Source organism: Nitrospirota bacterium, assembly GCA_035873375.1.
GTDB lineage: Bacteria > Nitrospirota > Thermodesulfovibrionia > Thermodesulfovibrionales > JdFR-85 > BMS3Bbin07.
Map to the genome: position 1 here is coordinate 1 of JAYWMQ010000055.1, position 49,784 is coordinate 49,784.

The window sequence follows — 49,784 nt, forward strand, 5'->3', positions numbered from 1 at the left end:
AGAACCCTCATTGACCTGTCAAAGAACTGCTTGATCCTGTTTACAACAGCCAGCCCTGCCCTCTCCATCAAAACAGGTGACGCAACACCATAGTCCTCAATGGTCTGCCTGTCGATATCCCTCATCTGTCGAGCATCAACAACCTTCATTCCAACACCAGATTCTCCTTTTTAATCCGGGTTATATGTGAACTACCCTGTGGCAGAGACCGCAGGGCGTCTGAAAACGGTCAAGGTCACAGTGGCTTGAAATTGTATGTCTATTTTTTCGGTGTCATTCCCGCTTGTCGGGAATCCTTCGACTTGTTCGGGATCACATAAAAGATTCCGGACATCCATCCTTCGTAGTACTACGGAGAACAGGAGCCAGCATGACAGAAACATGGAACTGCGGCAGAGACCACAGTGTATTATATTTATTGCTTTACTATAATACTATAATATTTGATTATAATGCTACCTTGCTGAAAGGAGTATCCGCACAATTTTTTCTGCAGCCTTTCCGTCTCCGTACGGACTGACGGCAACAGCCATCTCTTCATAGGCAGCCTTGTCCCGCAGTAAACGCTCGGTTTCTTCCACAATCCTGTCAGCATAAGGTCCCACCAGCTTTGCAGTCCCCGCCTCAACACCTTCGGGCCGTTCGGTTTCAACCCGCATAACCAGAGCCGGCTTCCCCAGTGTGGGGGCTTCCTCCTGAATGCCGCCTGAGTCAGTCAGTATGATTGAAGAAGAGTTCATTAAATGTGCCATGGCATCATACTCGACCGGTTCTATGAGCAACACCCTCTCCACCCCCTGCAGAATCCTGGTTACCGGTTCCTGAACATTGGGGTTCAAATGCACAGGATACACAATAACAATATCCTGGTTACGCTCAACCAGTTTTTTCAGACCATTGCATATACTCTCAAAATTTTTTCCAAAATTCTCCCGTCTGTGCGCAGTAACAAGAATCATTTTCCGGTTGTTGCCATTTTCATTGATTTCAGCCTTGCTCAATATATCGCTGACAACTTGCGGCATCGACTTCCGTAATATCATATTCAGGGCATCTATCACCGTGTTACCCGTCACAAAAATACTCTCTTCAGGAACGTGTTCTCTGAGCAGGGCATCTTTGGCATTTTTTGTTGGAGCGAAATGGAAGCGTGTCAATACAGATGTGATCCTCCGGTTCATCTCTTCCGGAAAGGGAGAATATAAATTATTCGAACGCAGTCCTGCCTCAACATGCCCCACAGGGATCCTGTTGTAAAAGGCTGCCATTGCAGCAGCCATGACCGTTGTAGTATCACCCTGAATCAGCACTACGTCCGGTCTTTCTTTTTTAAAAACACTGTCAAGCCGGCTGACAACCCTGCCAGTCAATTCTGCCAGGGACTGATCCGGTTTCATCAGGTCAAGATCAATGTCAGGCACAATATCAAAGAGGTCCAAGACCTGGTCGAGCATCTGGCGATGCTGGGCCGTAACACAAACCCTGACCTGAACATCCGGGGTTTTCTGCAATTGCAGGATTACAGGAGCCAGCTTTATTGCTTCCGGCCGGGTACCAAATACGGCAAGTATCTTTTTCATGATTGTCCTTTCCTTAGCGCACTTTTAATACATTGTTCTAATTCTGCAACCGCCTTCTGGAGAGACATCTCACGGACAACAAATTCTCGTCCCTGCCTTGAATAATCTGCACAAATGTCAGGATTACCTGAAAGAAGAAGAATCTTTTCAGCCAGCAACTCGGGGTCCTCAGGACCGATGCATATACCACACTTAGCTGCACTGATCAACTTCGGGGCATCACCATCAAGGGGCATGCTTGCAAGTACCGGTCTGGCTGCTGCCATGAGGCTCAATATCTTTGACGGAACTACCGGTGTTTTAACCTTATTGTTTAAAGTCACTAACCCCACATCCGAAGAGGCGACTACATATGGATAGACTGACTTCGTCTGCATCTCAAGAAACCTTACATTTTTCAAACCATATTCTTCTACCCTGCTTTTCAGGTTCTCTTTCTCTATGCCGTCACCGACAATAAAAAACTCGATCTCATCCCTGTCCCTTAAAATCCTTGCAGCCTCAATTACACTCAGGAGCCCCTGAGACATCCCCAAAGTCCCTGCATAGCCAACAATAAATTTCCCGTTAAGGTCGTATCTTCCGGAAAACTCGTTATCCCTTGGCAGTGGTCTCATCTCACCTGTGTCTATCCAGTTGGGAAGAATCCTGACTTTTCCTTCATCAATCCCCTTTATGTCAACAATGTGGCTCCTGTTACCCCCTGAGTGGACTGTAATCAGTGACGACCTCCTATAACAAAACTTCTCAAGAGTCTCAAGAAGAAATATCAGCAGCCTGTTCTTCAGCACCCCCTGGTCTATATAACACTGCGGGTGCAGGTCCTGAACCCCCATGATAAACGGAACCCCCCTGAAGAGGTTCAGCAGCCATCCTGAGACCCCCATGAAGAGCGGTGGAGAGTAGATGAAGACGACATCCGGCTTCTCCGAAAGGAGTCCTCCCAAAAAAGAGGTCAGGGGAGCGGTCAGGTGTCCAACAGCGAGTTTTATTTTTTGTGGACCGAATACCGGAAAAGCTATTCGTGTAACATTGACTCCGCCCATGTCCTCCTTCATAAAGAGCCTCCCCCGGTATTTATCGGGAACTGACTTCAGGTTATACCAGGGAAAGCTTGTGACAACATTTACACTGTGTCCCTTATCAACCAATCCCTTTGATAATTCATAAAAAAGATTTGCCGCTGTGCCTATCTCGGGAGGGAAATATCTGGAAAGGAGCAGGATTTTCATAATACAAACATTTTTTCTCGCTAAGGCGCAAAGTTCGCAAAAAAACTTGGAAGAGGTTTCTTTACACTACCTTTTTCTCGCTAAGGCGCAAAGTTCGCAAAGTTTACAGATTATTTACTATACGGGTAATACCGCTTTTTATTAATTCAACATTGAAATTGACCAATAACCCGAGTTTTAATCCCGTTAGTTTCAAGTATGTTAAAAGTTGTTTTTTATGAACAGGCATAATATTTTCAACAGATTTTAATTCGATTATAACCTTGTCCTCTACAATCAGGTCTGCTCTAAACCCAATATCCATTCTGACACTTTCATATATCACAGGTATTGCAACCTGCCGTTCGCACTTTAGATTATTTTTCAGCAACTCATAAAACAATACTTCTTCATAAACAGATTCTAATAGCCCTGGTCCTAAGCTTTTATGGATTTTAAAACTGTTGTTGACAATAATCTTAGCTATTTCATTTTCATTCATTTTTCTTAGCGTTCTTTGCGCCTCTGCGAGAGCCATTCTCCATCAATTACACTACCTTTTTCTCGCCAAGGCGCCAAGTTCGCAAAGTTTACAGATTATTTACTATACGGGTAATACCGCTTTCTTGGCGGCCTTTGCGCCTTTGCGAGAATTACATCCCGTCAATCACCTCAAAACAACCCCTTTTCCACCTCCACTGCTTCACCTGTTGTTATGGACTCCTCAATGGCAAACGTGGCTAATGTGGTTGCAACAAGGGATTTAAACCCTATCGGGGAAGGAGCACCGTTTTTAAGGGCATCATAAACAGCCCTGATCTCATCCACATATCCCCTGTCGACCTCAAGGGATTTTTTCACCTTCTGCTTCCCTGAAGAGATAAAACTAACCGACTTGAAATTATTTATTACACATATAGCCCCACCGGCAAACACCTGAACCTCTTCCCTCTGGAATGATTTGTCACCATTGGATGCATAAGTTATGGCAACCGCCGCACCGTTGTCCATCTTCATGGATATCGTCAGATTGTCCCTTAATCCCTGCGGCGACTCTGTACAGGAGGCAAAAACCCTTTCAGGCAAACCTCCGGTAATAGCCTGAGCCAGGTCCACGAAATGGCAGACCTCACCGATAATCCGGCCACCGCCCTCGTCTTTCTTATGTACCCATGATTCGGCAGGAATATAACCGGCATTACACCTTATCTGAACCACACTCGACTTTTTGGCCTGTCCTATAAATTCAATGCACTGCCTTGTCGTTGGCGCAAACCTCCTGTTAAACCCGACCATGAGAAAAGGGGTGGAATCGCGAGTGGTGAGTGACAGATACGTATCGGTAATCTCCTTTAATTCGTTCCTGTTAATACATAACGGCTTTTCAACAAATACAGCCTTCCCTGCCCTGAGCGCTTCACAAATAAACTTGCTGTGAGAATTGTGCCTCGTAAGTATAAAGACAATATCAATATCAGCGTCCTTCAGGATGTCCCTGTAATCAGTTGTGGCATAATGGAACTTATAGGAATCCAACAGGTTCTTGCCACTCAACCCCCTGGAGGAAGCCACACCCGTCAGGGTTATCCCGGAAACTTTCTTCATAGCAGGCAAGAGCGTCCCCCGGGCAAACAATCCGGCACCGATCAGGCCTGCAGAAACCCTGGAAATCTTTGGTTTCAGTTTACTACCCTCAGCCTGCAGGATTTTTGTCACCTGCTCATCTGCAGCCCCAGATCCGTTGTCACGTTCAGGATAATGAAGAACCACACCAATTGCAGGCTCTTTCCCGGACAATATAAGCCTGTACGCATCGAGCGCCTTCTCAAATGAAAACCTGTGGGTTGTGATATCAGACAGGCTTATACGGCCAAGAGAAAGCATCCTCAGAAATTCGTCCATATTCCTTTGTGCCGTCCACCTGGCATATGCTATCGGATACTTGAACCCCCGTTCTTCATAATCAGGGTCAAACATCCCCGGGCCCCAGGCCTTGGAAACAGCAAAGTGCAATTCCTTTTCAAAAAATGATTGTCTTGGAATATTCAGGCCGATAAGCCCCCCGGCAATAATTTTGCCACGCTCCCTGCACATCTCAGCGGCATGAATCAACGGCTCGTCAGAATCAACGGAAGCCAGAATAATAACAGCATCAAGTCCGGCATGACCTGAAAAATCATTGGCAATTGCAACAGGATCGTCTCTTCCGGTTACAGCTACAGCCTCTGCTCCGTTTTTTAAAGCAAGCTCGCATTTCTGTGCTGATATATCAATCCCGACTACATGACAACCCGCGGTTCTTAGTATCTGCACTGCCAGCTGGCCTAATAATCCAAGACCTATAACTCCTATCCTGTGTCCAAACTCCGGCGCTGAAAGCCTGACCGCCTCCATTGCTATACCACCGAGAGCAACATATGAGGCATCCTCAAACGGAACATTATCAGGAATCTTCACGCAAAGGTTCGGGGGCACCACATTCCACTCGGCATGTGATGCATAACCGCTTCCACTGCATGCCACCCTGTCACCGACACGGAAATCGTCTTCTGTATTATTCACTTCCCTTACTATCCCCGCACAGGAATATCCAAGAGGCACCGGCATATCAAGCCGCGCCCTGGACTGCCTCCACGCCTCCATCAGGCCCTCTGTCTTAACCTTGTCTATTACCTGTTTAACCCAGTCCGGCCTTGCCAGTGCCTTGCCAAGCAGGCTCTTTTTAGCCACATCAATCATCGCCTTCTCCGTGCCTACCGAGACAAGAGAAGCCGCTGTCTCTACCAACAGACCGCTTTTAGATGTAATCATCGGGACTTCAAGCATCTCAAGATTGCCGTTACTGTAATTCTGTGCAATAACTTTCATTTTACTCCTCAGGTATCCTTAATCATTAAACTTTTTTCCGGTTTGCTGTATCCATACAGTTCAGCACGTTCCCCGCAATGTCTATAAATCATATCAATATACTCATCAGGGATAGCTCTTAAATACTGCTCATTGACATCCACCCGCAGGGGATACCACCGCTCCCTGTATTTCATTCCAAAGGGCAGTTTGTGATGGGGCTGTGGTATCATGTCATCGGAGTATTCGAGTCCGGAGAAATCACATATCCGTTTAACTACAGTTTCAGGAGATTTTAACAGTTCCTCAAAACTTACCGACATAAAATTTGAAACTTTTCTTCTGTCTTCTTCCACGCACCTTGCGGAATTCAGCCAGTGTTCCATACAGATTCTCATCCTCTCATCAAGGCTCATATATTCCGCATACCTCTTCATATCACCGGCCTTCCCTGTTGCTGCACGGTAAATTGAGGCGTAAGGATTGCGGGTAACCAAAACAAAATAAGGGTTGCAGTCTTTCAGCAATCTATTGATGAAAGACATCTTTACGGTATAGACCTGACTTTTATCAACAAACCTCGGCTTTTCCATATTTTTTCCATACCGTGATATTGCCATACCAATCGCATGTCTTAACCTGCAGGCAATATCGTCACTGGCATCTTTATCCGTATTGCGATATTCACCAATCAGTTCATTGCACGCATAAGACCAGCTCCTTGGTGGTGTAAGTTTTTCATGCCTGGGGGCTTTAATCCTGATACCTGATAGCTCCTGCCCCAAAACCGGTTCATACACATTGGCCATCTCATCGGCCCCCGCCCAGTACGCCGAGTTACCGGTCACTGATACGACACTGGGATTGCGCCGCAGGATTCTTGAAAGCAATGTCAATCCATCTCCCTGATTACCCAACAGAAATATGGGACTTTTTATTACAGCACTCTTATAACCATGGCCATAGCTCTTCGGATCGAGCATCCAGCTGTTGCGTCTCCAGAGGTAGTATGCTTTGTTGAATTGAGATATAAGAACGCTCATTGTTATTCCCGTTATGCAATTTGTTTTCAGAGATAGATGTCAGTGTCAAGCTATGTCCCATATAACGCAACCGCATGTGTTCTGAGCGACAATGTTAAGGCTTCTTATGCCACAAAGCAGGACATATAGATCAGCAGACAGAACTGTGAACTTCCCTGAAAACTTCAAGCGTTTCCTGCGCAGTCTTTTCCCATGTAAACTGCCTGACTCTTTTGTAGCCTTTTTTTATAAGAGTTTTCTTCAATTTTTCGTCAATGATAATTCTGTAAATTGCCTCAGACATCTCACTGACATTATCCGGATCCACTATCAAAGCTGCATCACCGCCAATTTCCGGAACAGACATTCTATTTGAAGCTACAACAGGAGTGCCACAAGCCATTGCCTCCAGAACCGGCAAACCAAAAGTTTCTACGCTGGATGGGTAAACAAACATATCTGCGTTTTCATAAACCAAGGCAATTTCTTCATGAGGGACCGCACCCGCAAAAACCACACTATCCGTTAATTTTTCCTGTTCGACAATCTTTTTTAATTTTTCCGTCTCATCATCAGGATCTCTTCCAACAATCATAAGTGAATGCGGAATCCTCCTATCGTGTTTCAACATAGCAAATGCTTTCAAAAGTTTATCAGCATTCTTATACTTAAATAGCGTACTCAAAAAAAGGATATAAGGCTTCTGAAGGCTTGATTTATACTCAGGATTCTCTCTACTATTAACAAATGCCAAGTCAACACCTTCATGAATCACTCGAATTTTTAGCTCGGGGATATTAATCTGCTTTAAAAGACTTCTTTTCATATCATTAGACACGGCTATTATCTTATCTGCTTTTCCAACGGAAACAGGCAACATTACATCATAATAAAGCCTACGTATCCATGAAATCTCATTGGGTGCATGTTTTTTTCTAATCTCTCTGATTATCAAAGGGCCTTGTATAACCAAAACCTGCCTGCAACTTGAATAAATGGTGGCGAAATTCCCCGGTGAAAATAAAACATCGACCTTATGTCTTTTAATATAAAAAAACAACAAAAACTGCTCTATCAGAATTTTTAAAATCTTATTGTCTGAATAAAGTGGGAAACGTATCTTCTTAAAGTTTTTCTCTTTAATATTAAATAGGGATTCATTATCATACGAGACAAAGAGATAATAGACATTATCCTTATCTATTTCAGCTAAATTCTTAATAATATTAGTAAGATATGTTTTCCCACCACCTCTTTGAGGTGTAATTGAAAGGGTATTAATAGCAATATTCATTTATTACACTCCAACTTCTCGGATACCCTTAAATATTTCCGATATCCCTGCTCATTCCCCATCCTGTTAGAATGATAATAGCAACCACCTGGGAATTCTTCTTATTAATCCGGCAACTATTCAGAGAGAGAGGAGAAGTTCGTCAGAATCAAATAGACATCTCCGGTTTTACCCCCCTCCACACAGACTCCGCCACCATTCACAAAACCTGCTGATTAAAAATATTCAAAAGCGAATCAACATCATTGCCCCCCCTTTACCTTGAACGGAAGAATGTTAAATCAGATTGAATGCTTTGGTGCTCAATCCCATCGTGGGGCACATGGCGAATGTCCTCGTGTTAAAAAAGGAATATCTACCAATAACCGTTTCGCCCATAGTTTGGTATCAATCTGATACGACATTTGCAAACTTCTTTCCCCCATTTTGGCCGCACATTGACCTTCCGAAATATATCGCAATAATAGTGATAATAACTTGCCGTCATTTGCCGTGAAAGTAAACCCGTTATATCCGTTTCTAACTAATTCCACCGTGGCTCCATATTTTGAACCATTTTGACAATGGGAACCTTATTAAATTGAAAAGAACGCTCTGTTGGTGAATATATCACATCAGGGGAAAATTCTTCTAAGTGTTGTTTCAACTCTTGATCTGAACCTTGACGCATAAACCTGAATGGCTTACAATTTACAGATTCTACATTGGAAAGTGGTTTAAACCAGTCATGAACATTCAGAGATTTAGGAGAAGCACAAAGAATAGCCTCTACATTGGGGTGTACAGCCATTCGGGGGATGACATTACTTAAATATTTTATATACCCTCCACTCATTCCACCGCCGGTTAAATTGATAATGGCTATTTTCATGAAATTTCCCAACGCTTTTAACGTGTCCAAATCTTGGGCCTGTTTGTAATAAACCGATAAAAGTCAACTAAAAGCTTGGTTAACTTTTTGCCAATTAAACACCTTATTACCTTCTTTGTGTGTGCTTTCAAATATGTCCAATAGAATTGAACCGGGACCTTCCCTAAATGCTTTCTCAAGATAACAATATATTCCCGCAAGGTTTGTAACTCAAAAAATGGATCATTAGCTACCCCTCCAATTTGTTGCCCTGCAACAAGAACATCCACATAATGGGCATCAGCTTTTTTCAACTCTCTAAAAAGAAACTCGTAATCTCCTGCGATTTTTAAAGACGTATCAAATCCGCCATAGTTTTCAAATAAACTGCAATGATGGAAGACTCCCTGATGGGGAAGACATTTTCCTTGAAAAAAGCGTTTTTTCAAATCATTCCATGGCTTACCATGTATTTCTAAAATATCACCGGTTGGTGAAGTTAAAGCTATCCTCCCATAGACTATGCGACTTTTATTTTGAGCGGCAGTCAACATCGGAACGATTTTCATTAAAACATCATTGCTCCAAAAATAATCATCTGCACCTATAAAGAAAACCCATTCACCGTTAACCTTGTCAAGCGCCTTATTCCAAGCATGATAAATGCCGAGATCAGGCTTTGACTCCCAACAGGTGATGGTCCTGTTGTTAGCCTTGAGTATATCCACTGAACCATCTGTGGAACCACCATCCATGATGATCAACTCTTTATACAGATATGTTTGATCGACAACACTATCAATACAGCGTTGTAACGTTGCAGCACCGTTCAAAACCGCTGTAACAATCGATATCTTAGGATAGTAGTTCCTTCGAGTCATAAACTACCTCGCTCCTTTCACAAACGAGCATAGGATATAAGAGAATTGGAAGAAATCGTTTTCTTATATTAGGGAATGTGTTAGGGAATGGTTTCTTAGGCTATAGGAGAACCCAAAAAAAACATGTGTTTATTGAATATCTAATCACACAATCTTATTTATGAGATTCTTTGTCTGCCAAACCAGTCAGAATTCCCCCAACAGCCCAGAACAAAAAGCCTACTTTATCAAAAACAAGGGCATGACCTGTTATCCCATATACAATCGCTACACTAAGAAACCCAGCAGCATATGCCCTCAGATCGCTTTTATGACATACGTGTAATATTCTAGATACAGCAATGATGGCATATACCATTATTAAAACAGGGAGGGCTCCAATCACAAGCCCAAGTTGTCGAAAACTTTCGAGCACCGCATTATGAGCTCCTACATTCCATTCAATAACTTGCTTAAATAAGAAAGGTGCTAAAAATGGACGTCCTGCAGGAACAATGAAATAAGGTGGTTGACTAATTAAGTCAATGGCTCCTGCCCATACACAGCAGCTTTTGGGATATGGAGAAAAATTAAAGTTTTTCTCTTATGAGCCATTAAATCCTTCCTATGTCAAACTTCGATGACCATGGTAATTCTTCTTATGATTTCATCCATTGACCATCGTAATAGTGTATAATCTTTTTATTAAATAATCTTTTTATCTTGTTTGGGAAAAAGTAGTGAGGCACAATATATAAGTAAGCCCTCATTATGTCTAAAAAGGTTCTCTTCTCAGCGATGCTGTAAAACTCACTGAAATATTTATTTTTCTGACTTGAAAGTTGATGCTTACGACCTCTGAACCCCCCCAAACAACTCTTGACTATATATAAATCTACATATTTAGAAAACATATACCATGTATAAAAATCCCCTGCAAACTTATAACCCTTAAGACGATTCAAATCTAAAAAACTTAACAATTTAGGTCTCCAGAAAGTTGATTCTTGTTGAATGAATGGAAGGATTGAGCCATAAATGCCTTTTCTTATCAAAGTGCGATTATATTTAAACGGCAAAGAACAACCCCATATTTGACCTTTTTCAGTATAACATACAGGCATTCCGGTCAACCATTCAACGTCTGGATATGTTTTAAAGATTTCAACAACAGTGGAAAATGCATTGGGCAAATAAAAATCATCTGAATTTATATACGCTACGACATCTCCTATAACTATATTCAATCCTTTTACAAGAGCATCATACATACCCGAATCTTCTTCTGAAATAGAAGTAATGGTAACATCGTTGCATCTTATTGAATACTGACCTAAGTTAATTAATCTTTTATATTTTTCGACTATTGAAATTGTTTTATCATCAGAACCACCGTCAACAATTATATACTCTATCTCAAAGTTTCCTCTCTGAGATATGACGCTTTCTATAGTTTCATCGATATATTTTTCAGCATTGTAACAGGGCGTAATAATAGATATTTTCATTTTACTTCCTTAAAAGGATTTTATTCAGAATCCTTTTAAACCTCAACTTTATAAAAAATATATAATCGATAGAACTATTCGATTTACTAAAGTAAAAATCATTGAGACTGTTAATCCCTAAAGAATTTTTCTTCAGACTATGCAAAATCACTGCATTAAATTTCTTTTTTAATTCCGTATCCGACACGTAGTTTTCCACAAAAAAAGCTTTTGCAATAAAATAAAACAAACCTAAATCAATACCGTTAGATGATTTTGTAATCGATCCTTCATGAGATCTAAAATAAGCTAACGGTTCATTTACAAAAGCAAATTTGGGGAAGTTCTTAGCAGTAAGGAGGAAAATTAAAACATCATTTCCTATCGCAAGGTCTGCAAAATTGAAGTTATGCTTGTTTGGTATATCTATAATCAGATTATTCCTTAAATAGAGGTGGCCGGGATTGTTTGGACAGGCAGAAGCGATTTATAAGTGATAAGCTGCCCATTCATGCCGCCACCCGCTTTTATAGTTTTCCTACTGAGCAGGTGGTTCCCTGCAGTATCTATAATTTTATAATTTCCATAGATGAATCCAGCATCTATATTGCTTGTGAAAGCTTTTTCAATAGCAGAAACAGCATGAGGTAAAAGCAAGTCATCAGAATTAACCCAGGCAATAATCTCTCCTGTTGCCATTCTAAGTCCCTTGTTAATAGCATGGGTTTGTCCATTATCAGGCTCAGAAAGCCAAATAATATCTTTATCATATTTCTTCAAAATATCAAGGGTTCCATCAGTTGATCCGCCGTCAATAACAATATGCTCTATATTAGGATAATCCTGATTCTTGACGCTCAGAATCGTTTCTTCAATAAATTGCCCCTGATTATATGAAGGTGTAATGATGGAAACTTTCAGGACATTCATGGATTTTATGTACTCACTAAACTATATTGAACGGGTTAAAAGGATATTATCATCAAAATGAGGTCTGGATACAAAAGTTTTAATTTCTGAAGTTTCGTTTCTCTTCATCGGCATCTGATCTTTATCTATGATATATGATGCTATATTAGTTTTATAATGATACCTGCCAACAAATTCATTAGATTAACAAACGACTTTCCGGACTGTAGCATCAGTAATAGGTCTGGACTAACTTGATATCATTTGAAAGTCTCCTTACCAAGCCGAGGAAAAAACAGGTTGCAGAAAAATACATTACAGATCCCCGCATTACTGGTTCCACCATAAAACCAACAAAAACAGATACTGTAACGGAGACAATAATAAGAATCAGCAATAGTGGAAGTTTTGCACGAATCACAGCGATAAAACTTCTTAAATGCATAACATGAAATATCAGCAGGAAAATCATCGGCAGAATCCCGGCATCATAAGCTATATCAAGCCATAAATTATGCACATAGTTGAGACCACCAATATACACTAACCGTCCTCCACCCATATTTTCAGGAAGTGCTTTAAGCATATACATCCAAGCTTCGTATCTACCTGTCTCAAGCCCTTGTTCTTCAAATCTGGTCGTAATAGAATATTGTGAGTAATCTTGGCCAGCATAAAAAAACAGATAAAACAATATTCCCAGGAAAATGCTTATTAAAAAAACTGTTTTTATCTTATGCCTCAGCTTTTGCTTTTTTATAAAGAAGTAAAGAAAGACAGAAGCTATAAATGACAGCACCAGTGCTATAAAAGGTGATCTGTTTTGCAATGCGGTATTAACATATACCCCAGCTACAACCAGAAGAGATATAATAATGATAATTAAAATTGAATAACGTTTACTCAGAGACTGATCCCTTCCAAGAAACAAAACCGGGGCAAGGCTTAATCCCAATGATGCAAAAAGTCCAAATAGTGTGCCATTGATGGAATCGCCGCCTGTCCAAAAACTGGGAGCAGAACGAGATAAAATTTCAGTATTATGACCTGAGGAAACGATTGAATAAACGGACAGAAAAGAAAAGACAACAAACCCGGCTACCATTGACAATATAATCCACACCAAGCCATAAGGCCAAGCAGGTGTATTTTTTCGCGATATTGAATAACCAGCAGCATAAGAGCCCATTATCAATAGAGGGAGTTTTATTGCGGATTTTAAATCTATGAACCCATACTTATAAATTATCAAATAATACATTATAGAGAACATCCCCAACAAGGAGACTTGAACAAGGAGGTCATTTATGACTCTCCCATTCCATGTAATGGAGCTAACAAAAAAAACTGCAAAAATAATCAACATAGATATTTTAGGGATATTTAAACCAAAAACAAATACGGCTAATACCAAAAAAACAAATTCAGATATCTTCTTTTTGTTAGATGTAATCAAGACTTTAACTCTACTTATCCTGTTAATATGTCTATAAATTCCTTACACATCAAAGCAACTCTTCATATAGCTCTACATACCTTCTGGCCTGAACTTCAAGAAGATACTCTCTTTCAGCTTTATCGTGAGCGGCTTCTGCAAGTTTTTTCCGGTGGTTTTCATCACCCAGAATCCAGTTTATACCTTGAGATAGGTCTTCCAGATCTTTGTATTTTGCAAGGTACCCATTTTTCTTATGGTCTATCATGTCAGGCATACCACCAACATTAAAAGCAACAACCGGAGTTCCACACGCTAAAGACTCAATCACTGTATTTGGGAGATTATCTTCCAAGCTCGGCGCTACAAAAACATCAGCAGAACTGTAAAGAAGAGCAAGAGAAACATCGTCTGAAAATCTTCCAGCATAATTAATTCCAAAGGGAAAAGTCTCGTTATTTTTGGAATGGCTGGCTCCGAACACAAGAAGATAGTAGTCTTTCAGATTACTTATAATTTCACTTAAATGATTAATTGCTTTATGTAAAAAAGAGAACCCCTTTCTCTTATCGCTTGTGGAACTTATTGCCCCAAAAAGGATTATTTTTTTATTCTTAGGCAGGTTAAGAATACTTCTTGCTGTCGACTTATTTATAGACTTGAATATATTTGTATTTAAACCATTCGGAATTACTTCAACTTTTACGTCTGATAATAACGAGCTTCTTTTAGCACATTCGGCAAGCCACTTGCTTGGAGTTACAATTGTCAAATTTAACCTCTTATATGCCCTCTCTTTTCTTGTCCAAATTCCTCTCGTAATGTCGCCATCCTTATCAGCATTCAACTGTGGACAAGAACCACAAGAATTGACATATCTTTCACATTCTCCTGAATAATGACATCCACCGGTAAAAGCCCACATATCATGGAGGGTCCAAACTATCGGTTTGCCTAACTTAGCAAGTCTTGAGATATTCCTTATAGAAAGGAAGCCTGCTGCTACCCAGTGGAGGTTTATAACCTCAGATTGCTTGAGCAATCCATCTTTCGCTATATTCCGTCCTATACAGCCCGTATAAAACGGTGTTCCTTCCCAATTATAAAACTTGAGAGGGATTTCATTTATAAAAGGTCGAGCCCTGCCCCATATTTTGTTAATTTTCCCAACAAGGCCATGAACACTTGGATCGTTACTTACTTTATCATCCACAAGCATCTTTGAATCAACACCGATACTTTTAAGGCCCAAATGCAACCTGTAAGCTGCCCGGGCTGCTCCACCCTGGATGTCTGTTTTGTTAAGATGTAGTATTGTCATAATAATAACCGCAATTGCGCAGTAGTATTTTTGATTAATCCTTTAGCAAAAGATAAAACTCTAAAGACAGGATAAACTGCTTTAGAAACAAAAGCTAATCTATAAGCACTTTTTAACAGATGACTATTAATTTCTTTTACTTTTTCGTAAATGTGTCCATGCCCCCCTTTAGCTTTTTCTATATATGAAAAGCCCAATGAAGGAATTATCCATCTATGCATAGTATATCTAAAATGAAAATTTTCGGGGAGATGACATTTGATACAAGGGGTAAAATTCCAGGCAGCCACTATGATTCCACCAGTTGCAAGATGCCTGTTAATGTTAATTATGAGTGATACGGGGTCATCTATATGCTCGATTACATCCGTGGTAAATATATAATTGTATTCCTTGTTATTTAATTTATCCACAATTTTGATATTGTCAAAATCTCTTATATTATCGTGGGCAAAGTTTGAAGCATGTGGTTCATATATCTCTATATCCGCCTCAGGACAATGAAGAGCTATCTGTTTAGCGAGGGCACCAAAACCACCACCGTAATCAAGGACTTTAGGACTATCTCCTTCCACATACTGAGCCATCCCCTTTCTATGTTGCATTGACACAGTATCCGCTTCTATCCATAAACCGTTTAAGAGCCACACGGGATGAGTATAATATTCACTAAACCTTTCCTCATCATAATTTTTATTATTCAATCCCAGATCATCCCAAACCTGGTCCATTATAGACCATACTTCTTCCAATTGAGGAGATTTGTCAAAATAAGGTTCTAAGTATTTCTCTAAATCTTTCCACCCCGGAGAACTCCGTACAACTACTAAAACTTCATCCCATGTTCGCACTAAAATGTCTCCTTTGAAAAAATCCGAGACACTTAACCTCTCAGATTCCTTCTAATAAGTTCTCTATGTTACTACTTTTGCTTGTAGATTGGTGAACAATTTCCTTGCTTTAGATTTAGCACGGGCTATCAAGTTAGGAGGACCAAAATGGTTCTTTTGAGTAAACTCATCCGCCAGGGTATCACGAATCATGTAAGGAGGATGTTGTAAGGGGAATGTCATTACTTCAACAGGCATATTGGCAAGTCTGCTTTTGCTCATAGTATGAGTCGCCTCCTCCCCAAAACCAATATTTGAAACAAGGTTAACCTTGGGAAGAATACTAAGCCCGCCTTGAATCCAGCAGGCAAAGGTCCAACGATAAGCCCAAGAATTTATTCTACCTTTGTAAGTTATCTCAAAAATATTCTTCCAGTATTTCACAGCCTCAGGGTTGCAAAGCATGTCCTTAAGCCAATCGCCTTCCCGTATTTCCGGCCAACGACTCATGGTAATATCATAATGTCTCCAAGCCCGGCTCCAAGACGCCCATCCCCAGCAATGATTATAACGCGAAAAATAGTAGCTGTATTCAGTTCGTTTACGCCCAAACTGAAAATTGTCTCCGGAAATTGCCATGATGCGCTCATCATCCCGATATTTTTCCAGCAATTCCTCGCAAAAACGGAAAAATGTAGTGTGAGGCAAACAATCGTCTTCCAGAATAATGGCCTGCTCTACATTCTCAAATACCCAATCCAGTCCAGATGACACACGTTGGTTACAGCCCAGATTCAGATCAGAGTAATTTTTCAGAACTTCACATTCCCAGTCCACTCGGTCAATGATGGCCCTGACAGCCTCACACCGCCCTGCTTCGTCAGGTTGGTCTGGCCGTGGGCCGTCAGCCACAACCAATAACATGGAAGGTTTAGCCTTCCTGATTTCTTCAAAGACCCGTTCCGTTGTTCCCGGGCGATTGAAAACAAGAAAGGCAAGCGGAGTTTTTAACTGCCAGTCAGACATTCAGTACCTTCTTAAAATAAGTAATGGTTCATATTATCTGCAAAGAATGAGGGGCTCTCCAAAGCTTCTTATGGCTTTTGTGCTTCCATATACAATGATTCCCAGCTTCTATCCTCACTATCCTTGATAATTCTTTTATCCGCACCTTCTATAAAGTTAACTTCTTTAACATTAACAAACCCGACTTCATCTAAAAACCTTCCAAGCAACGCACTATCCCACACAGAAAAATGTCCATGGTTTTGAGTAAGAGACCATATAGCTTCAGCACCTGTCGGCCATCTCTTAAATATTTCGTGAGCTTTTTCCCCACAATAATAATCAATATATTTTCTAAGATCCGGCACGGAAAGTCTTGCCCAGCATCCTGATTTTAACGTTCTCAGTATTTCTTTTAAAAGATTCTGTCCTTGCAGAGGAGATAAATGTTCTAAAGTGTGTTCAGTGAAAACTCCATCCCAGTAATTATCATCGCAGTTTAGTGGAAATCTTAAATCTAACATCCAGTCAGGTCTTTTAGGGTATTTTTTCCAAAATTTAATACCTTGAAAAAAATCAGCATTTACCCAACCATCGAAAAATTTACTTCCACAACCAAGATGTAAAAATTTATACTTGCGGTTACAAACAGGAGGTTTTTTATTCAGAAATAAACGTCCATAAAAACTAATACATTCAAATTTAATTAGTCCACTTAATGAAACTCTATATTTTGCTGAATAAATAGAATAATCCTGAATAGTTGATTTACAATACATTTTCCCTCACTTCATCTTAATAACTCTTGACTTCTGAATTCAAAAATACTTACGAAATTAGTGTTATCCGGGGTTTATTGCTTGAATGATCCCACGTAGTTTTTACCCCAAAAAACCACATATCTTATTGGTGCAATAAAAGCCTTGCTTTGCATAAGAGCAGTTTCAAAAAGTCGTGGATAAACGAATGATGAAAAATAGCCTGAAACAGCATAGGAAACTACCGTAGCAATTGCTGCACCTACACCTTCATACTGAGGTATTAAAATAAAGTTCAGAATTAAATTAATAATTGCTCCAAGTGAGGTAGTAAAAAACGAAAACCTGATCAATCCTTCATTTATCAGATACTGAGTCCTTGCAACTCCGAGGAAAACAAACAAACAAGCCCAGATATGAATGGCAAATATAGTTTCCGCTCCTGCATAAGCATCACCGTAAAGTATACGTATAATAGCGGGAGCTAAAAAAAAAACGGAATAGAGAGCCCGTATGCAAGGGTAGCGTTTAAATCATAAAACTTCTGCATGCGCTTTTTATAGATTTGCTCATCAAGTTGTTTGCTTTTTACAATTGAAGGAAAGACCGACGATGCAATAGCCATGGGTATAAAATACCAGATTTCAGACAGGCGAACTGCTGCAGCATAGGTTCCCACTGCTTTTTTGCCAATCATCTCTCCCAGCATAATCTGATCTATTTTCAAATAAACTGCAATGGCCAATCCGGCAAAGATGAGCGGCCATGACTCCTTAACAAGGCTTAGTGCCACTGAATATGCCGGCCGCCATTGGGTTAAGCTCTTCCCCTTCTTTTTGAAGAAAAAAAGCAGTCCAATCACTGACAGAATGGTTTGAGCTAAATTAATGATAACAAAGGCAAGGAGCGATGCACGCTTAAGTATAAGGACAACCTTGGCAACAGAGGTAAGGATAAAAGAGGAATTTTGAGAAAGGACGGTATATTTGGAAGCAACACGGGATCTGAACCACAGGTCAATTGTGTTAAACGACTGCACGACCAAGCCAAGTCCAAGAATGGCAATCACCAAACGTGTAAGAGTATCCTCGGGCTTCAGCATGGCAGAGACACTAACCACAACGGCAAGTGCAAAAACCCCACCAGTCAGCTTAAGAAGGAAAGCACTCCCCAGGATTTCGTTCTGACGTTCCGGGTGTTTGACAAGCTCCCTAACCACTATATTGTCCAGCCCTAATGTAGACAGGACTGAAAATAGTCCCACAAAGGCTATTGCGTAATTCAGAATTCCATACTGCTCAGGACCAAGGTAACGGGCTACCCACACGCCAACAAACAGTCCCACACCCATACGCAAAATCCTGTCGGCAAAGAGCCAACCGGCGTTAGTAATAACTTTTTGCAGGTTGAGCCGCTTGTCTAACCTTGTGCGAATAAAGGCCGGGAGGAATTTAATCCATGTTTGATTCATGTTTGATTCATGTTTATCAAGCTAACAGGCTAACAGGCTAACAGGCTAACAGGCTAACAGGCTAACAGGCTAACAGGCTAACAGGCTATCAAGCTAACAGGCTAACAGGCTATCAAGCTATCAAGCTATCAAGCTATCAAGCTAACAGGCTATCAAGCTATCAAGCTATCAAGCTATCAAGCTATCAGGCTAACAAGCTATCAAGCTATCAGGCTATCAAGCTATCAAGCTATCAAGCTATCAAGCTATCAAGCTAACAGGCTAACAGGCTAACAGGCTAACAGGCTATCAAGCTAACAGGCTAACAGGCTAAAGTGCCAACTTTTTGTAAAACTTCCAGAGTAATTTCCCCACTTCACTACGTATGGCCTCAATCCCTTCGTATTCTTTTTCCGAAACGTATCCAAGTCTCCTTGAAAAATCAAGCAGATATTCTGTTTCTGCCATTGAACCGATTGCAATGCTCACAAATCTTGCAAGCTCTTTATCACCCTTTCTGGCATATCCCTCTACAATATTGGTTGGGATTGAAAGGGCTGCCCTTCTTAACTGAGAAGTAATGCCGTAGATTTCGTCTTTTGGAAACTTCTTTGTTACTTTATACACTTCAATAGCAAGCTTATCAGAGGTTTGCCATACGATTAATTCCTTGTAGTTCATGTGTTTTTTAACAGGCTGGCAAGCTTGCAAGCGAGCAGGCTATTAAGGCTATCACGGCTGGTAAGCTAACTGGCTAACACGGACCTATTTCTCGTTTCCTTAGAGAAGTCTTTATTGAAATCATTTATAGTTCTGCAACCAATCAAGGTTGTTCTTTATCTCATCCCTTTGTCTTACATTAAGAAAACTTGTTATCCTCCTGATTAATTCCTTTAAAAGAAGATAATCTGTTACAACCATTCCACTGTGTGATATACCTTTTGCATTGTACCCTTTACTCCTTAAAGCAACTGCTATGCGGTCCGAGAGATCTTCATCTATATAGAGCTTTATTTTCTCCAAGTCTCGCCTTCTGTCTTCTTAAACCAGTACTCTTCCCTGTTCTCTTCGATTATTCTGTCAATCTCTTCTTTATGGTCATAATAGTAAGAAAGGGCATCATAAACCTGAGCATGCGTAATGTGAGGATACATGGCTACTATCTCATCCACTGAATGTCCCGCTCTGTCCATTTCAACAATAAGACTAACACTAACCCTTGTCCCTTCAATTACAGGGTCTCCTCCACATACATTTTTTTTCTGCTAATATATAGATGTGGCTTTGACTTCTTAACTGCAAATCCCATACTTACCCCCGTATTATCTTTATAATCAAATTATAGCATATATGTTTGGCTGACAAGCTAACAGGCTGGCAGGCTTGCAAGCTGGTAAAAAGGACAGGCTACCGCCGTTCCTACGCCATGGGTAGGACTGAAAGTGGTGGATTGTGTGGCTCCTTTCAGAGCTGGAACCGTTGTTTATAGGCATGATCGAGAAGCCTGACCTGCAATACTTGATCTTGCTGGAGTTACTCAAATTGGTTGTGGTCAGGAAGGGTACGTCTTGAACCCTTTGTGTTTAGACACATAAATTATAAAACTTGTCTCCTTATGGTGTCAAGGGAACAGGCTAACAAGCTGGCAGGCTATCAGGCTGGCAGGCTGACAAGGGAACAGGCTGGCTAACTGGCTGGCTGGCCAGTTACGTGAGTACGATACCAATCATAGGTCTGCTTGATCCCCTGCTTCAGGGTTATTTGGGGGTTCCAGCCGAGTGATTTCAGTTTGGTCACATCAAGAAGCTTCCGTGGGGTGCCATCAGGTCTGGTTGTATCCCAGGTTATACCGCCCTTGAACCCCACGGTCTCCTTTATTATCTCTGCAAGCTCTTTTATCGTTATGTCTTTACCTGTGCCAATGTTGATCAGAGCAGGGTCAATGCCTGGCTTTATGTCATAGTTTTCCATAATAAAGAGGCAGGCATCTGCAAGGTCATCGACATGCAGGAATTCACGGCGGGGTGAGCCTGTGCCCCAGAGAACGACTGGTTGGAGGTTAGAGGCTGGAGGGGTGGGTTCAATGGATTTGGCTTCGTGGAATTTTCTTATCATCGCAGGAAGGACATGAGAGGTCTCAAGGTCAAAGTTGTCATTAGGGCCGTAGAGGTTTGTGGGCATCACTGATATAAAATTGGTTCCATACTGCCTGTTATATGCCTGGCACATCTTTATGCCGGCAATCTTTGCAACTGCATAGGGCTCGTTTGTGGGCTCAAGCACACCTGTCAAGAGATATTCTTCTTTCATTGGCTGGGGAGCAAATTTTGGGTATATACAGGAGCTCCCGAGAAAGACAAGTTTTTTAACACCGCTCAGGTATGCAGCATGCAGCATACAGGTCTGGATCATAAGGTTGGTATAAATAAATTCAGCCGGGTATGTATTATTTGCTATGATACCACCGACCTTTGCTGCTGCAAGAAATACATACTCGGGCCGTTCTTTTTTAAAAAACTCCTCGACTTCAGCCTGTCTGGCAAGATCAAGTTCAGAGTGAGTGCGGGTGATTATGTCCGTGTATCCTTCGGATTGAAGCCTCCGCACGATAGCAGAGCCGACAAGGCCGCGATGACCGGCAACATAAATTCTGGAGGATTTAAGCATCCTTAACCTACCGTCTGTATATTTTTTGTCCAGTTTATGCCTTTCTCTTTCAGAACCTTTTTCCCGTCAAAGGAGAGGTCCACGCCTGCCAATTCCATATCAGATTCCACCATTATCTTCACAAGTTCTTTAAATGTTACCCTGGGTTCCCAGCCAAGCGCTTCCCTTGCCTTTGATACATCGGCAAGCAGGTATTCTACCTCTGTGGGACGGAAGTATTTTGGGTCAATCTCAAGAAGAACATCTCCGATGTTGACAGAGGTCAGATTTTGGAGATCAGGGGAGAGGGAACAAACAACACCTTTTTCATCAACTCCTTCACCCTCCCACCCTATCTCTATACCCGCATATCTGAAGGCAAGCTCCACAAAATCTCTTACTGAATGACTCTCGCCCGTACCAATCACATAGTCGGCAGGTTTGTCCTGCTGGAGCATCAGCCACTGGCATACCACATATTCAGGTGCAAAGCCCCAGTCCCTTCTGGCTTCGAGGTTTCCAAGATAGAGTTTATTCTGTTTTCCGGCTATTATACCTGCAACTGCCCTCGTAATTTTTCTTGTTACAAAGGTCTCACCCCTGCGGGGCGATTCATGATTAAATAGTATGCCGTTACATGCAAACATGTTATAGCCTTCTCTATAGTTAACAGTCATCCAGTAGGCATAGACTTTTGCAGCAGCATAAGGGCTTCTTGGATAAAAAGGTGTTTTCTCGTTCTGTGGCGGTGTAGATGCGCCAAACATCTCTGAAGAGGACGCCTGATAGAATTTTGTCTTTATCCCGCTCCTCCTGATTGCCTCAAGAAGCCTTGTTGTGCCCAAACCTGTTATATCTCCTGAAAATTCGGGCATGTCAAAACTTACACGCACATGGCTTTGAGCGCCAAGGTGATAGACCTCGTCAGGCCTGATATTATAAATAAGATGTGTCAGTTGACCGGAGTCTGCAAGGTCTCCGTAGTGGAGAAAGAGCCTCGCACCCGAAATATGGGGGTCTACATAAATGTGATCGATCCTTCCTGTATTAAATGTGCTTGCCCTGCGGATAAGACCATGAACCTCATAGCCCTTTGACAGGAGAAATTCCGTCAGGTATGAACCATCCTGACCTGTAATACCTGTGATAAGGGCCTTGCGGCCTGCATGTGGCAGGTCCTTTCTTTTTAATTCCGCTGCTTCCATGAGTTCAAATCCCTCCTTCTTTAAATTCAAACAGTAAGCCATTACTGCAACAACATTCAGCTCTTTATTCCCTCTCGTCCCTTCCGTACAGATCATCAAATCTCACAATATCGTCCTCTTCAACGTACTCGCCATTCTGGACCTCTATTATCTCTATCGGCACCTTACCGGGATTTTCAAGTCTGTGGAGGGTGGATTTCGGCACATAGGCTGACTCGTTTTCATGAATAAACCTTTCCCCCTCACCGATTGTCACCTTTGCAGTGCCCCTCACCACCACCCAGTGCTCGGACCTGTGATAATGCATCTGCAGGCTCAGCCTTGCGCCGGGATTGACCTCTATCCTCTTAATCTTGTACCTCCGTCCTTCTTCAAGCACTGTATAACTGCCCCAGGGCCTGTATACACTGGTATGCTCCATAACCTCCCGCCTGCCCAGCGCCCTGAGGCTCTCAACCACTTCCTTCACTTTCTGGGTCTGATCCTTTGTTGTGATAAGCATGGCATCGTCAGTCTCTATAACCACAACACCCTCAAGGCCTATAGTTGCGATAAGCCTTCTGTTGCCTATTACAAAAGAATCCCGTGTATCAATGGAAAGAACGTCTCCTATCTTTATATTCCCGTCCTTGTCCCTCTCAAATGCCTCGTACATGGACTCAAAACAACCGACATCGTTCCAGTAAAGATCAACGGGCATTACAGCCACTTTTCCCGACTTCTCCATAACGGCATAATCAATGGATATATCCGGCATCTCCTTAAAGTGTAAAAGGGCAGCGTCAAACCCCTCACCGAGCCTCTGGTAAATATCAGGGCTCCATTGTCTTAACTCATCAAGGATAGTACCAATGGTAAAGACAAATATCCCTGCATTCCAGAAGTGTTTGCCCTCAGAGAAATAGCGCCCGGCAGTCTCCCTGTCTGGTTTTTCAGTGAATTCTCCCACTGAGAAACAGCTGTTTTCCGGCAGGGTTGAGGGTTGTCCGGTTTCCAGGCTGACCGGCTTGCCGGCTTTAATATATCCGTATCCGGTCTCAGGCCTTGTGGGTTTTATTCCAAGGGTCACCAGAAGGCCTGTCTCCGCAACCTCAGCAGCCATATTCAGACAGGCCCTAAAGTCATCTTCAGGCCTTATAATATGGTCCGAGGGGAGGACTACCATTACCTCATCCATCCCGCATCCGAGTTTTTCCATACAGTAGATGGCTGAAAGACCTATAGCCGGAGCGGTATTCCTGCCAACAGGCTCAAGAATAAGGTTATTGCCGGGACTTCCCTCTATTGAATTAAGGTCGGAAAGCACATGAAACTTGTGTTTTTCATTGGTCACCACCACGAAATCCTCTCCGGACACAAGGGGTGCAAGCCTCTTTACGGTCTGCTGAAGAAGTGAAAGAGAGCCGTTTATCTTCAGAAACTGCTTTGGATACTCCTTACGGGACAGGGGCCACAGCCTTGTGCCGGAGCCGCCTGCAAGGATTACTGCCTTCACATTACCTCCATTGAATCTTTGAGTTCCTTATCCAGCAGGGCCTTGTAGCTCTTCAGACTCTCCTCATCCTCTGCTTCCACTCTCATGACCACAACCGGCTGCGTATTGCTTGCCCTTACAAGCCCCCAACCGCGCTCAAAGACCACTCTTACACCGTCTATGTTATTGAGCTCCTTTATTGGAACCGCCCCATTGCCGGATGCCATCTGTTCCTGAAACCGTTTCACCACTCTCTGCACCACTGATTTTTTTCTCTCCTCAGGACAATCTATTCTTATCTCCGGGGTATAGTGCATCCGCGGGATATCAGAGAGCAGTTCATTCATACCCAATCCCCGTGTTTTCATTATCTCTACAATCCTCATAGTTGTATATACAGCATCATCATAGCCTAAATAACCATCTGAAATGAATATATGGCCGCTGAATTCTCCAGCCAGAACGGCGCCCTCCTTTTTCATCTTGTCTTTCACAAGGGAGTGCCCTGTTTTCCACATTATGGGCCTGCCACCGTGCCGCTCTATGTCATCAAACATCACCTGGGAACACTTCACATCACCGACAATAACGGCTCCGGGAATCCTCTTCAGTATATCCCTTGACAGCACTATCATAATCTGGTCCCCCCAGATTATATCGCCCGCTGCATCGACAACCCCGATCCTGTCTGCGTCCCCATCATATCCAACGCCTAAATCAGCCCCCCAGGTTCTGGTTGTCCTTATCAGGTCTTCAATATACTCTATGATCGTCGGGTCCGGATGATGGTTTGGAAATCTCCCGTCCGGCTCGCAGTAGAGAGGCTTAACCTCACACCCGGCCGCATCCAGCAGCTCCGGTACTACCAGACCTGCTGTACCATTGCCGGCATCTACAACTACCTTCAAACGCCTGTATTTTTTATCTGACAGATAAGAAAACCTGCTGATAATGAACTCTTTATACGCGGAAATAATATCGTATTCTTTTATACTGCCCTTGTGTTGACACTTAGACCATTCTTTCTTCAGCAAGATATCCTTCAGCCTCTGAATGGAATCCCCGAAGATAGTCTCTTTGCCGACACTCAGCTTAAAGCCGTTATACTGCGGGGGGTTATGACTGCCTGTTACCATAACGCCGCCATCAACATCAAGATGAAATATAGAGAAATACTGAAGGGGTGTGGGACAGAGACCGACATCAATAACATCAATACCGGAGCTGACCACTCCTTCAATCATGCCACCGGCAAGTTCCTCTGAGCTAATTCTTGCATCTCTGCCTATGGTTACACATTTAGCCTCCGGATTTAGCCTCCTGAGATATGAACCAAATGCCCTGCCGAGAGAAAAGGCAAACTTTACCGTAAGGTCCCTCCCGGCAACCCCCCTTATATCGTATTCCCTGAATATCTTCTCGTTCATCAACTATATTATAACCTGAGTTGAGGGATTCAAATCTCTCTAAAAATTATAACTCAGTTCAAAAGACATCAGATTAATCCTGCTGTCCTTATCAGAGAGGTCTTCATAATCCTTTAAACGTCCGGAGATATACCGTCCTTCCATACTCACCCCCCCTCCCACATCAAACTTCACACCTACCGACGATTCAACCTTGGTGGGGTTAATGCTGCCGGACAAATTATGCTTCTCCTTATCATATGAGAGCTTAACCCAGCCGTTTATCTCAGGCACACGATAACTCATTTCGAAAAAGAGATCCCTTGAGTCAGTGCCCATATGATGACCTATTATCCTGCCTTTATATGTATAGCCTGTTCTGTAAATATCATGATTATACCAGACATTCGGAAGATTCTTTAAATAAGTGTTTGCATATTCAGCCCTGAAATCAATCCTCTCAAGGCCAAGAATTCGCGGCAGATAAATACCTCCCAGATATGCCCACTTGGTCGGCAGTCCCCCTGCCTCGTCTTCTCCGGCAGCCTCCGCGTATATTTGCAATGGCTGCCATTTCAGAGGGAGTGTCAGCTTTATGTCACAGCCCATCCTCTGGTCTCCTGCCTCAACATCTTCAGGGTCTCCCGCAACATCATTTGCCGGGTTCTCCCCCCTACCCGTAAAACTATCCCACCACGTTTTAAGGTCTTCCGAACGGCCTTCTCCACCTAAAAGCGCTGTTCTCTGGAGCCCTATCTCAAAATATGGTATGGGCTTGAAATTAAAACGCATCCCCCATAAATACGGGTTGGGCACAACCCTCTCCTTCTCAAGCTCTGTTGCAAACAGGGTAAAATTAAAAGGGCCAAGATACTTGAATATCCAGGGCAGAAGGACGGGATGGGGATTTGTAATTTTTATAATATTCATGGGCTCGGAATTATTGGAGAGCAGTATGGAACCATGACGCCCCGGCCCCCACCACTGTGAATCCTTGCCTAACTCAAGCTCCAGGCCTGCAAAACTCAGAACGCCATAAGCCCTCTTCATTATTATATCTGTCTCATTGTCAGAATCAGAATACCTTCCCTCTGGATTGATGAAAAAAGAGGTCCTCCCGAGATCTGCCCTTGATATAAGGCCAAATCTTGCGTTGGACTCTTTTTTGTAGTTGTCACCATCGTTGTTATAGATTATCTCCTGTGGATCGCTGTCAGAGTAAATATACTTAGCATAAACTCTGTCAATAGGCTTTATATACTCGATATTTATATGTGTCGTTCCACCACGTTCATCCCTGAACCTTTTCTTCAGGGATTGAACCAGCTGCTGTATGAAAAGGCTTTTACCTTCTGAATTCCTCTCCGCCTCAAGTATCAGTCTTGCCACCTCCTTGCGGCTTAAAGGTCTGCTTGCAAGCAGAGCACTCTGGATAATCCCTTCTGCCTCCAGCCGGAGAAGGACATCGTAGGTATCGTCGTCTACAGGAACGTTTGTGGAAGCCACAGAGACCTGGGTAATCAGCAAAACAGATACTATAACTATTACAATATTTATCACACCTTTAGAAAGCAACAAGCACCACCCCCGCTGAAACAGCAATCTGATACAGTATCTGCGTAATATCCTTGATGTTTCGCATCCATGCAACTCTTTCAAGTTTCTCAGGAACAACTACGGTATCTCCTGACTCCACCTTTCCGCTGCCTGCCTCCCACCTGAACCTGTCACTGTTCCATGAAAGACCAAGGAACCCACTGCTTACTTTCAAGGCAACACCATTGGCCTTCAGTATATACACACTATCCTTATCCGCGTTTTTAGTGTAACCACCGGCAAGGTCTATGTAGTAGTTATACTCTTTCTTGTCCTTTTCATAAACAAAGGCATTCTGGCTATAAACAGAACCTATTACCTGAACAGTCATCGGGTCCGTGGGGATATATAAGGAATCGCCGTCTTCGAGTTCAATGTCATATGAGGTCTCTTTCAGTTTATCCGGAGGATATAACTGAACCGCTATCCTGCCTTTAGCCCTGACTGAACCGAGTTTTGCAATAAACCGTCTTTTCTGTTCTGCCTCCAGCTTCATCATCTTCGCCTCTGCCGGGGAAGTCGCAGTTGCTATCTGTGCTGTTCCTGTGCTCAGGAGTTCCCTTTCGAGCCTGCCTACCATCTCATCAATCTGCTTCTGCTGCAGCTTTCTTACCCGTTCCCTCATAAAAACTGCGCCCCGCAGATACGCCTTATCAGAATACCCGCCAGCCCTTTCAATAAGCTCGGACAACCTCTCACCTTTTTTAATAATATATTTGCCGGGGAATCTTACCTCTCCGGTAACAGTGACAAACAGCTCTTCCTGCCATTCTGAAATGCGCTTTATATACAGCCTGTCGTAGGGTTTTAGAGAAAGGTTGTGGTCAGGGTCACCGCTGAGGGCCTTTCTCAGGTTTATCGTTTTATACTCCTCCCTCACGCTCTTGCCATCCTTTATAATCTGCGAGGATATCTCGACTTCATCCAGATATGCAGATTCGAGGACATTGCCTGATGCAAAGACAAGGTCGCCCACCTTCATGCCTTCCGTGAACTCGTATACCCCGGGGTTTAGAACATCACCCTCTATTGAAACCGTCTGCCTATAATTTTCTTCCCATATCGAATGGATGATTATTCTGTCAGACGCCTGGAGCAGGATATTTTCTTCCGGGTCTTCAGCCATTGCTTTTTCGACATTAAAGTATATTCGCGAAACTGCCCCATCTTCATCACGCCTAAGAATCTCACCCTTTTCGAGATAAGCATCCTTTGTGAGATTTCCTGCTGAAAGTATTGCATCCCGGACTTTAAAGTTTTTAATCAAATCGAGCTTGATCTTATCGGATGTTTTTGTTGCTTCTAATTCCTTCCTCCTGATCTTTAATTCCATTGCTTCAATCCCTAACTTCATTTTTTCAAAATCCGTTGTTTCGTTTAATTTCATCTCCTCAGCTTTAGACTTCAAATTCTCGAGTTCAGACTTCAAATTTTCAAGTTTTAATTTCGTTCTGATATTCTTTGCTGACTTTTCAAGTACTTCCCCGGAATCCCTGCCGGTTTTCAGATTCCTTACCTCTCCTTCAACAGTCACAAATGGTTTTTCGAGGAAAAACCATTTTGAAAAAATATAAATTGAATCCTCCGGCTGCAACTCAATATTGTTTTCGGCATCATCATAAAAAATGACTTTCCCGAGGTCAAAGGAAATCAACTTTACTTCAAGGGCAGGAGGGGTCAGCCGTTTAACCAGTGCATAGCCAAAATACGTCTCTTTCAGCAGGTCATTCTCATCCTTTATTAAATCTCTGACCCTCATCCCGGGTTTGAGCTCATATTTGCCGGCCCGCTTGACGTTTCCATTCAGGAAAACAACGTTCTTCACCTCTTCAACTATTGAAAATACCTTTACCAGGTCTGCGTCCTGAAGCATGACATCCTTTGATTTGGTCAGGTCCTTATCATCAATATCAATAACTACCTGTCTCTCGTTTTTCTGAATCCTCTCAACCTGTATCTGCTGTGTATAAGCAGTCGGGATTATCCCGCCCGCAAGTTCAAAAAGGTTTTGAAGATCATATTTCCCCTTCAGCTCATAGATGGCAGGTCTTTTAACATTGCCGGCAATGCCGACCAATGGCCCTACAGTAGGAACGAACACGACATCACCGGACTGGAGCACTTTGTCGTGGGACTTGTCCCCTTTCAGCAGAAGGTCGTAAAAGTCCATTACCGTTACAGTCCTGTTGTTTCTCTTCAACCGGATATTCCGCAAGGAACCGATCTCCGTGGGACCGCCTGCAGCTAAAATAGCATTTGTTATTGTTGAAAACGAGTCAAGGGTATAGCTGCCCGGCCGTTTAACCTCGCCAAGCACAAAGACCTGGATGCTTTTTAAATCCCCCATTGTAACATTTGCTTTTGCCCCCACTATCTGTTCAGCATTTTGAACAATAAACTTCTTCATATCCGCAAAACGCATGCCTACGACAGAAAGAGGGCCGATTTCCGGAATATTTATATTGCCGTCCCTGTCAACAGTAAGGACGTACTGTGCATTTATCCTGCCCCACAGCATGAGCCTGACTTCATCACCGGGGCCTACAATATAGTCAGATGTAACAGAAATATCCTGGCGGGGCATCAGCAATGCCTCTCTGAAGAACTCATAACCAAATGGTTTTAAGTCAGTTGAAATACCTTGATAAGCTCCAACAGTTCTGTATCTGTCAAATAATGAACGTGCACGCCTTTTTTCTCCAACTCTCTTCTTTGCTTTCTTCTGTTCTTTTACAAGAGTCTTCCTTTTCTCAAGGAGCTTTTTGCCCCTTTCTATATCTTCCGGAGTCAGGTCTTTAAACTCAGGCATTTCCTTTAATGTTTTTACGGCTTCGGGGGTAAGTGCGCCTCCGGTGACGCCAAGCCCTCTCTCTATGGCCTCTTGCTGAGCAGGGGAGAGTCTCTGTAATTGTTCTGTTTGCTTCTGTGATACTGCACTACCATTGTCTGCATGTACAGCAAAAGGAAATAGCAAGCAGACAGCAAGCAGAATGCAGAATACAGCGCCTGGAATATGGAATCCGGAATATAAGCAGGATCTTTTTCTGATTTTCAACGTTCGGCTTCTGTCTTCAGACATCCTCCCCCTCCGTTTTTATATGTACCTCTTTATCTTTATCTCTATCTTTATTCTTAGCCCTCTCTATATTTTCCAGAAAAAAGGCAAGGAATATTCCTGCGAACAGTGAGAGCAAAAAACTCAACATCACCATCAAGGACCTTTTTGGCTTTATCTTTCTGTCAGGCACCATCGGAGGGTCAAGGACCTTGAATGCAAAGTTTTCCTTTACCTCCGCCATCATGGACGTCTCTACCTGATGAGCTATCAGGTTATATATCTTCTGTTTTATAAAGGGATCCGAAGTGTTTTTCAACTGATCCTCGAGATATTTTCTATTAGTATTAGCCACTCTTTTTGCTTCTTCACTCATATGGCTGTTAAGTGTTGTCAAAAAATCTTCAACTATCGCTGCTGCCTCTTCGGGGTCATAAAAGTCTACTGAGATCACAATCGTGTTGTTCTTAATGTTATCATTAACTCTGACCATATTATCAAACGCCCTGAGCCCATCCCAGATAGAAGGAATCCCTTCCTCTTCTTCTTTCCTTGACGTTACCTTGTCCTCAGGTCTGATTACCTTAACAATACTTCCGATTAATTTGAAAGGGTTAAAGTTAAAAGAATCATCCTTTTTCCACTCTTTTTTCCCCTCATCCCACTGCTCATCAAAGAGCACCGGCAAGAGATTATACTTCCTGATAATCTTTTCCCTGAGGATATTTGAGTTTAATAGTGCAATAATTTCCGATGAGCTTGCCGAGCCCGGCAGGGTAATTCTTGGCATACCGGAAAGCTGTGATGCAAGGGCAGCCAGTCTTCTTCCTTTCCCTCCTTTATCACTGACCGGTGCAATAACAGCCTTTGATTGATAAATATTCGTCTCAAACAGGGAGATTATTGCAGTGGCAAAGACGGATACAAGCACGAGTATGATTATCAGTAGCTTGCGTTTTACCAATACACGCCAGTAATCGAGGAGGGTCCTCTCCTCTTCGTCTTCAGGAAATATGCTTTTTATATTGTCTTGCATCAAATATCTTTAATTTTGTTTTAAACTATACTTAATGCTGCAAGAAAGTTAAGAAAGGATTTAATCAAGCTTACCACACTCCCGGCAACCCTCCGTCAACAGTAACAAGGTCAGATAAAGATGTATCCTGCACCTTCTGAGATTTGAATGAAATTATAAAACTTGTCCCCTTATACTGTCAACAAGAGCAGGGAGGAAATGGAGAAATGGAGAAATGGAGAAATGGAGAATCTGGAGAGATGGAGAACTTGGAGGGATGGAGATAGACCTTTGAATATAGAACTCTAAACCTTGACAATAGACTGCATATTATCGGAAAATTAAAGATGCGCAGGCAACTGCCCGGCATTCTTACAGACCTTGCAGGCTTCTTAACCTCTGTTATTTATTGTTATTTATGAATTCATGATATTTGGGGCGTCGACAAACGGCAAGTCAGGAGATTTTGGATCTCCCATGTGGTGGTTCGAATCCACCCGCCCCAGCCAAGGGAAAATATGGAGTGATGGGATAATACGTGGAGTAATGGAATAATGGAGCAGTGAAAAAGGATGATATATTTAAATTTATAGCAACACTCGGCCCCCTGGGTTATTCGCCTGTAGCGCCAGGCACAGTTGGAAGCGCCCTCTCCTGCCTGACTTATATATTCTTCCGCCCGGATGTCATGGCACTCTCCATAATCATACCCGTTGGGTTTGTTGCAGGAGTTCTGGTATCAGACAGGACTGAAAAATTACTGAACGAGAAGGATAGTTCACATATTGTGGTGGACGAGTTTGTGGGATACCTCGTCTCCGTCTTCCTTGTCCCCTTCAGCATACCCAATGCCATTCTTGCATTTTTTCTCTTCAGGGCCTTTGATATACTCAAACCCACCCCCATCAGACAACTCGAAAGACGCATACCGGGTGGACTCGGAATAATGATAGATGATATACTTGCAGGGGTTTATGCTAATCTTGTATTGAGGTTAATTTTGGTTATAATCTTGAAGATTGGAGTAATGGAGTGAGAAAAGACCTGGGGGGTTGGAGAACTGGAGGGCTGGAGTGGGGGAAACTTTAGAGGTCGTATCCGGGATACATGAAATTTTCAGGGAAAAGGGGTTAACACTCTCAATAGCCGAGTCATGCACGGGTGGGCTTATCAGCCATTATATAACTTCACTTCCGGGTGCAAGTGCCTTTTTTGAGGCAGGAGTTGTCACATACTCAATTGAGTCAAAGGAGAGAATCCTTGGAGTCTCCCCTGAAATCATCTCTACCCATGGAGTGGTGAGTGAGGAGACGGCAAGGGATATGGCTGAAAAGGTAAGGCAGCTTACAGGAACAACATGCTCACTTTCAACTACCGGCAATCTTGGGCCTGACGTGCTTGAGGATAAAGAAGCGGGGCTTGTATATATGGCGGTAAGCACCGTAACCCAAACCCTTTCAAGGGAGATGAGATTCACCGGGGACAGAGGGGAGATTAAGGAAAGCGCAGCGCTTGCGGCACTAAAACTCCTTGTGGAAGGAGTAGCATAGTGCCGAGGGTATGTTTAAAAACCAGGTTGAGGTTGAGAAAGATGGGAGATATCAAAGAATAGATTCCGGATCGAGTCCGGAATGACAAATATTGAGTCCGGAATGGCAAATATGGACAGCATTGACAGGATGAAACATTTTAGCCACAGAGGGCAGCAAATGTTAAATGTTAAATGAAGAATAATAAATGCCAAGTGATAAGTGGCAAGTGGTAAATGATAAATGTCAAATGATAAGTGGTAAATGGTAAGTGGTAAATGAGATGTTTTATTGCTATAGATATCGGGGAGGAGATGAAAAAGGAGCTGGATGCCTTTATGAAAGGTCTGAAAAAGCTTGCCCCGGACGTTAAGTGGCTCTCAGGGAATCACATTCACCTCACCCTCAAATTTCTGGGCAATACAGACGAAAACCTCGTGGAGAGGATAAAGGCATCCCTGGAATCTGTTGCTTCATGCCACAGGAAATTCAATCTGACAGTGGCAGGCGCGGGGGGTTTTCCGGATTACTCGAGACCCCGTGTCCTCTGGGTTGGAATTAACAGGTCTGAAGAGTTGAATCTTTTGTATAATAATATAGAGTCGGCAATGGAACTGCTCGGATTTGAGCGGGAAACGAGAAAGTTCAGGCCCCACCTGACCATTGCAAGGGTGAAGTCACAAAAGGGACTTCCACCTCTGCTGAAGGAAATCAGAGGATGCAAAGACAAGGAGTTTGGTAAAATAGAAGTATCCGAGGTCTTATTGATGAAAAGCACACTTAAAACCACCGGAGCTGAATATGAAAGGCTTTGTTCAGCCACCCTGGGGAAGGAGGATTGATGGATAAAGACAAGGCCAAGGCCCTTGAAATGGCCATATCACAGATCGAGAGGTCCTTTGGAAAAGGGGCCATCATGCGCCTGGGGGCAAAGGGGGTAGTCGAGGGCATTCAGAGTATCCCCACCGGTTCTCTCGGGCTTGACATTGCAACCGGGATAGGGGGATTTCCCCGCGGCAGGGTTGTTGAGATATACGGACCCGAGTCTTCGGGAAAAACAACCCTTGCACTGAACGCCATAGCACAGGCACAGAAGACCGGTGGGGTAGCTGCATTTGTTGACGCAGAACACGCCCTCGATATTAATTATGCAAAAAGAATAGGCGTAAACATTGAAGACCTCCTTGTATCACAGCCCGATACAGGCGAGCAGGCACTTGAGGTAACCGAGGCACTTGTAAGGAGTGGCGCTGTGGATATTGTAGTTGTTGACTCCGTGGCAGCCCTCGTTCCAAGGGCGGAGATAGAGGGAGATATGGGAGACAGTCTCCCGGGGCTGCAGGCAAGACTGATGAGCCAGGCCCTCAGGAAACTGACAGCAGCCATATCAAAGTCTCTGACCACGGTGGTCTTTATCAACCAGTTAAGGATAAAGATCGGGGTGATGTTCGGCAATCCGGAAACCACCACTGGCGGAACGGCCCTGAAATTCTACTCCTCCATGAGGCTTGACATCAGAAAGATCGACAGTATCAAGAACGGCCAGGAGATGATCGGCGGAAGGGTGAGGGTAAAGATGGTGAAAAACAAGGTTGCACCCCCGTTTAAACAGGCAGAGTTCGACATTTATTATAATGAGGGGATCTCCAGAGAAGGCGAGCTCATTGACCTCGGGGTACAGGGTGACATAGTCGAGAAGTCAGGGGCGTGGTATAGTTATGGTGGCACGAGAATAGGTCAGGGACGGGAAAATGCAAAGGACTACCTGAAAAAAAATCCTGAAATGGCACTTGAGATTGAAGACAAGGTTCGCGAATCCTTTAATATCAGGAGGAACAATGGAAATCAATGAACTTCTGAAAGAGGCTTATTCGAGACAGGCTTCCGATCTTCATATCAAGGTAGGGTCTCCACCTGTGCTGAGGATTCATGGTGAGCTTGTCCCACTGCAAGGCATACAGAGAATAACACAGGAAGAGGCCCTCAAGATGGCTACTATCGTCATGAGTCCGGGCCAGAGGGAGCTGTTCAAGAAGAGACACGATATAGACCTCGCCTACAGCGTACCGGGACTCGGAAGATTCCGCTGCAATATACTTATCCAGCGCGGAACTATCGGCCTTGTCTTCAGGGTAATACCCATGAAAATACCTACACTGGACGAGCTTAACCTACCGGAGGTCCTGAAAAAAATAGCCCTCGAGCCCCGAGGATTAATCCTCGTCACCGGAACAACAGGCAGCGGCAAGTCTACCACCCTTGCTGCGATTATTGACCATATCAATAATAACCGCACGAATAACATCATTACAATTGAAGACCCGATCGAGTATCTCCACCGGGACAAAAAGAGTATCATTAACCAGAGAGAGGTCGGCTCTGATACAGAATCCTTCAGCAAGGCCCTGAGGGCCGCCCTCCGTCAGGACCCGGACGTCATACTGGTAGGAGAGATGAGAGATTTCGAGACCATACAAACAGCAATCACTGCCGCTGAAACAGGACACCTTGTTCTAAGCACACTACATACCACTGACGCCACAGAAACTGTAAACAGGATAATTGCGGTCTTCCCCCCGTATCAGCACAAACAGATACGGACTCAGCTTTCATCTGTAATAAAAGGAATCGTCTCCATGAGACTTGTGCCAAGGGCTGATGGCAGCGGTCGTGTCCCTGCGGTAGAGGTACTCATGGCAACCGAGACCATTAAAGAGTGTATTTTTGACCCTGACAAGACAAAAATGATCTCTGATGTTATTGCAAAGAGCAAGGTTCATTACGGAATGCAGACCTTTGACCAGTCCATTTACGATCTCTTCAAGTCCGGGCTTATAACCTATGAAGAGGCACTGATGCGCGCGACCAACCCTGATGATTTTACACTTAAGGTAAAAGGAATCCAGTCGACAAGTGACCTCACCTATGAAGATATCGAACAACAAAAGCAAGGGTCAAAGAGCGGCATCCCGATCGAGCGATTCCACCAGTAGTGCCAGGGGCTATGCCTTACGGCTCCTGAGTATCAGGGGAAGGAGTGAAAGGGAGCTCAGGGACCGTTTAAGGAGAAAGGGGTTTAAAGAAGACACCATCGATACAACTGTCTCGGCACTAAAAGAATTCGGCCTTATTGATGACCCGGCACTGGCAGATGATCTCATATCGTATGCCGTTAATAGAAAAAGCCTTGGCACAAGAGGAGTAAGAGCCCTGCTTCAAAAAAGAGGAATACCTGAGGATATTATTAACTCTTCGGGCATTGATACAATTGACGAGACAAAGAGTGCCGAGGAGCTTGTCCGGAAAAAGGTCAAGCTCTTTAAAGGACTTCCAAAAGAAAAGGTGATGAGGAGGCTCTACGGTATGCTGCAGCGGAGAGGGCATTCCTTTGAGACCATAAAGAGGGTTTTGGATGGAGAGAGGAAGAATCTGGAGTGAGGAAGTGATGGAGGATTGGAGTGATGGTAAATATATTAGACATAAATCAGGAGGTTGCGTTATGAAGAGGTCTTTACTGCTGTCTTTCTTGGTCTTTGTCTTATTCGCCGGCTGCACCAAGGCGATAAAATACACCTATGAGGAGATCAAGGACTACCCGCCACAGATTCAGGAACATATCAAAAAGGCCGCAGTGGTCACCGGCATGACACTCCAGCAGGTAAGATATGCCTGGGAGGCACCAACCATAGTAAAAGTCCTTAAACCAACACCTGACGGAAAGGACAGAGTCCAGTGGGAATATGACAGGTGGGGCGGGATGTTCAAGACCATACTGAGATTTACAGACGGCAAACTCACAGAGATAGTGAGTACGGAGCCGGGAATTGCAAAATAAGCAGGCTGGCAAGCTGGCAAGCGAGCAGGCTGGCAAGCTTAAAGGATAATAGGGCTGGCAGAATAAACAGGCTGACAAGCTTAAAAACTTAAAGGATTAAAAGCTTAAAGGATTAAAGGACTGAGCATTTTGTCGTTTTGTCTGCTTTCTGGCTTGTTAGCTTGCCAGCCAAAATATAAAAAACAAAGGACTTTTATGACGAGTAGAGAGATACGCGAGAGTTTTCTCCGGTTTTTCGGGGAAAGAGATCATGCGGTTGTAAAGAGCTCACCCCTTGTTCCCCATGACGACCCTACCCTGCTCTTTACCAATGCAGGAATGGTACAGTTCAAAGGGGTGTTTCTCGGAATCGAGAGCAGGCATTACAGGAGGGCCGCCTCCTGTCAGAAGTGTATGCGTGCAGGGGGAAAACACAGTGACCTCGAAAATGTTGGACATACGGCAAGGCACCACACTTTTTTTGAAATGCTCGGAAACTTCTCTTTTGGAGATTATTTCAAGAAAGATGCTATATCCCTTGCCTGGGAACTACTGACCGAATGGTTTAAACTGCCGAAGGAAAGACTCTATGCCACTGTTTATGAAGAGGATGACGAGGCAGAGAGGATATGGAAGGATGAAACCGGCATTGAACACTCCAGGATTGTCCGCCTTGGCGCAAAAGACAATTTCTGGCAGATGGCTGATACAGGACCCTGCGGACCCTGCTCCGAAATACTTATCGACCAGGGAGAATCCGTGGGTTGCGGCAGCAAGGAGTGTGCACCCGGGTGTGACTGTGACAGGTTCCTTGAACTCTGGAACCTCGTCTTCATGCAGTACAACAGGGACGAAAAGGGGAACCTTACACCTCTGCCGCATCCAAGCATAGATACGGGAATGGGGCTTGAACGTATCACGGCAGTACTTCAGGGCAAATTGAATAACTTTGACACTGACCTCTTTGAACCTATCATCAGGGAGATATCCACTCTTTCAGGTATAAAATACGGAGCTTCTCCGGACACAGACGCATCCATCAGGGTGATAGCCGATCATGTCCGCGCAACAACCTTCCTGCTCTCTGAAGGTGTTGTACCTTCAAATGAAGGACGGGGTTATGTGCTCAGACGGATAATCCGCAGGGCATCAAGACATGCAAGGCTTCTGAACCTGCATGAACCGTGTCTTTATAAAATCGTCATCCCTGTTATTGACTCAATGGGCGACCTCTATCCGGAAATCACAGATGAAAGAGGGAGGACCCAAAAACTCCTCAGGATTGAAGAAGAAAATTTTACAAGGACAATTGAGCTCGGGATGAATATACTTGATGATGTTATTGCAAAGATAAAAAAAGAGGGAGAAACAGTTATTCCCGGTGAAGAGGTCTTCAAACTCTATGATACATATGGCTTTCCCCTTGACCTTGCACGGGATATTGCAATGGATGCAGGTTTAAGCATCGATGAAGAGGGGTTTCAGCGGGAGATGGAGATGCAGCGCAATAGGGCAAGGGCTGTATGGAGTGCGGAAGATCGTGCACTGACCTCTGTCTATGCTGAAATCGTCAAAGAGACCGGTGAAACGGAATTCACGGGCTATAACACTTTAAAAACTGAAGCATTAATTAAGGCATTGATCAAAGAAGGACGTCCAGTGGAGGAGTTGGCAGAGGGTGAAGAGGGAGAGATAATCCTTGACAAGACGCCGTTTTATGCCGAGTCCGGAGGCCAGGCGGGCGATGCCGGCATAATGGATACGGAAGAAGCCCATGTATGGGTCCTTGACACCAAAAAACCGGTTCATGGCCTTCACGTGCATCGCGTAGAAATAAAACGCGGAAAGGTCAGAAAAGGGGAACGGGTTACCTGCAGTGTTGATGAAGAGAAAAGAAGGGCTACCATGAGAAACCATACAGCCACCCACCTCCTGCACAAGGCATTAAAGATAGTTCTTGGTGAGCATGTCAGGCAGGCAGGCTCATGGGTAACCCCTGAAAGGTTGAGATTTGACTTTACACACTTCTATGCCCTGCAAAAAAACGAGATAAAGAAGATTGAAGATATAGTAAACGAAACAATCCTCGACAATCTCCCTGTCCGGACAGATGTCATGTCCATTGAAGAGGCGATGAAGACCGGGGCGGTTGCCCTCTTTGATGAAAAGTACGGAGAAACCGTCCGGGTCGTCTCAGTAGGAGACTTCAGCAGGGAGCTCTGCGGCGGCACACACTGCAGGGCAACAGGTGAGATAGGGCTCCTTGTAATTGTCTCGGAAGGAAGTGTTGCCTCTGGCGTCAGGAGGATAGAGGCGTTAACCGGAAGTGAAGCCCTTGAATACTTCAGACAGAAGGCATATGAACTTGATTCGATAAAAGAGCTGCTGAAGACGGAAACACCCCTGCAAAAGACGGAAAAACTCCTCTCTGCCATGAAAGCACTCGAGAAGGAGGTTCAGAAACTCAGGACTGGCACCTCAAGCGATGCAATTGCAGAGGCGCTGAAAGAGGCAAAGGAACTGAATGGTGTAAAGGTCATAAAGACAAGAAAGGATGGCCTTAATCCAAAGGAACTCCGTCTGCTGGCAGATAACATAAAGGACCGCATTCAGTCGGGTATCATTATAGCTTCATCAGCAATTGACAGCCAGGCTGCCATAGTCTGCATGATAACAAAGGACCTGAAGGGCCACTATAATGCCGGAGAGATTGTAAAAAGACTTTCCGCCCTTGCAGGCGGCAAGGGGGGTGGCAGGCCGGACATGGCTCAGGGTGGCATCAAAGAGGTGAAAAAACTTGATTCTGTCCTCGATAAAGTGTACGATATAATAAAGGCCACGCGGGGCAATGGGTAATTTCAGGGAATCAGGATATTAATGACCTACCCCCATGCCCCATAAATTATAACCTTATTAACCCTAATTTAAGCCGTAATGGAAAGGAGGTTTTATGACAATTTTCGATGTTGTCAGGAATGCATTACTTGCCGGTTTTGGAGTTCAGGAAAAGATAAAGGAATCGATTGATGAACTCGTAAAAAAGGGTGAATTGAGTGAAACCCAGGGGGCAAAGCTTGTGAAGGAGTGGTCTGAGAAGGCGGAAAAGAGTTCCGACGAACTGACGAAGAGCATATCCGATGTCCTTGCAAAGACGCTTGAGAAGATGAACCTCCCCACAAAGGAAAATATTGAGGATTTAAACAAGAAGATTAAGGCGCTCTCTACGCGGGTCAAAAAGCTTGAAGCTACCATTGAAGGGTCTGAGCAGAAAGGCACTTAATGCTCCTTGAATTCCTCAGGTTAAAAAGAACATACAGGAACATCAGCAGGATCCGCCAGATTGTCAATGTATTCCTCAAACACGGATTTGGCCAGTTCATAGAACAGCTGAACCTCCAGAGGGTAGTACCATTCAGGAAGAGGCTGAAGATTCTCGGCGCACCACCCGAGTTAGCCGGGCACACAATCCCTGCAAGATTAAGGCTCGCCTTTGAAGAACTTGGCCCTTCTTTCATAAAGCTGGCACAGGTACTTGCATCAAGGCCCGACCTCATAACAAAACCCTTCGCAGATGAATTCAAGAAACTGCAGGACGAAGTGCCTCCCTTTCCTTTCCACCATGTACGGCAAACCATAAAGGAAGATTTAGGGCTTTCTCCTGAGGATCACTTCGAAAGCATTGATGAAACACCCATTGCTGCAGCCTCTATCGCCCAGGTACATTATGCAACCCTGAAGGATGGAACCCCTGTTGTAATAAAGGTGCAGAGACCCGATATCAGCGATATAATAGAAACAGACATTATTATCCTGAAGGCCATCAGCTCCCGGATGGTGAAATATATTCCGGAAACAGAGTTCTTTAATCCCACGGGTATTGTTGAAGAGTTTTCAAAGACTATCAGAAAGGAACTCGACTTCACGGAAGAGGGGAAAAACGCCTCCAGGTTCCGCAGGAATTTTGCAGGACATCCTCACATTTTTATACCCTCGATATTCCCGGACCTCGTCTCAAAGAGGCTCCTCGTAATGGAGCGGATAGAAGGCGTCAGGATTGATGACATTGAAGGCATAACCCGTCTCGGCCTTGACAGGACCGAGATCGCCAGAATAGGAGTGGCTGCCTATTTCAAGATGTTTCTTGAGGACGGTTTTTTTCACGCAGACCCCCATCCGGGCAACCTGTTTGTTATGCCCGACGGACGCCTGGGCCTTGTGGATTTCGGTATTATCGGATGGCTCTCCCCTGATATGATGGAAAGCATTGCCTCAGCCCTTGTAGCCCTTGTAAAAAAAGACTTCGACTCCCTGATCGATGAGTATATAGCCCTCGGCCTCGTCACGGAAGATGTAGATATAGAGGCGTTTAAACGGGAATTCAAGGCTGATATTATAGACTTCCTCATTCCCCTTTATGACCTCACAATCTCCGAGATAAATATTGCCCAGTACCTTGACACCCTGATGCACGTTGCCATAAAACACCGCATGAAGATACCCTCGGATCTGCTGCTGCTCAACAAGTGCATGCTTATACTCGACAGTATCGGCAGGGAGCTTGACCCTAACTTCAACTTCATAAGTATTGCAGAACCCTACGCATCGCGCCTCATAAAAAGCAGGTATAACCCGAAGAAAATCTACAAACAGATGGAAAAGCAGATCAAAGACCTGACGGACTTCGCAACAACCACACCAAAACAGGTGAGAATCCTCATGAGAAAGGCCCTGAAGGACGACCTCCATATAAAGATGACCCCTTTGGGGCTCGACCGCCTTATAAGGGATATCGACCGCTCAACCAACCGCCTCGCCTTCAGTATTGTTATTGCAGCCATTATCCTGAGCTCTGCCATACTTACCCTCTCGGAGACAGGTGGCCGTGTCTTTGACATACCACTGCTGGGTCTTGCAGGGTTCCTGATGGCCTTCATGCTCGGGCTCTGGCTGCTTTATTCGATTATACGTTCGGGAAGACTCTGAAGAATTAAAATTTATACCTGTATCCAAATCCAACCATAAAATCAGGGGCTCCTGCGGTATTTGTATCTTCCGAGAAGGAAAATTCCAGGAATCTTCCGGGATTAATCCGGTATCTGCCGCCAAGGCTCAGAATCGTAGCAACTTCATCTATGGCCCTGATGCCTGTATTCTTAAAAGGCGAACCCTGAATAAAAAACTGGGTATTAAGCGAAAGACTTCCGGAATAAAGCCACTCCACACCCACTGCACCATAAAGATAGTCCTCAAGGTCGATCGTCTCTTCACCCCTGAAACTGTCAGTAAAAACAGCCCCTGCATTAAAATATGTCATGAGCCTGTCACCAATGCCTTTATTTACGAGAAGGGCAACACTTGTATCCAGGGCTCCGTTTCCGTAACCGCTTTCCGGATCACCCGTTGGAAATTCGACAAAACCGTAGATACTCACATAAGGGTCTTTGACGTAAACTGCCTTTTTAATTCCCATTCTTATATCACCTAAGGCTATCTCTCCGGATTTACCGGCAACAACCGTCCTGCCGTTATGAGTGACCTCAAACAGGAAATCATTAGGGGGCCTGTTACTCCTGCCATAATCAGGAAATCCAAAGGCACTGTGATAAGACTCCAGAAATCCGTCCAGAAACCCGCTGTTAAAACTTATAACAGGAAGGTCGAGACTTAGTTCAAACGAATCACCAAAAAAAAGCCTTTTTATCTGAATATCCATAATTGCGGCCTCTAAATCAAGGTTAAAGGACCAGTCTCCTGATGTTTTAACAAGATAGGTACTTGAATACATGAGATTGAGGCCAATGGAGTTTTCAGTCTCGGCAGATATAATTGAAGGACTTCCAATTGCAAGAAAGAGCGGAAAGCTATTTCTTATATTGAGGGGGACCTCAAAACCCCTGACTGTGCCTGCTGTACCAAGAAACGAGACCAGACACAGAATAATGGCAATCAGGTTTTTTTTATTAGTACGCATCACATAAACCTTTTTTGTTGTCACATCCTTCTATCCAAAACCAGGGATAAATGGTTGTTGGAAGCAATATGTTTGAGGTTTTTATCGGTGAATCCGGGCTCTAATTTCTCATATACTACAGAAATGAATTGATATAATAGTGCAAAAGAAATTATACTAAATATCAGTAGACTAATGCACCTCCTTATGCATATATGCTGTGCCAACTGTGCACTCTATCCACTGAAAACGCTTAAAGACAGGGGCATAGAGGTCCAGGGGTTATGGTTCAATCCAAACATCCACCCCTTCACTGAATACAGTGCAAGGCTTGATGCCCTCAGGGAACTGCAGAAATCCTGGAAACTCGATATTCAGTACATTGAAGATTATGGGCTGAGGGAATTCGTAAGGGAGGTCGCCTACAGGGAGGATAGCCGTTGTTCATACTGTTATCAGGTCCGTCTCGAGAAGACAGCCAGGAAGGCCCGGGAACTCGGCTTGGATGGTTTTACAACAAGCCTCCTTGTCAGTCCCTATCAGAAATTTGACATGATTGTAGAGACAGGACAGAGCCTTCAGGAAAAGTATAATATTGAATTCTTCATCGAGGACTTCAGGCCCGGCTGGAAGGACGGCGTAAAGCTCTCAAGGGAGCTGGGTCTTTACAGGCAAAAATACTGTGGCTGCATATACTCAGAGATGGAGAGGTATACGAGTTAGGGAGTGATGGAGGGGTGGAGAAGTGATGGAGAAGTGGATGAAAGCAATAGTATTTATAGTTATCATGGTCTTGAGTTCCCTTTCCGTGGCTCATGCCAGGGACATACGGGTTCTTATACTCAATAAACGTTTTTCAACAACTCCTGATACTGAAACAACCATCAAAAAGATAGGGAATTTCAAGGGCGAGCTGCTTGTCAGTGGTGTCCGTTACCTGGGCAACATCGAGATATGGAAGGGGGAGAAAGGGCTTTATCTCATAAATGAGGTGCCTCTTGAAGATTATGTCAGAAGCGTCGTCCTCTCAGAGGTTGCCGACGGCTGGGAGATGGAGGCTTTAAAGGCACAGGCCGTCATAGTAAGGACCTATGCTGTAAAGTACATACAGAAGGGCACCAACAGGCTGTACCACCTCACATCATCCACACTCCACCAGCTTTACAGGGGCGATAACTCCGACAGTGGGGTTTCCTATGCCGTCATGCAGACAAGGGGCGAAATCCTGACCTACAACGGTGAACCGATCGAGGCCTTTTATCACTCCACCTGCGGAGGTAAAACAGAAGTGGCAGAAGAGGTATTCGGAAGGGCTTATCCATACCTGAAATCAGTCTCTTCCGACTGCTCAATCTCTTCATACTGGATCTGGCAGAGACGGCTCAGTATAAGGAAGATCGAAAAAAAACTTGGCCTCTCCGGACTCAAGGATATCAGGATAAGCAGTTATACAAAAACCGGACGAGTTAAGGATCTGACATTTATTACTGAAAATGGGACAAAGGTGATACCCTCAAAAGACCTCAGAAGGTTTCTGGGCTGGAAGACCCTTCCAAGCACCTGGTTTAGTCTCAGAAAAAATGGCAATACATTTATCTTTGACGGCAAGGGGTATGGCCACGGTGTCGGGCTCTGCCAGTGGGGGGCCCAGCAGATGGCAAAGGATGGAAAAACCTACAAGGAGATACTCTCCTTCTATTACCCGGGAACGGTTATAAAACTGGACGATAAATTCATGCCGCTAAGTCAGAAAAAAGACTGAAACCCTATTATGAAGCTGAACAGTTTTGATTTTGAGTTGCCGGAGGAGCTTGTAGCAAGGGAACCTGTCCTGAAGAGGGACTTTTCAAGGCTCCTGGTCCTCAGAAAAGACGGCTGCATTGAAGACAGGCTATTCACTGATATCAAATCCTATTTCAGAGAGGGTGATCTTCTTATACTCAATAATTCAAAGGTAACCCCTGTAAAACTTTCGGGCAAAAAAACCACGGGCGGCAAAATCGACATACTCCTGGTCAAAAAGGCCGCTGACAACAGCTTTTCTATCCTCTCACAGGGCAGATACACCGGCAAGGCCTATTTTGACGGAGGGGTTGAGGCTGAGATAGTTGAAGGAAGCTCTGCAAGGTTTAATACCGGAGACGTCGAGGGCTTCATCTGGAGATACGGCAATATGCCGCTTCCGCCTTACATTAAAAGGAGGCCTGATGAGAGAGACAGGAGCTGGTATCAGACGGTGTATGCAGCAAAAGAGGGCTCTATTGCTGCGCCTACTGCAGGCCTCCACTTTACAGAAAGACTCCTGAAGGAACTCGGATCAATGGGTGTGATTATAAAAAAGCTTACCCTGCATGTCGGCATCGGAACGTTCATGCCTGTAAAAAGCCCGAATATCGGGAATCACAGGATGGAGCCTGAAGAGTTTGAGGTAGAACCCGGGCTTGCAGACCTGATAAGGAGGAGACGAGAGGAAGGGGGAAGGGTCTTTGCAGTTGGAACCACAACCACAAGGACCATTGAGTCCCTGATGAGCGGCCATTACAGGGATTGCAGATTAAAAAATGCCGACCACCCCGTTCATGAATCAGGCTCAGGACAGGCACTGACAGGCACAGGAGTTCAGGAGTCTGAAAACATAAGAGGGACAACCGACCTCTTCATATATCCCGGGCACAGGTTCAGGGGAGTTGATTGTCTGATAACAAACTTTCACCTGCCGAAATCCACTCCCCTTATGCTTGCAAGTGCCTTTGCTGACAGAGAGAAGATACTGACGACATACAGAAAGGCCATTGCATCAGGTTATAGATTTTTCTCCTATGGTGATGCTATGCTTATTTTATGAATCCAAAATTCTATCACAAAATCCCTGCTGATTTTATGACTGGCAAGGCAATATTGATTCTGATCGTAACACTCTGCAGTGCCTTCAGCTTTTTACTCGGATATTTTGTCGGCAAGAGCCAAATGGAGCCCCCACCTGCCCTCATGTCAATGAATACCCTGACAGTACCTGATGAAAAGGCCCGTGACATATCCCTGCAGGATAAAAGCCTGCAGGCAGACGACCTGCTTCCTACCCCAGCCATAGAAAGCAGGAAGAACAAGGATACCCCCCCTGCCCTTGCAGCTAAAGCCGGGGCAGGAAAGGAGAAGATATACAGGAATAACAGCAAAGGCAGTGCTGAAAGAACTCCAGGGAAAAAGAAGACAGAAGTCAGAAAAAAGACCTCCCTGTATTACACAATTCAGGTTGGCGCCTTCAGAAACAAACAGCAGGCTGAAAAACTGAAGAATCAGCTCAAAAGAAAGGGGTATAGTGTAAAAGTCACTTCAGCCGGGAAAAACAGAACCCTTTACCGGGTATGGGTGGGCAGATTCAAGGCAAGGAAGTCTGCTGAAACTGCAGCCATAAAACTTACAAGGGCTGAAAAATTGAAGACCCTGGTCTTGAAGACGGAAAGATAGGGATATGGAAAGCGTAATTCTGGAAATCGAGATAGAGACTGATAACGAGGCGGACTTTTCCTACTCGGGAATTGATAAAAGCTTTAAACTTATTGAAGACAGTCTTGGTGTCCTCATCAGCGCAAGGGGAAACAAACTATTTATAAAGGGGCCTGCAGAAGCAACCCGAAAGGCAAAGAAGTTAGTTGAAGAGATCAAGGATATCAACCGGCAGGGTTATGTCCTTAAACCGGACGATATAAGGTTTGCCATTAATGCCATATCAAAGGGGGAGGAAACGTCCCTCAAAAATCTCTTTCTGAACCACATCCCTGTTTCATCAAAGAAACGTTTCATTATTCCCAAGACCGAGGCCCAGAGGAAGTATATAGAGGCCATCAGGACATACGACATCGTATTCGGCATCGGACCTGCCGGAACAGGCAAAACTTACCTTGCTATGGCCATGGCTATAAATGCATTACTGAAAAAGGAAGTGAGCCGCATAGTGCTCACAAGACCCGCTGTTGAGGCAGGCGAGAAGCTGGGCTTTCTGCCGGGGGATTTATATGAAAAGATTCACCCCTATCTCAGGCCCCTGTATGATGCCCTTTATGATATGGTGGACTTTGAAAAGGCAACCGGACTTATAGAAAAAGGTATAATAGAGATTGCACCCCTTGCCTATATGAGGGGACGGACACTCAATGATGCATTTGTAGTACTTGATGAGGCCCAGAACACCACATCTGAACAGATGAAGATGTACCTTACACGCCTTGGGTTCAATTCAAAGACAGTTATAACCGGGGATATCACACAGATAGATCTCCCGTCCGGAAAGACCTCGGGACTGATAGAGGCGGAAAAAATACTATCCTCCATAGAGGGGATAAAGCTCATCTATTTCACTGAAAGAGATGTAGTAAGACACAGACTTGTACAGGATATAATAAAAGCATATGAGAGATTTGAGAAACGGACAGAAAAAAGAACCGACAATCCGGAAGATAGGCAAAAGTTATACAAGGAATTTTAACAGAAGCCATGCCGTAAAACTATCAATGATTCTCCTGTTCGGACTCGCTGCATCACTTACTGTCCAGGGGAGTTTCGGACTTCAGCATATAATCGGCGGCTTCTTTATAACAAGCCTTTTATTCCTGATCTTCTACAGGGATATACTGCGTTACAAGCCTGATTATATAAAGAAATACAGGCTGCTTCTCCTCCTGGGCTCCCTTGTTATACTAACGCTCGTACTCGGCAGGAGTTTTCAGTACTTCTTCCGGCACTTCACCCTCGGGTTAGGCCTCTTCCCCTCAGGAACCGCAATTTACGGGATGCCTATCGCTGCAGGCGCCATACTGGTAGCTCTCATCTTTGATTTTCACACTGCCATTATCTTCTCGTTCATAGTCAGCCTCCTTACAGGACTATGGACAGGGGAACCCCTGTATCCCATTTATGCCTTTGTGGGCAGCCTTGTGGGCGCATTCAGCATCATGAAATGCAAAAAGAGGACCGATATACTGAGGAGTGGGGTCTATGTCAGCGCAATTAATGTATTCACTCTCATAGGCATTCTCCTTTTTACCAACAGGCTGTTTGACGACTATGCACCCATAGCCCTCCTCTACGCTGCTACATCCGGCATTGTAGTCTCTGCCGTGGTCTCCCTTATGTTGCCTGCTATCGAGTATTTCTTCAAGGTAACCACTGACATTACACTGCTTGAGCTGCTTGACCTCAACCAGCCCATAATGAAAAACCTGCTGATAGCCGCTCCCGGAACATATCATCACAGCATTATAGTGGGAAACCTCGTTGAGGCAGTTGCCGAGGATATCGGAGTAAACCCCCTGCTTGCAAGGGTAAGCGCTTATTATCACGACATCGGCAAGATGAAAATGCCTGAATACTTCGTGGAAAACCAGAAAGGTACTGTCAGCAGGCATGACAGGATAACCCCGCATATGAGCAGCATGATACTGATGGCCCATGTGAAAGAAGGTGTGGAGATCGCACGGGAATATAAACTCCCCGAACCCATTGTGGACATCATCCAGCAACATCACGGCACCTGCCTCATGACATATTTTTACCAGAAGGCCAGAGAATCCGAAAACGGGGAACCGATTGAGGAAAATTACCGCTACCAGGGCCCAAAGCCCCAGAGCCGTGTGGCTGCGCTTGTGATGCTTGCCGATGCTGTTGAAGCAGCATCAAGGGTACTTCAGAACACTACACCGGCACGGATAGAATCCCTGGTAGACACGATAGTTAATCATATATTCCTTGATGGACAACTGGACGAATGTGAACTGACTTTGAAGGACATATCCATCATAAAGAAAAAATTCACCTATGTCCTGACCGGTATCCTGCACAAGAGGATCGAGTATCCGGGGTTCAATTTTGAAGAGAAGAAAAAAGAGAAAATTGTACCCGGAGAAGAAGTAACTCTTAGTAACAAAAACATCAGGATTGAGGTGCCCACTCCGGATGAAGATTCTAATAAAAAATCTCCAGAAAAAGGTAAAGATCAACCAGAGAAGAGTGACCCGTCTCTTAAATCAGCTCGGTAAAATACTGGATATTGACAGGGTTGAACTGAGCATTGTCTTTGTTAACGACCGCAGGATGAAGGAGTTGAACAGGGTCTACCGGTCCATTGACAGGACAACGGATATCCTCTCTTTTCCGCTGTATAATTCAGTGAAAGATATCCGGAAGGGTTTAAAAACCCTTCCTGGAGAAATCCTGCTGGGGGATATAGTCATAAACCTTCACAGGACTGCCCAACAGGCAAGGAAACACGGCAACACCTTTTATGAAGAACTCACCTTTCTCTTAATTCATGGCCTCCTGCACCTTATCGGATACGACCATGAGGTAAATGCATACCAGGCAGGAAAGATGAGAAAAAAAGAACTGGAGCTTATAGATGCCCTTAAGAAAATGGGTTAATTCCGCAAATCATGCTATAGAAGGTGTCCTGCATGCGGCAAGGACACAGCGGCATGTGAGATTCCACCTCCTGGCAGCCTCCGGGATATTAATTTTGAGTTTCATTCTTGGAGTCAACAGGGACGAGTTTATCCTGATCTCACTTATTGCAGTTATGGTAATCCTTGCAGAGATGCTGAACTCGGCTTTGGAGGTGACTGTGGATATCATTTCGCCCCAGAAGAGCGAGAAAGCCAGGGTGGCAAAGGATATTGCGGCCGGAGCAGTCCTGATTACGGCCTTCGGGGCCTCTATCATCGGATATAGCATACTTGCCCCTTACATAAAAAAAACATTCTCCGAAGGTCTGCATATCGCAAAACATACAGGTGAGGATATCGCAATCATTGCCCTGGTCATAGTCCTGATCCTGGTGGTGATAACCAAGGCACATTTTGGCAAGGGACATCCCCTGAGAGGTGGAATGCCAAGCGGACATGCCGCACTGTCATTCTCCGTATGGGTATCTGCGACTTACATCAGTGAGAACTACATAATCTCGATCCTGACCTTTATCACTGCCGTGGCAATCGCCCAGAGCCGGCTTTCAGTCAAGGCCCATAATGCATGGGAGGTTATTCTGGGCGCACTCATGGGATCACTGATCACGTTCGTGCTTTTTAAGGTGTTTTATTGAGGAAGGCGGCCTATCTGACCTATCTGACCTATCTGACCTATCTGACCTATCTGACCTATCTGACCTATCTGACCTATCTGACCTATCTGACCTATCTGACCTATCTGACCTATCTGACCTATCTGACCTATCTGACCTATCT

At 44.1% G+C, this 49,784-nt stretch carries 47 protein-coding genes and 1 tRNA gene; 19 read left to right on the top strand and 29 right to left on the bottom strand.

Going from position 1 to position 49,784, the window contains the following annotated elements; all coding sequences use genetic code 11:
- Positions 1 to 455 precede the first annotated feature (455 nt).
- From wecB to VST71_11715, 28 genes are all read right to left on the bottom strand, one after another.
- Positions 456 to 1,580, bottom strand: coding sequence for a UDP-N-acetylglucosamine 2-epimerase (non-hydrolyzing) (wecB, locus tag VST71_11580; protein ID MEC4686360.1), 1,125 nt, complete (start codon positions 1,578 to 1,580; stop codon positions 456 to 458).
- On the bottom strand, positions 1,577 to 2,812 hold the full coding sequence (locus tag VST71_11585) for a glycosyltransferase family 4 protein (GenBank protein MEC4686361.1): 1,236 nt from the start codon (positions 2,810 to 2,812) through the stop codon (positions 1,577 to 1,579). The genes wecB and VST71_11585 overlap by 4 nt, the downstream gene beginning before the upstream one ends.
- A gap of 103 nt (positions 2,813 to 2,915) precedes the next feature.
- Positions 2,916 to 3,293, bottom strand: coding sequence for a GxxExxY protein (locus VST71_11590; GenBank protein ID MEC4686362.1), 378 nt, complete (start codon positions 3,291 to 3,293; stop codon positions 2,916 to 2,918).
- Positions 3,294 to 3,463: 170 nt separating this feature from the next.
- Positions 3,464 to 5,659 (bottom strand): bi-domain-containing oxidoreductase, encoded by a 2,196-nt coding sequence (locus tag VST71_11595; protein MEC4686363.1) that lies wholly within the window; start codon positions 5,657 to 5,659, stop codon positions 3,464 to 3,466.
- An 8-nt stretch (positions 5,660 to 5,667) separates the two neighbouring features.
- Positions 5,668 to 6,621, bottom strand: coding sequence for a sulfotransferase (locus VST71_11600; protein ID MEC4686364.1), 954 nt, complete (start codon positions 6,619 to 6,621; stop codon positions 5,668 to 5,670).
- 190 nt (positions 6,622 to 6,811) lie between these two features.
- The gene (locus tag VST71_11605) at positions 6,812 to 7,954 is read right to left on the bottom strand and encodes a glycosyltransferase family 1 protein (GenBank protein MEC4686365.1); all 1,143 of its coding nucleotides are present in this window, start codon (positions 7,952 to 7,954) and stop codon (positions 6,812 to 6,814) included.
- Positions 7,955 to 8,477: 523 nt separating this feature from the next.
- Entirely contained in the window at positions 8,478 to 8,825 is a 348-nt protein-coding gene (locus VST71_11610; protein ID MEC4686366.1) for a hypothetical protein, read from the bottom strand.
- A 17-nt stretch (positions 8,826 to 8,842) separates the two neighbouring features.
- Positions 8,843 to 9,685 (bottom strand): glycosyltransferase family 2 protein, encoded by an 843-nt coding sequence (locus tag VST71_11615; protein MEC4686367.1) that lies wholly within the window; start codon positions 9,683 to 9,685, stop codon positions 8,843 to 8,845.
- Between the two features lie 154 nt (positions 9,686 to 9,839).
- Positions 9,840 to 10,100, bottom strand: coding sequence for a hypothetical protein (locus VST71_11620; GenBank protein MEC4686368.1), 261 nt, complete (start codon positions 10,098 to 10,100; stop codon positions 9,840 to 9,842).
- A 223-nt stretch (positions 10,101 to 10,323) separates the two neighbouring features.
- Positions 10,324 to 11,172 carry a glycosyltransferase gene (locus VST71_11625; protein MEC4686369.1) on the bottom strand — a complete coding sequence of 283 codons (849 nt, stop codon included), beginning with the start codon at positions 11,170 to 11,172 and terminating at the stop codon, positions 10,324 to 10,326.
- A 423-nt stretch (positions 11,173 to 11,595) separates the two neighbouring features.
- Positions 11,596 to 12,081, bottom strand: coding sequence for a glycosyltransferase family 2 protein (locus VST71_11630; protein ID MEC4686370.1), 486 nt, complete (start codon positions 12,079 to 12,081; stop codon positions 11,596 to 11,598).
- Positions 12,082 to 12,292: 211 nt separating this feature from the next.
- Positions 12,293 to 13,321: an O-antigen ligase family protein gene (locus VST71_11635; GenBank protein MEC4686371.1), complete on the bottom strand. Its 1,029-nt coding sequence runs from the start codon at positions 13,319 to 13,321 to the stop codon at positions 12,293 to 12,295.
- Positions 13,322 to 13,565: 244 nt separating this feature from the next.
- The gene (locus VST71_11640) at positions 13,566 to 14,816 is read right to left on the bottom strand and encodes a glycosyltransferase family 4 protein (protein ID MEC4686372.1); all 1,251 of its coding nucleotides are present in this window, start codon (positions 14,814 to 14,816) and stop codon (positions 13,566 to 13,568) included.
- Complete coding sequence (locus VST71_11645; protein MEC4686373.1) at positions 14,813 to 15,667, bottom strand: methyltransferase domain-containing protein; 855 nt, start codon at positions 15,665 to 15,667, stop codon at positions 14,813 to 14,815. Before VST71_11645 ends, VST71_11640 begins: the two co-directional genes overlap by 4 nt.
- Positions 15,668 to 15,730: 63 nt before the next feature.
- The gene (locus VST71_11650) at positions 15,731 to 16,672 is read right to left on the bottom strand and encodes a glycosyltransferase family 2 protein (GenBank protein MEC4686374.1); all 942 of its coding nucleotides are present in this window, start codon (positions 16,670 to 16,672) and stop codon (positions 15,731 to 15,733) included.
- A gap of 68 nt (positions 16,673 to 16,740) precedes the next feature.
- On the bottom strand, positions 16,741 to 17,430 hold the full coding sequence (locus tag VST71_11655; protein ID MEC4686375.1) for a hypothetical protein: 690 nt from the start codon (positions 17,428 to 17,430) through the stop codon (positions 16,741 to 16,743).
- A 74-nt stretch (positions 17,431 to 17,504) separates the two neighbouring features.
- A complete protein-coding gene (locus tag VST71_11660) occupies positions 17,505 to 17,813 on the bottom strand; it encodes a polysaccharide biosynthesis C-terminal domain-containing protein (protein MEC4686376.1) in 309 nt (102 codons plus the stop codon).
- Between the two features lie 80 nt (positions 17,814 to 17,893).
- Positions 17,894 to 18,880, bottom strand: a complete 987-nt coding sequence (locus VST71_11665; GenBank protein ID MEC4686377.1) for a flippase — start codon at positions 18,878 to 18,880, stop codon at positions 17,894 to 17,896.
- A gap of 309 nt (positions 18,881 to 19,189) precedes the next feature.
- Positions 19,190 to 19,540 carry a four helix bundle protein gene (locus VST71_11670; protein ID MEC4686378.1) on the bottom strand — a complete coding sequence of 117 codons (351 nt, stop codon included), beginning with the start codon at positions 19,538 to 19,540 and terminating at the stop codon, positions 19,190 to 19,192.
- 120 nt (positions 19,541 to 19,660) lie between these two features.
- On the bottom strand, positions 19,661 to 19,882 hold the full coding sequence (locus VST71_11675) for a hypothetical protein (GenBank protein ID MEC4686379.1): 222 nt from the start codon (positions 19,880 to 19,882) through the stop codon (positions 19,661 to 19,663).
- Complete coding sequence (locus tag VST71_11680; GenBank protein MEC4686380.1) at positions 19,870 to 20,091, bottom strand: DUF433 domain-containing protein; 222 nt, start codon at positions 20,089 to 20,091, stop codon at positions 19,870 to 19,872. Before VST71_11680 ends, VST71_11675 begins: the two co-directional genes overlap by 13 nt.
- 454 nt (positions 20,092 to 20,545) lie before the next feature.
- The gene (locus VST71_11685) at positions 20,546 to 21,526 is read right to left on the bottom strand and encodes a GDP-L-fucose synthase (protein MEC4686381.1); all 981 of its coding nucleotides are present in this window, start codon (positions 21,524 to 21,526) and stop codon (positions 20,546 to 20,548) included.
- 2 nt (positions 21,527 to 21,528) lie between these two features.
- Entirely contained in the window at positions 21,529 to 22,710 is a 1,182-nt protein-coding gene (gene gmd, locus VST71_11690; protein ID MEC4686382.1) for a GDP-mannose 4,6-dehydratase, read from the bottom strand.
- A gap of 64 nt (positions 22,711 to 22,774) precedes the next feature.
- On the bottom strand, positions 22,775 to 24,205 hold the full coding sequence (locus tag VST71_11695; GenBank protein ID MEC4686383.1) for a mannose-1-phosphate guanylyltransferase/mannose-6-phosphate isomerase: 1,431 nt from the start codon (positions 24,203 to 24,205) through the stop codon (positions 22,775 to 22,777).
- Positions 24,202 to 25,611: a phosphomannomutase/phosphoglucomutase gene (locus tag VST71_11700; protein MEC4686384.1), complete on the bottom strand. Its 1,410-nt coding sequence runs from the start codon at positions 25,609 to 25,611 to the stop codon at positions 24,202 to 24,204. The genes VST71_11695 and VST71_11700 overlap by 4 nt, the downstream gene beginning before the upstream one ends.
- A gap of 39 nt (positions 25,612 to 25,650) precedes the next feature.
- A complete protein-coding gene (locus VST71_11705; GenBank protein ID MEC4686385.1) occupies positions 25,651 to 27,168 on the bottom strand; it encodes a capsule assembly Wzi family protein in 1,518 nt (505 codons plus the stop codon).
- A complete protein-coding gene (locus VST71_11710) occupies positions 27,155 to 30,160 on the bottom strand; it encodes an SLBB domain-containing protein (protein MEC4686386.1) in 3,006 nt (1,001 codons plus the stop codon). Before VST71_11710 ends, VST71_11705 begins: the two co-directional genes overlap by 14 nt.
- Before the next feature lie 97 nt (positions 30,161 to 30,257).
- Complete coding sequence (locus tag VST71_11715) at positions 30,258 to 31,277, bottom strand: Wzz/FepE/Etk N-terminal domain-containing protein (protein ID MEC4686387.1); 1,020 nt, start codon at positions 31,275 to 31,277, stop codon at positions 30,258 to 30,260.
- Between the two features lie 413 nt (positions 31,278 to 31,690).
- On the opposite strand from VST71_11715, the gene VST71_11720 reads away from it, so the two are divergent.
- The 11 genes from VST71_11720 (at position 31,691) to VST71_11770 (ending at position 41,582) form a co-directional block, all read left to right on the top strand.
- Positions 31,691 to 31,765, top strand: a tRNA-Gln gene (locus tag VST71_11720).
- Between the two features lie 53 nt (positions 31,766 to 31,818).
- Positions 31,819 to 32,292 (top strand): phosphatidylglycerophosphatase A, encoded by a 474-nt coding sequence (locus VST71_11725; protein ID MEC4686388.1) that lies wholly within the window; start codon positions 31,819 to 31,821, stop codon positions 32,290 to 32,292.
- Positions 32,293 to 32,329: 37 nt separating this feature from the next.
- Complete coding sequence (locus VST71_11730) at positions 32,330 to 32,806, top strand: CinA family protein (GenBank protein MEC4686389.1); 477 nt, start codon at positions 32,330 to 32,332, stop codon at positions 32,804 to 32,806.
- A 257-nt stretch (positions 32,807 to 33,063) separates the two neighbouring features.
- A complete protein-coding gene (gene thpR, locus VST71_11735; protein ID MEC4686390.1) occupies positions 33,064 to 33,627 on the top strand; it encodes an RNA 2',3'-cyclic phosphodiesterase in 564 nt (187 codons plus the stop codon).
- Entirely contained in the window at positions 33,627 to 34,637 is a 1,011-nt protein-coding gene (gene recA / locus VST71_11740) for a recombinase RecA (protein MEC4686391.1), read from the top strand. Before thpR ends, recA begins: the two co-directional genes overlap by 1 nt.
- Positions 34,624 to 35,778 carry a PilT/PilU family type 4a pilus ATPase gene (locus VST71_11745; protein ID MEC4686392.1) on the top strand — a complete coding sequence of 385 codons (1,155 nt, stop codon included), beginning with the start codon at positions 34,624 to 34,626 and terminating at the stop codon, positions 35,776 to 35,778. Before recA ends, VST71_11745 begins: the two co-directional genes overlap by 14 nt.
- Positions 35,711 to 36,223 carry a regulatory protein RecX gene (locus VST71_11750; GenBank protein ID MEC4686393.1) on the top strand — a complete coding sequence of 171 codons (513 nt, stop codon included), beginning with the start codon at positions 35,711 to 35,713 and terminating at the stop codon, positions 36,221 to 36,223. Before VST71_11745 ends, VST71_11750 begins: the two co-directional genes overlap by 68 nt.
- 61 nt (positions 36,224 to 36,284) lie before the next feature.
- On the top strand, positions 36,285 to 36,620 hold the full coding sequence (locus VST71_11755) for a hypothetical protein (protein MEC4686394.1): 336 nt from the start codon (positions 36,285 to 36,287) through the stop codon (positions 36,618 to 36,620).
- A 195-nt stretch (positions 36,621 to 36,815) separates the two neighbouring features.
- Entirely contained in the window at positions 36,816 to 39,455 is a 2,640-nt protein-coding gene (gene alaS, locus VST71_11760) for an alanine--tRNA ligase (GenBank protein ID MEC4686395.1), read from the top strand.
- A gap of 94 nt (positions 39,456 to 39,549) precedes the next feature.
- A complete protein-coding gene (locus VST71_11765) occupies positions 39,550 to 39,879 on the top strand; it encodes a phasin family protein (protein MEC4686396.1) in 330 nt (109 codons plus the stop codon).
- On the top strand, positions 39,879 to 41,582 hold the full coding sequence (locus VST71_11770) for an AarF/ABC1/UbiB kinase family protein (GenBank protein MEC4686397.1): 1,704 nt from the start codon (positions 39,879 to 39,881) through the stop codon (positions 41,580 to 41,582). The genes VST71_11765 and VST71_11770 overlap by 1 nt, the downstream gene beginning before the upstream one ends.
- 4 nt (positions 41,583 to 41,586) lie before the next feature.
- On the opposite strand, the gene VST71_11775 is transcribed toward VST71_11770, so the two are convergent.
- On the bottom strand, positions 41,587 to 42,570 hold the full coding sequence (locus tag VST71_11775; GenBank protein ID MEC4686398.1) for a DUF3187 family protein: 984 nt from the start codon (positions 42,568 to 42,570) through the stop codon (positions 41,587 to 41,589).
- A 174-nt stretch (positions 42,571 to 42,744) separates the two neighbouring features.
- Between VST71_11775 and VST71_11780 the strand changes: the two genes are divergently transcribed.
- From VST71_11780 to VST71_11815, 8 genes are read left to right on the top strand one after another with little or no spacing between them, the layout of a single operon-like run.
- A complete protein-coding gene (locus VST71_11780; protein MEC4686399.1) occupies positions 42,745 to 43,272 on the top strand; it encodes an epoxyqueuosine reductase QueH in 528 nt (175 codons plus the stop codon).
- A gap of 37 nt (positions 43,273 to 43,309) precedes the next feature.
- Positions 43,310 to 44,311, top strand: coding sequence for a SpoIID/LytB domain-containing protein (locus VST71_11785; protein ID MEC4686400.1), 1,002 nt, complete (start codon positions 43,310 to 43,312; stop codon positions 44,309 to 44,311).
- A gap of 9 nt (positions 44,312 to 44,320) precedes the next feature.
- Positions 44,321 to 45,394 (top strand): tRNA preQ1(34) S-adenosylmethionine ribosyltransferase-isomerase QueA, encoded by a 1,074-nt coding sequence (gene queA / locus VST71_11790; protein ID MEC4686401.1) that lies wholly within the window; start codon positions 44,321 to 44,323, stop codon positions 45,392 to 45,394.
- Complete coding sequence (locus tag VST71_11795; protein MEC4686402.1) at positions 45,391 to 46,017, top strand: SPOR domain-containing protein; 627 nt, start codon at positions 45,391 to 45,393, stop codon at positions 46,015 to 46,017. Before queA ends, VST71_11795 begins: the two co-directional genes overlap by 4 nt.
- Positions 46,018 to 46,021: 4 nt before the next feature.
- Complete coding sequence (locus VST71_11800; protein ID MEC4686403.1) at positions 46,022 to 47,035, top strand: PhoH family protein; 1,014 nt, start codon at positions 46,022 to 46,024, stop codon at positions 47,033 to 47,035.
- On the top strand, positions 46,959 to 48,584 hold the full coding sequence (locus VST71_11805) for an HDIG domain-containing metalloprotein (protein MEC4686404.1): 1,626 nt from the start codon (positions 46,959 to 46,961) through the stop codon (positions 48,582 to 48,584). Before VST71_11800 ends, VST71_11805 begins: the two co-directional genes overlap by 77 nt.
- The gene (gene ybeY, locus VST71_11810) at positions 48,502 to 48,966 is read left to right on the top strand and encodes an rRNA maturation RNase YbeY (GenBank protein MEC4686405.1); all 465 of its coding nucleotides are present in this window, start codon (positions 48,502 to 48,504) and stop codon (positions 48,964 to 48,966) included. The genes VST71_11805 and ybeY overlap by 83 nt, the downstream gene beginning before the upstream one ends.
- On the top strand, positions 48,944 to 49,642 hold the full coding sequence (locus tag VST71_11815; protein ID MEC4686406.1) for a diacylglycerol kinase: 699 nt from the start codon (positions 48,944 to 48,946) through the stop codon (positions 49,640 to 49,642). The genes ybeY and VST71_11815 overlap by 23 nt, the downstream gene beginning before the upstream one ends.
- Positions 49,643 to 49,784 lie beyond the last annotated feature (142 nt).

Excerpts from the sequence above, each read along its gene's own strand:
- VST71_11815 (MEC4686406.1), top strand. The coding sequence starts at position 48,944 with ATGCCCTTAAGAAAATGGGTTAATTCCGCAAATCATGCTATAGAAGGT.
- VST71_11800 (MEC4686403.1), top strand. The coding sequence starts at position 46,022 with ATGGAAAGCGTAATTCTGGAAATCGAGATAGAGACTGATAACGAGGCG.
- VST71_11630 (MEC4686370.1), bottom strand. The coding sequence starts at position 12,081 with ATGAATGTCCTGAAAGTTTCCATCATTACACCTTCATATAATCAGGGG.
- VST71_11805 (MEC4686404.1), top strand. The coding sequence starts at position 46,959 with ATGAGAGATTTGAGAAACGGACAGAAAAAAGAACCGACAATCCGGAAG.
- VST71_11640 (MEC4686372.1), bottom strand. The coding sequence starts at position 14,816 with ATGACAATACTACATCTTAACAAAACAGACATCCAGGGTGGAGCAGCC.
- VST71_11670 (MEC4686378.1), bottom strand. The coding sequence starts at position 19,540 with ATGAACTACAAGGAATTAATCGTATGGCAAACCTCTGATAAGCTTGCT.
- VST71_11650 (MEC4686374.1), bottom strand. The coding sequence starts at position 16,672 with ATGTCTGACTGGCAGTTAAAAACTCCGCTTGCCTTTCTTGTTTTCAAT.
- VST71_11700 (MEC4686384.1), bottom strand. The coding sequence starts at position 25,611 with ATGAACGAGAAGATATTCAGGGAATACGATATAAGGGGGGTTGCCGGG.
- alaS (MEC4686395.1), top strand. The coding sequence starts at position 36,816 with ATGACGAGTAGAGAGATACGCGAGAGTTTTCTCCGGTTTTTCGGGGAA.
- thpR (MEC4686390.1), top strand. The coding sequence starts at position 33,064 with ATGAGATGTTTTATTGCTATAGATATCGGGGAGGAGATGAAAAAGGAG.
- VST71_11755 (MEC4686394.1), top strand. The coding sequence starts at position 36,285 with ATGAAGAGGTCTTTACTGCTGTCTTTCTTGGTCTTTGTCTTATTCGCC.
- VST71_11605 (MEC4686365.1), bottom strand. The coding sequence starts at position 7,954 with ATGAATATTGCTATTAATACCCTTTCAATTACACCTCAAAGAGGTGGT.
- VST71_11590 (MEC4686362.1), bottom strand. The coding sequence starts at position 3,293 with ATGAATGAAAATGAAATAGCTAAGATTATTGTCAACAACAGTTTTAAA.
- VST71_11655 (MEC4686375.1), bottom strand. The coding sequence starts at position 17,430 with ATGTATTGTAAATCAACTATTCAGGATTATTCTATTTATTCAGCAAAA.
- VST71_11795 (MEC4686402.1), top strand. The coding sequence starts at position 45,391 with ATGAATCCAAAATTCTATCACAAAATCCCTGCTGATTTTATGACTGGC.
- VST71_11770 (MEC4686397.1), top strand. The coding sequence starts at position 39,879 with ATGCTCCTTGAATTCCTCAGGTTAAAAAGAACATACAGGAACATCAGC.
- VST71_11665 (MEC4686377.1), bottom strand. The coding sequence starts at position 18,880 with ATGAATCAAACATGGATTAAATTCCTCCCGGCCTTTATTCGCACAAGG.
- VST71_11745 (MEC4686392.1), top strand. The coding sequence starts at position 34,624 with ATGGAAATCAATGAACTTCTGAAAGAGGCTTATTCGAGACAGGCTTCC.
- VST71_11595 (MEC4686363.1), bottom strand. The coding sequence starts at position 5,659 with ATGAAAGTTATTGCACAGAATTACAGTAACGGCAATCTTGAGATGCTT.
- recA (MEC4686391.1), top strand. The coding sequence starts at position 33,627 with ATGGATAAAGACAAGGCCAAGGCCCTTGAAATGGCCATATCACAGATC.
- VST71_11585 (MEC4686361.1), bottom strand. The coding sequence starts at position 2,812 with ATGAAAATCCTGCTCCTTTCCAGATATTTCCCTCCCGAGATAGGCACA.
- wecB (MEC4686360.1), bottom strand. The coding sequence starts at position 1,580 with ATGAAAAAGATACTTGCCGTATTTGGTACCCGGCCGGAAGCAATAAAG.
- VST71_11635 (MEC4686371.1), bottom strand. The coding sequence starts at position 13,321 with ATGTATTATTTGATAATTTATAAGTATGGGTTCATAGATTTAAAATCC.
- VST71_11685 (MEC4686381.1), bottom strand. The coding sequence starts at position 21,526 with ATGCTTAAATCCTCCAGAATTTATGTTGCCGGTCATCGCGGCCTTGTC.
- VST71_11600 (MEC4686364.1), bottom strand. The coding sequence starts at position 6,621 with ATGCTCGATCCGAAGAGCTATGGCCATGGTTATAAGAGTGCTGTAATA.
- VST71_11625 (MEC4686369.1), bottom strand. The coding sequence starts at position 11,172 with ATGAAAATATCTATTATTACGCCCTGTTACAATGCTGAAAAATATATC.
- VST71_11765 (MEC4686396.1), top strand. The coding sequence starts at position 39,550 with ATGACAATTTTCGATGTTGTCAGGAATGCATTACTTGCCGGTTTTGGA.
- VST71_11610 (MEC4686366.1), bottom strand. The coding sequence starts at position 8,825 with ATGAAAATAGCCATTATCAATTTAACCGGCGGTGGAATGAGTGGAGGG.
- ybeY (MEC4686405.1), top strand. The coding sequence starts at position 48,502 with ATGAAGATTCTAATAAAAAATCTCCAGAAAAAGGTAAAGATCAACCAG.
- VST71_11780 (MEC4686399.1), top strand. The coding sequence starts at position 42,745 with ATGCACCTCCTTATGCATATATGCTGTGCCAACTGTGCACTCTATCCA.
- VST71_11750 (MEC4686393.1), top strand. The coding sequence starts at position 35,711 with ATGAAGATATCGAACAACAAAAGCAAGGGTCAAAGAGCGGCATCCCGA.
- VST71_11715 (MEC4686387.1), bottom strand. The coding sequence starts at position 31,277 with ATGCAAGACAATATAAAAAGCATATTTCCTGAAGACGAAGAGGAGAGG.
- VST71_11775 (MEC4686398.1), bottom strand. The coding sequence starts at position 42,570 with ATGCGTACTAATAAAAAAAACCTGATTGCCATTATTCTGTGTCTGGTC.
- VST71_11615 (MEC4686367.1), bottom strand. The coding sequence starts at position 9,685 with ATGACTCGAAGGAACTACTATCCTAAGATATCGATTGTTACAGCGGTT.
- VST71_11785 (MEC4686400.1), top strand. The coding sequence starts at position 43,310 with ATGAAAGCAATAGTATTTATAGTTATCATGGTCTTGAGTTCCCTTTCC.
- queA (MEC4686401.1), top strand. The coding sequence starts at position 44,321 with ATGAAGCTGAACAGTTTTGATTTTGAGTTGCCGGAGGAGCTTGTAGCA.
- gmd (MEC4686382.1), bottom strand. The coding sequence starts at position 22,710 with ATGGAAGCAGCGGAATTAAAAAGAAAGGACCTGCCACATGCAGGCCGC.